58 protein-coding genes and 2 pseudogenes (1 of these 60 running past the window's edge) are annotated in these 55,889 nt (G+C 65.4%); 29 read left to right on the top strand and 31 right to left on the bottom strand.

What is annotated here, in order from left to right; all coding sequences use genetic code 11:
- Positions 1–352: 352 nt before the first annotated feature.
- Positions 353–760 carry a group III truncated hemoglobin gene (locus D6850_RS11060; protein ID WP_121166725.1) on the bottom strand — a complete coding sequence of 136 codons (408 nt, stop codon included), beginning with the start codon at positions 758–760 and terminating at the stop codon, positions 353–355.
- 138 nt (positions 761–898) lie between these two features.
- Here D6850_RS11060 and D6850_RS11055 point away from each other — a divergent pair, with 138 nt between their 5' ends.
- From D6850_RS11055 to D6850_RS11045, 3 genes are read left to right on the top strand one after another with little or no spacing between them, the layout of a single operon-like run.
- Entirely contained in the window at positions 899–1,318 is a 420-nt protein-coding gene (locus D6850_RS11055; protein WP_121166723.1) for an Rrf2 family transcriptional regulator, read from the top strand.
- A gap of 12 nt (positions 1,319–1,330) precedes the next feature.
- Positions 1,331–1,630, top strand: coding sequence for a DUF6522 family protein (locus D6850_RS11050; RefSeq protein WP_121166721.1), 300 nt, complete (start codon positions 1,331–1,333; stop codon positions 1,628–1,630).
- Between the two features lie 33 nt (positions 1,631–1,663).
- Positions 1,664–3,124, top strand: coding sequence for a DUF305 domain-containing protein (locus D6850_RS11045; RefSeq protein ID WP_121166719.1), 1,461 nt, complete (start codon positions 1,664–1,666; stop codon positions 3,122–3,124).
- 167 nt (positions 3,125–3,291) lie between these two features.
- Here D6850_RS11045 and D6850_RS11040 read toward each other — a convergent pair.
- A protein-coding gene (locus tag D6850_RS11040; protein WP_121166717.1) for an IS3 family transposase occupies positions 3,292–4,481 on the bottom strand; the annotation gives its coding sequence in 2 pieces (ribosomal slippage) (positions 3,292–4,220 and positions 4,220–4,481; 1,191 coding nt in all).
- Between the two features lie 63 nt (positions 4,482–4,544).
- Positions 4,545–4,709: pseudogene (locus tag D6850_RS11035) on the bottom strand (MerR family DNA-binding transcriptional regulator); the annotation flags it as partial.
- A gap of 149 nt (positions 4,710–4,858) precedes the next feature.
- On the opposite strand from D6850_RS11035, the gene D6850_RS11030 reads away from it, so the two are divergent.
- From D6850_RS11030 to D6850_RS10950, 18 genes are all read left to right on the top strand, one after another.
- On the top strand, positions 4,859–7,144 hold the full coding sequence (locus tag D6850_RS11030; protein WP_121166715.1) for a heavy metal translocating P-type ATPase: 2,286 nt from the start codon (positions 4,859–4,861) through the stop codon (positions 7,142–7,144).
- Positions 7,145–7,155: 11 nt separating this feature from the next.
- Positions 7,156–7,623: a DUF411 domain-containing protein gene (locus tag D6850_RS11025; RefSeq protein WP_121166713.1), complete on the top strand. Its 468-nt coding sequence runs from the start codon at positions 7,156–7,158 to the stop codon at positions 7,621–7,623.
- A gap of 177 nt (positions 7,624–7,800) precedes the next feature.
- Positions 7,801–8,454: a cation diffusion facilitator family transporter gene (locus D6850_RS11020; RefSeq protein WP_121166711.1), complete on the top strand. Its 654-nt coding sequence runs from the start codon at positions 7,801–7,803 to the stop codon at positions 8,452–8,454.
- Positions 8,455–8,584: 130 nt separating this feature from the next.
- Entirely contained in the window at positions 8,585–9,523 is a 939-nt protein-coding gene (locus D6850_RS11015) for a cation diffusion facilitator family transporter (protein ID WP_121166709.1), read from the top strand.
- A 114-nt stretch (positions 9,524–9,637) separates the two neighbouring features.
- A complete protein-coding gene (locus D6850_RS11010; protein ID WP_121166707.1) occupies positions 9,638–9,985 on the top strand; it encodes a hypothetical protein in 348 nt (115 codons plus the stop codon).
- A gap of 98 nt (positions 9,986–10,083) precedes the next feature.
- On the top strand, positions 10,084–11,019 hold the full coding sequence (locus D6850_RS11005) for a WD40/YVTN/BNR-like repeat-containing protein (protein WP_206019240.1): 936 nt from the start codon (positions 10,084–10,086) through the stop codon (positions 11,017–11,019).
- Position 11,020: 1 nt separating this feature from the next.
- Positions 11,021–11,503, top strand: a complete 483-nt coding sequence (locus tag D6850_RS11000) for a DUF411 domain-containing protein (RefSeq protein ID WP_121166705.1) — start codon at positions 11,021–11,023, stop codon at positions 11,501–11,503.
- Positions 11,504–11,510: 7 nt separating this feature from the next.
- Entirely contained in the window at positions 11,511–11,642 is a 132-nt protein-coding gene (locus D6850_RS19850; RefSeq protein ID WP_281272579.1) for a hypothetical protein, read from the top strand.
- On the top strand, positions 11,639–12,115 hold the full coding sequence (locus D6850_RS10995) for a c-type cytochrome (protein WP_121166703.1): 477 nt from the start codon (positions 11,639–11,641) through the stop codon (positions 12,113–12,115). Before D6850_RS19850 ends, D6850_RS10995 begins: the two co-directional genes overlap by 4 nt.
- Positions 12,112–12,690, top strand: coding sequence for a DsbE family thiol:disulfide interchange protein (locus tag D6850_RS10990; protein WP_121166701.1), 579 nt, complete (start codon positions 12,112–12,114; stop codon positions 12,688–12,690). The genes D6850_RS10995 and D6850_RS10990 overlap by 4 nt, the downstream gene beginning before the upstream one ends.
- Complete coding sequence (locus D6850_RS10985) at positions 12,687–13,214, top strand: TlpA family protein disulfide reductase (protein ID WP_121166699.1); 528 nt, start codon at positions 12,687–12,689, stop codon at positions 13,212–13,214. The genes D6850_RS10990 and D6850_RS10985 overlap by 4 nt, the downstream gene beginning before the upstream one ends.
- On the top strand, positions 13,211–13,468 hold the full coding sequence (locus tag D6850_RS10980) for a hypothetical protein (RefSeq protein WP_121166697.1): 258 nt from the start codon (positions 13,211–13,213) through the stop codon (positions 13,466–13,468). Before D6850_RS10985 ends, D6850_RS10980 begins: the two co-directional genes overlap by 4 nt.
- A 22-nt stretch (positions 13,469–13,490) precedes the next feature.
- On the top strand, positions 13,491–13,808 hold the full coding sequence (locus D6850_RS10975; protein WP_121166695.1) for a hypothetical protein: 318 nt from the start codon (positions 13,491–13,493) through the stop codon (positions 13,806–13,808).
- A gap of 51 nt (positions 13,809–13,859) precedes the next feature.
- Positions 13,860–14,504, top strand: coding sequence for an SCO family protein (locus D6850_RS10970; RefSeq protein WP_121166693.1), 645 nt, complete (start codon positions 13,860–13,862; stop codon positions 14,502–14,504).
- The gene (locus D6850_RS10965) at positions 14,501–15,118 is read left to right on the top strand and encodes a thioredoxin domain-containing protein (protein ID WP_121166691.1); all 618 of its coding nucleotides are present in this window, start codon (positions 14,501–14,503) and stop codon (positions 15,116–15,118) included. Before D6850_RS10970 ends, D6850_RS10965 begins: the two co-directional genes overlap by 4 nt.
- Positions 15,118–15,597, top strand: a complete 480-nt coding sequence (locus D6850_RS10960) for a hypothetical protein (RefSeq protein ID WP_121166962.1) — start codon at positions 15,118–15,120, stop codon at positions 15,595–15,597. The genes D6850_RS10965 and D6850_RS10960 overlap by 1 nt, the downstream gene beginning before the upstream one ends.
- Positions 15,590–16,318, top strand: a complete 729-nt coding sequence (locus tag D6850_RS10955; RefSeq protein ID WP_121166689.1) for a cytochrome c biogenesis CcdA family protein — start codon at positions 15,590–15,592, stop codon at positions 16,316–16,318. The genes D6850_RS10960 and D6850_RS10955 overlap by 8 nt, the downstream gene beginning before the upstream one ends.
- Before the next feature lie 201 nt (positions 16,319–16,519).
- On the top strand, positions 16,520–19,069 hold the full coding sequence (locus D6850_RS10950) for an NAD-dependent epimerase/dehydratase family protein (RefSeq protein WP_121166687.1): 2,550 nt from the start codon (positions 16,520–16,522) through the stop codon (positions 19,067–19,069).
- A gap of 377 nt (positions 19,070–19,446) precedes the next feature.
- On the opposite strand, the pseudogene D6850_RS10940 reads toward D6850_RS10950, so the two are convergent.
- A pseudogene (locus D6850_RS10940) lies at positions 19,447–19,873 on the bottom strand (IS66 family transposase); the annotation flags it as partial.
- A gap of 59 nt (positions 19,874–19,932) precedes the next feature.
- Between D6850_RS10940 and D6850_RS19715 the strand changes: the two are divergent.
- Positions 19,933–20,199, top strand: a complete 267-nt coding sequence (locus tag D6850_RS19715; RefSeq protein ID WP_245964157.1) for a hypothetical protein — start codon at positions 19,933–19,935, stop codon at positions 20,197–20,199.
- 561 nt (positions 20,200–20,760) lie between these two features.
- Here the strand turns inward: D6850_RS19715 and D6850_RS10930 are convergent.
- A complete protein-coding gene (locus D6850_RS10930) occupies positions 20,761–21,192 on the bottom strand; it encodes a CBS domain-containing protein (protein WP_121166960.1) in 432 nt (143 codons plus the stop codon).
- A gap of 216 nt (positions 21,193–21,408) precedes the next feature.
- Between D6850_RS10930 and D6850_RS10925 the strand changes: the two genes are divergently transcribed.
- A complete protein-coding gene (locus D6850_RS10925) occupies positions 21,409–22,902 on the top strand; it encodes a multicopper oxidase family protein (protein ID WP_147438894.1) in 1,494 nt (497 codons plus the stop codon).
- A 196-nt stretch (positions 22,903–23,098) separates the two neighbouring features.
- Here the strand turns inward: D6850_RS10925 and D6850_RS10920 are convergent, their stop codons facing one another.
- From D6850_RS10920 to D6850_RS19485, 7 genes are all read right to left on the bottom strand, one after another.
- Entirely contained in the window at positions 23,099–23,920 is an 822-nt protein-coding gene (locus D6850_RS10920; protein WP_166434044.1) for an IS3 family transposase, read from the bottom strand.
- Positions 23,917–24,234 carry a transposase gene (locus D6850_RS10915; RefSeq protein WP_121166685.1) on the bottom strand — a complete coding sequence of 106 codons (318 nt, stop codon included), beginning with the start codon at positions 24,232–24,234 and terminating at the stop codon, positions 23,917–23,919. The genes D6850_RS10920 and D6850_RS10915 overlap by 4 nt, the downstream gene beginning before the upstream one ends.
- Positions 24,235–24,293: 59 nt before the next feature.
- A complete protein-coding gene (locus D6850_RS10910; RefSeq protein WP_166434043.1) occupies positions 24,294–25,283 on the bottom strand; it encodes a lysylphosphatidylglycerol synthase transmembrane domain-containing protein in 990 nt (329 codons plus the stop codon).
- Positions 25,284–25,586: 303 nt separating this feature from the next.
- Positions 25,587–26,933, bottom strand: coding sequence for a dihydrolipoyl dehydrogenase family protein (locus D6850_RS10905; RefSeq protein ID WP_121166681.1), 1,347 nt, complete (start codon positions 26,931–26,933; stop codon positions 25,587–25,589).
- Positions 26,934–26,944: 11 nt separating this feature from the next.
- Positions 26,945–28,360, bottom strand: a complete 1,416-nt coding sequence (gene merA / locus D6850_RS10900) for a mercury(II) reductase (protein ID WP_121166679.1) — start codon at positions 28,358–28,360, stop codon at positions 26,945–26,947.
- Positions 28,357–28,608: a mercury resistance system transport protein MerF gene (gene merF / locus D6850_RS10895; protein WP_121166677.1), complete on the bottom strand. Its 252-nt coding sequence runs from the start codon at positions 28,606–28,608 to the stop codon at positions 28,357–28,359. Before merF ends, merA begins: the two co-directional genes overlap by 4 nt.
- Entirely contained in the window at positions 28,605–28,772 is a 168-nt protein-coding gene (locus tag D6850_RS19485) for a hypothetical protein (protein ID WP_166434042.1), read from the bottom strand. Before D6850_RS19485 ends, merF begins: the two co-directional genes overlap by 4 nt.
- Positions 28,773–28,847: 75 nt before the next feature.
- Between D6850_RS19485 and D6850_RS10890 the strand changes: the two genes are divergently transcribed.
- On the top strand, positions 28,848–29,264 hold the full coding sequence (locus D6850_RS10890) for a MerR family transcriptional regulator (RefSeq protein ID WP_245964156.1): 417 nt from the start codon (positions 28,848–28,850) through the stop codon (positions 29,262–29,264).
- 318 nt (positions 29,265–29,582) lie between these two features.
- On the opposite strand, the gene D6850_RS10885 is transcribed toward D6850_RS10890, so the two are convergent.
- The 3 genes from D6850_RS10885 to D6850_RS10875 form a co-directional block, all read right to left on the bottom strand.
- Positions 29,583–30,083 (bottom strand): VOC family protein, encoded by a 501-nt coding sequence (locus D6850_RS10885; protein WP_121166673.1) that lies wholly within the window; start codon positions 30,081–30,083, stop codon positions 29,583–29,585.
- Between the two features lie 23 nt (positions 30,084–30,106).
- The gene (locus D6850_RS10880) at positions 30,107–30,811 is read right to left on the bottom strand and encodes a DUF4386 domain-containing protein (RefSeq protein WP_121166671.1); all 705 of its coding nucleotides are present in this window, start codon (positions 30,809–30,811) and stop codon (positions 30,107–30,109) included.
- 152 nt (positions 30,812–30,963) lie between these two features.
- Positions 30,964–31,488 carry a DUF421 domain-containing protein gene (locus D6850_RS10875; RefSeq protein ID WP_425452381.1) on the bottom strand — a complete coding sequence of 175 codons (525 nt, stop codon included), beginning with the start codon at positions 31,486–31,488 and terminating at the stop codon, positions 30,964–30,966.
- 276 nt (positions 31,489–31,764) lie between these two features.
- On the opposite strand from D6850_RS10875, the gene D6850_RS10870 reads away from it, so the two are divergent.
- The 3 genes from D6850_RS10870 (at position 31,765) to D6850_RS19480 (ending at position 35,215) form a co-directional block, all read left to right on the top strand.
- Complete coding sequence (locus tag D6850_RS10870; RefSeq protein WP_245964166.1) at positions 31,765–33,198, top strand: glycosyltransferase family 2 protein; 1,434 nt, start codon at positions 31,765–31,767, stop codon at positions 33,196–33,198.
- Positions 33,195–34,163, top strand: a complete 969-nt coding sequence (locus tag D6850_RS10865; protein WP_121166665.1) for a glycosyltransferase family 2 protein — start codon at positions 33,195–33,197, stop codon at positions 34,161–34,163. Before D6850_RS10870 ends, D6850_RS10865 begins: the two co-directional genes overlap by 4 nt.
- A 116-nt stretch (positions 34,164–34,279) precedes the next feature.
- A complete protein-coding gene (locus D6850_RS19480) occupies positions 34,280–35,215 on the top strand; it encodes a glycosyltransferase (RefSeq protein ID WP_166434040.1) in 936 nt (311 codons plus the stop codon).
- Positions 35,216–35,296: 81 nt separating this feature from the next.
- On the opposite strand, the gene D6850_RS10855 is transcribed toward D6850_RS19480, so the two are convergent.
- The 4 genes from D6850_RS10855 to D6850_RS10840 all read right to left on the bottom strand — a co-directional run bounded on the left by D6850_RS10855 (position 35,297) and on the right by D6850_RS10840 (position 41,098).
- Entirely contained in the window at positions 35,297–36,487 is a 1,191-nt protein-coding gene (locus tag D6850_RS10855; protein WP_121166663.1) for a C45 family autoproteolytic acyltransferase/hydrolase, read from the bottom strand.
- Between the two features lies 1 nt (position 36,488).
- Complete coding sequence (locus D6850_RS10850) at positions 36,489–37,565, bottom strand: extracellular catalytic domain type 1 short-chain-length polyhydroxyalkanoate depolymerase (RefSeq protein ID WP_121166661.1); 1,077 nt, start codon at positions 37,563–37,565, stop codon at positions 36,489–36,491.
- A 25-nt stretch (positions 37,566–37,590) separates the two neighbouring features.
- Positions 37,591–38,007: a CopG family transcriptional regulator gene (locus D6850_RS10845; RefSeq protein ID WP_121166659.1), complete on the bottom strand. Its 417-nt coding sequence runs from the start codon at positions 38,005–38,007 to the stop codon at positions 37,591–37,593.
- A gap of 196 nt (positions 38,008–38,203) precedes the next feature.
- A complete protein-coding gene (locus tag D6850_RS10840; protein ID WP_245964155.1) occupies positions 38,204–41,098 on the bottom strand; it encodes a hybrid sensor histidine kinase/response regulator in 2,895 nt (964 codons plus the stop codon).
- Between the two features lie 552 nt (positions 41,099–41,650).
- On the opposite strand from D6850_RS10840, the gene D6850_RS10835 reads away from it, so the two are divergent.
- Both D6850_RS10835 and D6850_RS10830 read left to right on the top strand, forming a co-directional pair.
- Positions 41,651–42,832, top strand: a complete 1,182-nt coding sequence (locus tag D6850_RS10835; RefSeq protein ID WP_121166655.1) for a DegT/DnrJ/EryC1/StrS family aminotransferase — start codon at positions 41,651–41,653, stop codon at positions 42,830–42,832.
- Between the two features lie 215 nt (positions 42,833–43,047).
- Positions 43,048–43,995, top strand: coding sequence for a helix-turn-helix domain-containing protein (locus tag D6850_RS10830; RefSeq protein WP_121166653.1), 948 nt, complete (start codon positions 43,048–43,050; stop codon positions 43,993–43,995).
- An 11-nt stretch (positions 43,996–44,006) separates the two neighbouring features.
- Here the strand turns inward: D6850_RS10830 and D6850_RS10825 are convergent, their stop codons facing one another.
- From D6850_RS10825 to D6850_RS10770, 12 genes are all read right to left on the bottom strand, one after another.
- Positions 44,007–44,426, bottom strand: a complete 420-nt coding sequence (locus D6850_RS10825; protein ID WP_121166651.1) for a diol dehydratase small subunit — start codon at positions 44,424–44,426, stop codon at positions 44,007–44,009.
- Positions 44,423–46,711: a propanediol/glycerol family dehydratase large subunit gene (locus tag D6850_RS10820; protein WP_121166649.1), complete on the bottom strand. Its 2,289-nt coding sequence runs from the start codon at positions 46,709–46,711 to the stop codon at positions 44,423–44,425. The genes D6850_RS10825 and D6850_RS10820 overlap by 4 nt, the downstream gene beginning before the upstream one ends.
- Positions 46,708–47,508, bottom strand: a complete 801-nt coding sequence (gene fabG / locus D6850_RS10815) for a 3-oxoacyl-ACP reductase FabG (protein WP_121166647.1) — start codon at positions 47,506–47,508, stop codon at positions 46,708–46,710. The genes D6850_RS10820 and fabG overlap by 4 nt, the downstream gene beginning before the upstream one ends.
- A gap of 22 nt (positions 47,509–47,530) precedes the next feature.
- Positions 47,531–48,703, bottom strand: a complete 1,173-nt coding sequence (locus D6850_RS10810) for an iron-containing alcohol dehydrogenase (protein ID WP_121166645.1) — start codon at positions 48,701–48,703, stop codon at positions 47,531–47,533.
- 16 nt (positions 48,704–48,719) lie between these two features.
- Positions 48,720–50,057 (bottom strand): glutamine synthetase family protein, encoded by a 1,338-nt coding sequence (locus D6850_RS10805; RefSeq protein WP_121166643.1) that lies wholly within the window; start codon positions 50,055–50,057, stop codon positions 48,720–48,722.
- Between the two features lie 42 nt (positions 50,058–50,099).
- Complete coding sequence (locus tag D6850_RS10800; protein ID WP_121166641.1) at positions 50,100–50,807, bottom strand: ABC transporter ATP-binding protein; 708 nt, start codon at positions 50,805–50,807, stop codon at positions 50,100–50,102.
- On the bottom strand, positions 50,797–51,567 hold the full coding sequence (locus D6850_RS10795) for an ABC transporter ATP-binding protein (RefSeq protein WP_121166638.1): 771 nt from the start codon (positions 51,565–51,567) through the stop codon (positions 50,797–50,799). Before D6850_RS10795 ends, D6850_RS10800 begins: the two co-directional genes overlap by 11 nt.
- A gap of 11 nt (positions 51,568–51,578) precedes the next feature.
- Positions 51,579–52,547 carry a branched-chain amino acid ABC transporter permease gene (locus D6850_RS10790; protein WP_121166636.1) on the bottom strand — a complete coding sequence of 323 codons (969 nt, stop codon included), beginning with the start codon at positions 52,545–52,547 and terminating at the stop codon, positions 51,579–51,581.
- A 36-nt stretch (positions 52,548–52,583) separates the two neighbouring features.
- Complete coding sequence (locus D6850_RS10785; protein ID WP_121166634.1) at positions 52,584–53,447, bottom strand: branched-chain amino acid ABC transporter permease; 864 nt, start codon at positions 53,445–53,447, stop codon at positions 52,584–52,586.
- A gap of 117 nt (positions 53,448–53,564) precedes the next feature.
- Positions 53,565–54,803 (bottom strand): ABC transporter substrate-binding protein, encoded by a 1,239-nt coding sequence (locus D6850_RS10780; protein WP_121166632.1) that lies wholly within the window; start codon positions 54,801–54,803, stop codon positions 53,565–53,567.
- A gap of 131 nt (positions 54,804–54,934) precedes the next feature.
- The gene (locus D6850_RS10775) at positions 54,935–55,357 is read right to left on the bottom strand and encodes a nuclear transport factor 2 family protein (RefSeq protein ID WP_121166630.1); all 423 of its coding nucleotides are present in this window, start codon (positions 55,355–55,357) and stop codon (positions 54,935–54,937) included.
- Between the two features lie 22 nt (positions 55,358–55,379).
- A protein-coding gene (locus D6850_RS10770; protein ID WP_166434039.1) for a glutamine synthetase family protein crosses the window boundary here: on the bottom strand, positions 55,380–55,889 show its 3' portion. The gene runs 834 nt beyond the window's last position; 510 of the gene's 1,344 nt are visible here — the last part of the coding sequence; its start codon lies beyond the right edge, outside the window — the gene reads right to left on this strand; it ends in the stop codon at positions 55,380–55,382.

Raw genomic sequence — 55,889 nt, 5'->3', positions numbered from 1 at the left:
TAGGGGACTTGGTAGGTGAGCGGGTTGAAATCCTCTTCCACCATCTCCAATGCTTCGATTGCCGTCATGGTCCGGATCGCTGGCAATCCTTCGTCGGGCACACCAGGCGCGCAATCTCTTTTCGGCGATCTCGGCAAACAGACGGAGCTTCGACGGTGCGGGTGTCTCTGCTTCGACGGCAGTTGCGTCCAGTTCCTCGATGACGCGGATCCGCTTCGTCGAGGAAGGTTGCAATGCCCGACGTGAGCAGGCCGAAGCGTCAACAACAGATCGGGGCCGCTGCCTAAAGCCTGTTGAGGAGAAGGGCTACGCCGGGGCTTCCACAGGCTCGCGGTAGCCGGCCTGACACCTTTCAAACCAGGTTCGGCACACATCCGGCTGGCCGGCGCGCATCTTGACTGGCCATATGCAGCGATCGGGCGATCCGTCCCGCCCGCTGGATCACATGCGCCGCGCCCTCCGGTGTGCAGACCTCGCCAGCCGTTTCCCGGAAAAGATCAAGCCAACGGTCGAAATGCGTCCAGGTCACTGGCAAGCCCACGTGCTTCGGCACCGGCGCTCCGTGATAGCGCCCGGTCATCAGCGCGACCGATGACCAGAAGTCGACCATCTTCGCGAGATGGGGTCCCCAGTCGGTAATCCGTTCCGCGAAGATCGGACCAAGCACCGGATCGCGGCGGATCTTGCCGTAGAAGCCATGCACAAGGTCGGTGAGCACAGCTTCGGTGAGGCCGGTCCTCTTCATAATTTCCCGGGTCATGGCAGGGCGTGCCGAGCGGATCGGCGGGAGGGAGGCTTGCGTCTGGGACATGACTGACTTGGCGTGAACGATTGTTGCGGGAGCGAGATAGAGCCTCTAATGAGTATTGTAAATACCAATTTATAGCGAGGCCACCAGATGCGCTTGACCAGCTTCACCGATTTTGGACTTCGGGCGCTCATGCGCATGGCCAGTGCCCCGGAGCGCGCCTTCTCGACGGCGGAGATCGCAGACGAGTTCGGCATCTCGCGCAATCACCTGAACAAGATCATCCAGCGCCTCGCCCGGCACGGGTTCGTTACCACGCGCCGCGGCACCGGCGGCGGTGCGACGCTTGCACGTCCCGCCAGCGAAATCGGCCTGGGAGATCTCGTGCGGCTCCTCGAGCAGGATCAGGCACTCGTCGAGTGTTTCTCTCCGGACGGGGCCTGCTGCGTCACCCCGGTCTGTTGCCTGAAAGGCAAGCTCTACGCTGCGGAGGCGGCGTTCCTGGCCGAACTCGATCGCTCGACGCTGGCCGACGTCGCCTTGCCGACGCCTGCGCCAGCCGTGGCCTGAAAGGAGAGCGTCATGGGCAACGTGTCTTTCAGCACTGATGGCTTTGTGGTCGACGCGGAGATAGTAGGCGATGCTTTCGATCTGCCGCCCGCCAACGTTCCCGCGAGGCTCCGTGCCGGTGAGATTACCAGTCGTTGCGAGACCGGTGTCGACGAGGACGCCGGTCGTTGGCGCCTGACCTTCTATTGCGGAGGCCGGGCGTTGCGTCTCGTCGTCGACCAGAGCGGCACGATCCTGTCGCGCGCGACCTTCCCTGCACACGCGCCGGCCGCGGGTCCGATCGACCTCGCGATCATGAGTGCGAAGACCTGATCATCAATTCCTTACAATGAAGGGGCATCCCTCATGCTGTCCTCCCTCCTCCGCAAACCAGGCCTCGGCTTCGCCCTGGCGTTCGCCGGTGCGTTGGCGCCGGCAGCGGCCTCGGCTCATGTGAAGTGGTTCGCACCATACATCGTCGACGCGGCACCAGCGCCAATCACCCGGACCCTGACGGATCCCTGGTTCTGGACCGGCATCGTTCTGGTGTTGGCCTTTTTCACCGCCTCGCGTCTTGTCGAGCGCACGCCCGTCGGAGAGACGACCCTCGATGCGATGGACCGCGTCACGAACCCCCTCTGGTTCAGGCTCGACGACTTTGTCCGCATCGTGATCGCCGGCTTCTTCGTCGCGATCTTCTCGGTCGGCGGCGTCTACCTGACGCCCGACCTCAAGACCCCGGCGGAATGGGTGAGTTGGCTTCAATTGCTCATCGCGACGGGCATCGTCTCGCGCAAGACCATGCCACTTTCAGCGGCCGGGATCATCTTTCTCTGGGTGCTGGCGCTGCGCGACTACGATCCGTTCCACCTGCTCGACTACCTCGCGCTCGGCGTGGCCGCGGCGGCCTACCTGGTGCTTGAATCCTCGGGGCGGGAGGATTGGCGCAAGCACCGCTTCGAGGTGCTCCGCTGGGGCGTCGCGATCGCGCTGATGTGGTCCAGTCTTGAAAAGTTCGCCTATCCCGAATGGTTTTACCCCCTGGTCGAGGAAAAGCCCTTCCTGACCTTCGGTATCCCGCGCGACATGTTCATCCCGATGGCGGGCGTGGCGGAGTTCACCATGGGCTTCGGCCTGCTGGCCACGCCGCTGGTGCGTCGCCTTTCGGCCATCGCGCTTTTCGTGATCTTCAATGCCGCGGTCTATCCCTTCGGCCGGGTCGACTTGATCGGCCACGCCCTCATCATGGCGATCATCGTCGTGATCGCCGTGGACCATACCCGGCAACTCCACTTCTGGTCCTGGATCCGGCGCGCGCTTGTCGGCGTGCCGATCGGTCTGACCGGGGCGCTGGTGATCTTCGTCACGGCCTACTGGGGTCTGCACGCCGTCTTCTACGGCACCGAAACCCGGACGATGGCCGAGATCCGCGCCGAGCGGGGCGAGATGGCCACGCACTCCTATTCGCTGGATCATCCGCACGGACCGCAGGCGATGGAGACCCTGCGCGAGGGCGATGAGCTCTCGCCGGTCACGCCGGCCGACCTTGGCGACACCTCCATTGCCGACGCCTATGCGCAGTCGATGATGGGGATGCACGTTGAGATGATGGCCGGCCTCCGGCACGACGACCCCGACATAGCCTTCGTGCTCGGCATGATCCCGCACCATAAGGGGGCCATCGACATGGCCCGCATCCAACTCGCCGCAGGTTCCGATGCCGAGAACATGGACCTGGCCCGGCACATCATCGCCGAACAGCAGCAGGAGATCGACGCCATGCGCGCCTGGCTCGAGGCACGCGGGATCAAGATGCCAGATAGTTAACTCTCCGCGCGAAGTGCTGCGTAAGAGCCGCTGCGAAAGACATGCCTCGCGTTGCAGGAGACCAACCTGGCGGTTCGTCTGGCGGCATTCTTGGCAGGAATGCCGCCGATCACTTTCCGTCCCCTCACGTAAACGCAAAAGGGTGGCAATGACCTGCCACTGAACTTTCACCCATCCGGAACCAGAGCCCTTCGGGTTGATACGCCGATTGGCGCAGGTGGAGCAACCGGCATCCGCGCGGAGCTTTCAGATGGCGCAGCGCGGGTGTCGGTTGCGGTGATCAGGCGCTCGGCGAACGCCTTGGGCGTCTGATAGCCAAGCGCCGAATGTGGGCGCTCCTCGTTGTAATCTGCTGCCCAGGCACGGATTACGGCGCGCGCATGGGGCATGTTGCGGAACATGGTTTCGTTGAGGAGTTCATCGCGCATGCGCCCGTTGAAACTCTCCACAAACCCGTTCTGCATCGGCTTGCCCGGGGCGATGTAATGCCATTCGATCCCCTGCGCGGTAACGAAGGTTAAGATCGCGTTACTGGTCAGTTCGGTGCCGTTGTCCGAGACAATCATGCCGGGCTTTCCACGCCGTTCGATCAAGGCCGCCAATTCCCGCGCGACACGCCGCCCCGAGATCGATGTGTCCGGAATGGCCGCCAGGCATTCCCTCGTCACGTCATCGACCACGTTCAGGATGCGGAACCGCCGGCCACTGGCGAGCTGGTCATGGACAAAATCCAGCGACCAGCGCGCATTGGGCCGGGCCTCGACCAGGATCGGTGCCCGGGTTCCTACCGCCTTGCGCCTGGCCCGGCGTTTGCGCACCGTGAGCCCTTCTTCTCGATACAGCCGGTAGATACGGTTGATCCCGGAGGGTTCTCCCTCCCGGCGCAGCAGCACAAATAGCCGCCGATAACCGAACCGGCGGCGTTCATTGGCCAGATCCCGAAGCCGCTGGCGCAGCCGGGTCTCGGGCGGTCGCGCGGACCGGTAGCGGATCATCTTGCGGTCCGCTCCAACAATCTGACAGGCCCGCCGTTCCGACAGGCCAAGCCTGGCCCGCAGATGCGCAACGGCTTCGCGCTTCACGGCGGGCCCTACCATTTTTTTGAGAGCAGTTCCTTCATCGCCGCAGCGTCGAGCATCTGCTCCGCCAGCAACTTCTTCAGCTTGGCGTTCTCGTCCTCCAGCGCCTTCAGTCGTTTGGCGTCCGAAACCGTCATCCCACCAAACTTGGCTTTCCAGGCATAAAAGGTGCCTTCCGACATCCCGTGCTTGCGGCACAGATCGGCGCACTTCGCGCCTACCTCATGCTCGGTAAGGATGCCGATGATCTGTTCTTCGCTGTATCTCGTTCGCTTCATTGTCCGTCCCTTCGTTGGGGCGGACTCTAATTCCAAATGGAGGAAAAATCCCGTGGCAGGTCACCGGGAATGGCGAATGAACGCGAGGCGGTCGAGTTCTACATCTTCGTAACGTCGCTGGCCGCCTTCGGTCCGGCCGGGCTCGGGCATCAAGCCGATCTGCTCGTAGTAGCGGATCGTCTGCACCTTGGTGCCGGTCCGCTTTCCCAAGCTGCCTATGGAAAGCATGCGAGGTCTCCTCATCAAACTTCGGTCGTTGCATTCGTGTGCTCTCGCCCCGGCCGGAAAGGCGGGAATTTTCTCGGCGCAGCTTGAACCTACAGTGGCTGTAGCTCTTATATCAAAACCCGACCGGGAATCACAGCGGGAGGTCCGTCATGGCCGACGGGATCGCAGAACAACGCGAGTGGCGCGTGACAGGCATGGATTGCGGCTCCTGCGCCGCGAAGGTGCGCGGCGCGGTCGAACGCCTGCCCGGTGTCAGGGATGTCGATGTCGCGCTCATGGCCGAGCAACTGCGCCTGACGCTCGACGAAAGCCAGACGTCGCCCGAGAGGATCGAGAAGGCCGTGCGCAGTTTCGGCTTCGGCATCGCACCCAAGGGCGCGCGGCCGGAAAAGCCCAAGGGGGGCTTCATCCTGCCCGATGGCGCGTTCCCGGCATCTGCGGAGGCCCCAGGGGCCGGCACCGGACTGGAAGACGCCGGGGCGCCCGAAACTGGGCCGACCTCGTGGATGAGAACCGCCAAGGGTCGCCTTGTGCTTGGCACCGGGGCCCTGCTCGCGGCGGCATGGGCGTCCCGGCTCGTCGTTACCGCCGAAACGGCGCATTGGGCTTTCATCTTGGCGACCTTGGTCGGGCTCGTGCCTGTAGCGCAGCGCGCCTTTGCGATGACCCGGGCAGGTATGCCCTTCACCATCGAGATGTTGATGACGATCGCCGCCGGCGGTGCGCTGGTGATTGGCGAGCCGGAAGAGGCTGCGCTGGTCGTCTTCCTCTTCGCCGTGGGCGAACTGCTTGAAGGCGTCTCGGCGGGCAAGGCGCGCGACAGCATCCGGGCGCTCTCGAAACTGGTGCCGAAGACGGCGCGGCTCGAAGTGGGCCGCAGGGTTCGGGAGGTCTCGGCCGAGGCACTCCAGGTGGGCCAGGTCGTGCAGGTCCGCCCCGGCGACCGGGTGCCCTGCGATGGCGAAGTGATGAGCGGCACGTCAGGCGTAGACGAGAGCCCGGTAACCGGCGAGAGCATCCCGAGCCTCAAGGAGCCCGGCGCGGAGGTCTTCGCCGGGTCGATCAATGCCGAGGCGGTGCTGCGGGTGCGGGTCACAAAGGCGGCCGAGGACAACACCATCGCCCGCATCGTGCGGCTGGTTGAAGAGGCCGAGAGCGCCCGTGCCCCGACCGAACGGTTCATCGATCGGTTCAGCCGGGTCTACATGCCCGCCGTGGTGGGGGCTGCGCTTCTGGTCGCGGTCGTCCCGCCGCTGGCCTTCGGGCAGGCCTGGGGCGAATGGGTCTACCGCGCGCTGGCCCTGCTGCTGATCGGCTGCCCCTGCGCGCTGGTGATCTCGGTGCCCGCCTCGATCACCTCGGCGCTCTCGACCGGGGCCCGGAACGGCCTTCTCATGAAGGGCGGTGCGGTGATCGAGGCGGCGGCCCGCACCACACATGTCGCCTTTGACAAGACCGGCACGCTCACACACGGCAAGCCCCGCGTGACGGACGTCTCGGTGCTGAGCGGGAGCGAGGATAGGCTCATGTCCCTCGCCGCCGGGGTCGAGAACGGCGCGAGCCATCCGCTCGGGCAGGCAATCTGTGCGGAGGCCGAGCGGCGGGGCATTGACGCGGCTGCGGCCACCGGCGGCCGCACGCTGCCCGGCAAGGGCGCCGAAGCATCCATCGACGGCGTCACCGTCTGCGTGGGTTCTCCGCGACTGGCAGAGGAGCGCGGCGCGCTCTCGGACCACCTGCGAAGCCACGTGGCAACGCTGGAAGCCCAGGGCAAGACGGTCGTGATCGTGCTGCGCGAAGACGTGCCCCTTGGCCTTGTCGCGCAGCGGGACGAGCCGCGCGCCGACGCGGCGGAATCCGTCGCGCAGCTTCGCGCCCTCGGCATCTCATCGATAATGCTGACCGGGGACAATGCACGCACCGCCCGAGCCATCGCGGACGGGCTCGGGATCGAGCATCGGTCCGAGCTGATGCCCGAGGACAAGGTGACGGCGATCCGCCATCTGACGACGTCCGCGCGTGTGACGATGATCGGCGACGGGATCAACGACGCCCCCGCACTTGCCGCCGCGCATGTCGGTGTCGCGATGGGGTCTGGCACCGACGTGGCGCTGGAGACCGCCGACGCGGCGATCCTGCGCAACCGCGTTACGGACGTGGCCGGGCAAATCCGCCTCGCCCGCGCGACCATGGCCAATATCCGCCAGAACATCGCCATCGCACTGGGCCTCAAGGCGATCTTCCTCGTGACCACCGTGCTCGGGATTACCGGCCTCTGGATCGCGATCCTGGCCGACACCGGCGCCACGGTGCTTGTCACGATGAACGCCCTGCGGCTGCTGTTCTTCCGGCCTTCAGGGGCGGAAGACGTGGTCGGACGTGCCGGCCGACCCCAACTGAACTCGGATCGTGAACGCGCATCCGCAACGACCTGAGAGGAGACACAATGACCATCACCAGACGCGCCATGCTGGCTTGCACGGCAGGCTTCGCCGCTGCCACTCCGTTCGCAGCGATGACGCAGGGCATGCCTGCGATCCACGTCCTGAAGGACCCGAATTGCGGATGCTGCTCGGCCTGGATCGACATCCTGCGCAAAGACGGCTTCACCGTGACCACCGAAAGCAGCTACGGCACGCTCCTCGTCAGGCACAAGCTCGAGAACGGCATCCTCCAGAAAATGACCTCCTGCCATACCGGCGAGATCGAGGGCTACATGATCGAGGGACATGTGCCGCCGGCCGACATTCGCAGATTGCTTGTCGAGCGTCCGGACGCCGTCGGCCTCGCCGTGCCGGGCATGCCCTTCGGCTCGCCGGGCATGGGTCCCGAAGACGCGCGCGAAGCCTATGATGTCTTCTTGATCCGGCAGGATGGCAGCACGGAGATATTTTCTCGCTACGAGGCCACATGAGGGCAGATCAAGATGTTGTGCACTGCCAGCACGCCAATTCTGTCTCGCGCGCGGTCACGGCGACAGGAGCGCACCGGCCTCTGACGGTTCTCCAAACGCCCGCTCCGCGACTTTCGCCTCCGCGCGTTCAAGCCATCCATAACGCCACCCGATCACACGTCCCACAAGGAGCTTGTCATGGCAGAGCAGCAAGATGACCGCCAAGCGGACCTGCGGCGCGGAGTTCGCGTTGAGGTCGCCAGCCTCGTCTACAACATCCTGGAAGTCGTCGTCTCGGTGACGGCTGGCCTTCTCACTGGCAGCGCCGCACTTATAAGCTGGGGGCTCGACAGCACCGTCGAAGCCACCTCTGCCGGCACGCTGATCTGGCGCCTGCGGGCCGAGGAACGGGGCGCCGACCCGCGCACGGTTCTCAAACGCAAGAAGGTCGCCCTTTCGGTCGTCGCGGCAGCGTTCTGGATCGTGGTCGCGGCGATTTTATACGAGGCAGTGTCAGCCTTCGTCTCGCGCGAAGCGCCAGGCTTCTCGTGGTGGGGGATCGCGATCCTTCTGGTTTCCCTCGTGGTCAATCCGTTCCTGGCGTGGGGCAAGCACCGCTACGGCAAGCGCCTGGGCTCGCCCGCGCTGAAGTATGACGCCAAGGACACGCTGATCTGCGAGTATCAGACGGTGGTGGTCCTGATCGGCCTCGCCCTGACGCAGGCCTTCGGCTGGTGGTGGGCCGATCCCGTCGCTGCGCTTCTCATTGTCCCCTACGTCGCCTGGGAGGGATTGGAAGCCACCAAGGATGCGCTGTCGGTTGATCCGGACGATGCCGAGAGGCCGGCATGATAAATAGCAGCATCTTCGCGTGTGTGGAGGCTGCTTTGAGCTTGTGGCGGGACAGCGCAGTGTTGCTCGGCATGTCACGATGCCTCGTCTGCTTCCGCATAGACAAGGCCATCGAATTTGGAGAGCCGCCATGCCGCACGATCACGCCCATATCGACCCCGAAAGCGGTGACCGCAGGGTTTCGATTGCCATCTGGGCGAACGCGCTCCTTACCGTCGCGCAAATCGTTGGGGGCATCTTTTCGGGATCACTCGCGCTGATCGCCGATGCACTGCACAATTTTTCGGACATGGCGTCGCTGGTCATCGCCTTCGTCGCCCGCAAGATCGCGCGACGCCCCGCGGACGAGCGCATGACCTTCGGCTACGGCCGGATCGAGATCGTGGCGGCCCTGGTCAACTACACCACCCTGATCCTGGTCGGGATCTACCTGATCTACGAAGGTGGGATGCGCATGATCGATCCGCCTCAGGTGGCGGGCTGGACGGTGGTGATCCTGGGCGGCGTCGCGCTCGTGATCGACACCCTGACCGCAGGGCTGACCTATTCGATGCAAAAGGGCAGCGTGAACATCCGGGCGCTCTTCCTGCACAACCTCTCGGACGCGCTCGCCTCGGTGGCGGTCATTGTCGGCGGCACTTTGATCATCCTCTACGACCTGCGCTGGATCGATCCCGCGATCACCATCGGCATCGCGCTCTACATCCTCTATCTCGCCCTGACCGAGATCGGCGGGCCGGTCCGGATATTGATGCTCGGCAGCCCGCCGGACATGGACGCCGAGGCGGTGGTCCGGGCGATGGTGACGGTCGAGGGCGTTCGCGATGTGCACCATGTCCACCTATGGCAGATGCAGGAGCACGAGGTGGCGCTCGATTGCCATGTCGTGCTGGAGGATGACGACTGGTCGCGCCTCGGCGCGGTGAAGCAGGCGCTGAAGGGGAGACTGGAGGAGGATTTCGGCATCGGCCATTCCAGCCTCGAGTTCGAGACCGCCGATAACCCCCATGAAAATGCGCCTCTCTTCGGACACGATAGCCTGTCAGCGGGTGCGGGCGCGGACAGATGATTGCTCAGGCGAGTGACGACGCAGTCTATCTACGTAGCGACCTCCGGAATTGTTGATGACCCTGCAAGGAGGCGAGGATCGACAAAAGGGGTAAGATATCCTAACTCCTTCCCCATGCGCTTTCTGGTCCGCCTTGCCACGCTCTGCCTTTCGCTCGCCCTTTTGGGCGGCATGCTTGGGCATGACCTGGCTGGCGCGAAGATGTCCCTGGAGATGGCCAGCGCCGCAACGGTGATCGATGCGGAGCAGGGTGATATCTGCCCTGCCTGCACGCAGGACACGTCGGACGCCGTCGTCTGCGACATGGATTGCACGGCGCCCGTTCTGTCGACGGTCCGGGATGCCCGGACAGCCGGGCTGAATCTGCGCTCCTCACCCCTGGAAACGTCTGGCGATCTCGATCTCGCGGGCCTTGATCCGGGGTCCGACCCCTTCCCCCCACGAAGCACCTTCCTGAGCTGACCGGCCGCACCCCGAGGTGACGGCCTGGTCTCGTTGCATCCGCCGCAGTCCGGCCGGTGCGCGATCGACGCCATTCGTCCTCTTCGGGAACTGCTTTCATGTCTGTCTTCAAACCGCGCGACGTCTCGCGCAGACGCTTTCTGGGCGGTGGCCTGGCCGCGCTCGGTGCTGCGCCAATCTTTCCGCATATCTCTCTCGCCGCGACCGGCGAGGCGATCCATGCCCTTGCCTTCGACGGCGATACTCTCGTCGCGGCCACCGAGGCCGGACTACGGCGCCTCCTCTCCGGCACGGCCCGCCAATTGCCGTTCGCTTCTCGGATCACAGCTCTCGCCAGCCACCCAAAGCGTGAGGGCACGCTTCTCGCGGCGCTGGAGGGTGGCGGGCTGCGTCGCAGCCTCGATGGCGGGCTGACATGGGCCGAGGCCGGAGCCGGCCTGCCCGCCGCCCCTATCACGGCGCTCACCGTAGCCGCGCTGGACCCCGACATGATCTACGCCGCGATTCGGGGGGACGGCCTCTGGCGCAGCGAAGATAGCGGCGAGAGCTGGCACTTCGTGATGGATCGCCCCTACCTCGAGGGCACTGAACATGACGTGCTGAGCCTCGTCTCAGTCGCGAGCCCCTCGGGCATGGGCGGCATCTGGCTCTACGCTGGAACAAAGGCGGGGCTGACCCGGGTGCCCGATTGCTTCTGCCGTTGGCAGGACGTGACGGCCGGGGACGCCATGGACGCGCTGGCCGCCGGCAAGAGCCCGCCGCCCGCCGCGCCGTTACCCCTTGGTGAGCCGATCGCCAATCTGGCGCTCGCACCGGATGCGCCACAGCGGCTTTACGCCGGGCTGGCCAGCGGCCTGTGGGTTTCCACGGATGCGGGCGTGAACTGGGCGCAGGCCTCGCCGGGCGCCACAGAGGCGCTGGCCGTCGATCCGGCCGATCCCCTTCACCTCGTTGCCGCTCGCGAGAGCGGTCTGTCGGTCAGCCGCGATGGCGGCGCGACATGGACCAGATCAACCCCATTCAAGGACAGCTGACATGAACACCAAGCTTACCCTGGGCGCCGCCGCCCTCACCACTGCCGGCATCCTCGGCTTCGCCACCTTCGGCATGGCCGAAAGCGACCAGGCTGCGGCAACGGCCGCCTCCGTTCCCGCCGACCGCCAGATGACCATCTGGCGCGATCCGTCCTGCGGCTGCTGCGACGCCTATGCCGATTACGCGGAGGAGAACGGCTATCAGGTCACGCGCATCGACGACCGCGACTTCGACACGCGCTCCATCGACGTGGGTGTGCCCGAGCAGGGGCTCGGCTGTCACCTGGCCGAAGTGGACGGTTATTACGTCAGCGGCCTCGTGCCGGTCGAGATCATCCAGCGCCTGACCAGCGAGCGCCGCGAGATCACCGGCATCACCCTGCCGGGCATGCCGCGCAACGCGCCGGGCATGGCGGGCAAGAGCGGGACGCTCAAGACCTACGCTTTCGGGGAGGGCGGTATCGCCGTCTATTCCGATGAATGAGTGCCCGATGACGGAGATGATGAGCGGGCCGATGATGAGCGTGATGATGGGGGCTGGCGGGCTTTTGCTGGTTCTGGTGCTGGCGGTGCTGGTGTTGAGCGTTCTGGCTCTGATCAAGTTCCTGCGGAGGCCGGCATGAAGCGGCTCCTTCTTGCGGGGATTGCCGGCGCCGCGGCCTTGGGGGTCGTGGTCGCCTGGGCCGAAAGCGGGGGCGATGAAACGCCGTCGCTGACGGTTCTGGGCGAGCCGGTGGATGCCGCGATGATCGCGTCCGGGCAGGAGGTCTATGCAGCCAACTGCGCCTCTTGCCACGGTGCTGAGCTGGAAGGCCAGCCTGACTGGCGGCGTCGACTGGACAACGGCCGCATGCCCGCACCGCCTCATGATGCTTCGGGTCATACCTGGCATCATGCGGATCGGCAGCTCTTCACGATCACCAAGCACGGGATCGGCGCTGTCGTTCCCGGCTACGAGAGCGACATGCCCGCCTTCGAGGGCATTCTGTCCGACGCCGAGATCACCGCCGTGCTGGCCTACATCAAGAGCAGCTGGCCCGAGCGGGAGCGCGCCTTTCAGGCGGAGGTGACAGCCAATGACGGGGGCGGGGGATGATCGAGTCTCAACCACCTGTCCAGCGTCCGCGCTGGGCCCTGCTGGTCGCGATGCTGCCGGCGGCGATATTCGCGGCGCTGGCCGGGGCCTTTCTCTGGGGCCTGTTCAACAGCGATGACAGTCTGCCCAGCACGATGATCGGGCGGGAGATCCCGGCCTTCGAGCTGCCCCCGATCGAGGGCCGCTCGAACGGGCTGTCGTCGGCGGACCTGCGCGGCGAGGTCTCGATCGTCAATGTCTGGGCCTCGTGGTGCGTGCCCTGCCGGGTGGAAATGCCGTTGCTGGTCGAGCTGGCCGCGAGCGGCACCGTCCCGATCCACGGGATCAATTTCAAGGACAAGCCCGCAGCGGCTCTCGGCTTTCTGGAAGAGCTTGGCGATCCCTACACCCGGATCGGTGCTGACCGCACCGGCCGAGCCTCGCTCGAATGGGGCGTCTATGGTTTGCCGGAGACCTTCGTGATCGATGCCGGGGGACGCATTGCCTACAAGCATGTCGGCCCCTTCAGCCGCCGATCGCTGGAAGAGGATATCCTGCCCGTGGTGCGCAAACTTCAGGCGGGGGTTGCACCATGAGACGGCGCGGCTTTCTCGCAGGTGCGCTCGCGCTTGGGGCCTCTCCGGCATCGGCGCGGCCGGTCATGGCAGAACACACCAGCCCGCGTGCGATGCTCTCGCCACCGTTCAGGAACGCACGCGGGGACGATCTGTCGCTTTCGGATTTCGGGGGCCGCACCGTGCTGCTCAACATCTGGGCGACCTGGTGCGTGCCCTGCCGTGAGGAGATGCCGACGCTCGACCGGCTCGAGGCGCGGCTTGGCGGAGAGGATTTCCATGTGCTTGCCCTGTCGATCGACCGGGGGGGACTGGACGCCGTGCATGCGTTCTATTCGGAAATCGGCATCCGTCATCTGGAGATCTACCTCGCGGATCAGACGCGGGCGATGCTCGGCTTCGGGGTCGTGGGTCTGCCGACGACCATCCTGATCGACACGCGCGGCCGCGAGATCGCGCGCCGCATCGGCCCCGCCGAATGGGACAGCGCGGCGGCCATCTCCCAGTTTCAACGCACCATCACCAAAGGACGAGCCGGCCGATGATCACCCTATCGAAAGACAGAAAGACACTCCCGATGCCGTCCCGGCGCCGGACCCTCATGCTGGCGGGGATGGCCGTCACCGCCGGCGGCATGGCTCTCAACTGGGATTGGCTCACCGCCATGGGGGCAGCGCCGCTGATCCTCAGTCTCGCCCCCTGTGCCGCGATGTGCGCGCTGGGGCTGTGCATGCGCGGCGGCTCCGGCGGCTGCGCCAAGAACGATCCGGCAGGCAAGCCGGACGTGACGACCGACTGAACCTCAACCGAAAGGACATGACATGACCCTTATGAACAACACCGCCGCAGCCGCCCTTGCTGGCTTGCTGCTGACTGCCACCGTGGTCCAGGCGCAGGACGCTGCTCCTGAGACCGGCGACATGCCGATGGCTGAAGGCCATATGCAGAGCGGAGAAATGTCCGGAGCCATGGATATGGAAGGCATGAAAAACATGGAGGGCATGGAGGGCATGGAGGGCATGATGCCCATGATGAAGATGATGGCGCAGATGGGCCCGATGATGGAGGCCTGCACCGAGATGATGCAGACCATGAACGGCCATATGAACAGCGCCGAACCCGAAGCCGACAACGGCTGAGCCTTTCGCCCGCCCGTTCAGCCGGGCGGGCGTCGCATCATTGATATCATCATGACCCAAATCATCCCGGCGCACCGCCGGCTCCGCCTCGTCCTCTGGGCCGGCACCATCGCGGTGCTCGTTATCGGCCTGACCGTTTTGATGCTTCGAAAGGACGGCGATCCGTCGCAGCAGGTCACCTATAGGGGCGAGGCCGATATCCGGTCCGAATTCTCGCTCGTCGACCATCGGGGCAAGGCGGTCACCGGAGCCGCGTATGCCGATCAATGGCAGCTCGTGTTCTTTGGCTTCACGCATTGCCCCGACATCTGCCCCACGACGCTGGCCTACATGGGCAGCGTGCTGGATCTGCTGGGGCCGAAGGCAGATCGCGTCGCGCCGCTTTTCGTGTCGGTGGACCCCGATCGCGACACCCCCGCGGTTCTCGCGGAATACGTCGCAGCCTTTCACCCCCGGCTGATCGGCCTGACCGGAAGCGAGGCTCAGGTCGCGGACGCCGCCGAAGCCTTCAAGGTCTACCACGAGCGAGTGGAAGACGCGGAGGCACCCGATGGATACCGCATGGCCCATGCCGGTCATATCTACCTGATGCGGCCGAATGGCGGGTTCGAGGCGGTGTTCTTGGAAGGCGAGCAACCGCCCGACGCCTTGGCCGAAGAGATTGCCATGCGCATTACCAAGGAGGCGAACCAATGAGGACCATATTTCGTCTGATCGCCGCGCTCCTGTCAGCGGCGACGCCTGCGCTGGCCAACCATCCGGGCGAAAATCTGGATCAGGTGATGGCCGCGACGGAGGCGGCTTTCGAGCCCACCCCGACGCGCAGCGTGCCAGTGTTGAACGCGCGGAGCGGGCCCGGCACCGCCGTCGCCCTCGATGAACTGAAAGGGAAAATCGTCGTCGTCAGCTTCGTGCCCAGGGGATGCGGTGCCCCGTGCACAGCCCAGCAGGAGCAGCTTGGCCAGGCGCTTGGGTCCCTCAATGCCGGCCCGATGCGCGAGATGGTCGAGTTTGTCTCCGTCAGCGACTCGCCGCTCGCGGTTACCGGCCCGGCTGACAATTGGACATACGCGTGGGCCGGCGGCGGGCAAACGGCCCAAACACTGGCAGCCGCCTTCGCGGCGCAAAGCGAGCGGCAGGATGAAACCCCGATGATCCACCTGCTCGACCGCGGTGGCCGGCAGGTCGGGATCTTCCACGGCTCCGAGTTTCTGCCCTTGAACCTCGTGCTATACCTCAACGGTCTGACCAACGCGCACCCGCAGCCTGAACCGGGTGTGTTCGAGCGTCTGTTCGGGTGGCTGCCATGATGACCTATCCAAGAACCGAAAAGGCGAATTGGCTTGGGGCACTGCGCCGGTTCGCGATTGTCACTGTCGCAGGGCATCTGATCTGGGAAGTCGCGCATGTTCCGCTCTACACGATCTGGCTCGAGGGAAGCTGGAGCGAGATCATTTTCGCCATCGTCCATTGCACGGGCGGCGATCTGCTGATCGCGATGAGCACCTTGCTGCTGGCGCTTTTCGTGTTCGGCTCGGAGCGCTGGCCACAGGACCGCGTCGGTCCGGTTCTGGCGGCGACGATCATCTTCGGCGTCGGTTACACGATTTTCAGCGAGTGGCTGAACATCGAGGTCCGCGAGGCGTGGGCCTACCGGGGGATCATGCCGGTGATCCCGATCATCGATGCCGGGCTGACACCGGTGCTGCAATGGGTGGTCGTTCCCACCCTTGCCTACTTCGGCGCGCTGAAGCGATGGCCCGGGCACCGGAGGTCGTGGCATGCTTGACGCGGCTTCCCTCGGCGCGATCGCGGCACTGCTGGCCGGGGCAATCTCCTTCCTGTCGCCCTGCGTGCTGCCGCTGGTGCCGGGCTACGTCTCCTACATCGCCGGGCGGTCCGGCGCGGGCAGTGCAGGGCTCAGCCGCTGGCAGGCGGTCTGGCTCAGTTTCTGTTTCGTGCTGGGATTCTCGACGATCTTCATGGCACTCGGCGCGTCGGCCACCGCGCTGGGGCAGACGCTCTTGCGGTGGCGGTTCGAATTGAACCTGATCGGCGGCGCAATCGTGATCCTCTTCGGGCTCTTCATGCTGGGTGCCGCGCGCATCCAGGCGATGGAACGCGATCTGCGCTTCAACCTCAATCTGCCCGGAGGGCGACCGGTCGCATCCTATGTGCTCGGCCTCGCCTTCGGCTTCGGCTGGACGCCCTGCATCGGCCCGATCCTCGGCGCGATCCTGACCGCCAGCGCGGCCAGCGCCACGGTGTCCGAAGGGGTGATGCTGTTGGCGATCTACTCGGCGGGACTCGGCATCCCGTTCCTGATCGTTGCGGCCTTCACCGACCGCGTCGCCGGGCATCTGCGCAGCATAAGGGGTATCGGGCGACGGCTGCACCAGGCGGCGGGGGCGGTCATGGTGATCATGGGCCTCGCGATGATGTCCGGCCAGCTCAGCGCCTTCTCGTGGTGGCTCCTGGAGACCTTTCCGGTGCTCGGCCGGATCGGATGACCCGGCGGGAACCCTCCAGCGCTGGAGGGTGGTTTTACGTTGAGCGGGTTACCCTGATTGGCCCGCACTACAGAAAGGAACGATGTCATGATGGATGGCGGCATGATGTTCGGAATGGGGATCTGGTGGATCTTGATCCTTGTGATCCTGGTGCTCGTGATCGCGGCGTTGGTCAAATATCTACGCAAATAAGAGGGGCTGATGGCGACGCCGGACAAACCTGTCGTTCTCGTCACAGGCTCCAGCGGTTACCTCGGCGCGGCCGTGGTCCGCCGACTGCACGAGCAATACCACGTCGTCGGACTCGACCGCCATTCGCCGCCGCATCCGCCGCATCAGGCGGAATGCGTCTGTTTCGATATCACCGATCAGGGCAGCGTCGATCAGGCGCTGGCGCGGGTGCGGCTGGCCTATGGCGACCGGATCGCCGCCTGCGTCCACCTCGCGGCCTTCTTCGACCTGACCGGAGAGGATAGCCCGGCCTATGATGCCGTCACGGTGGAGGGGACCCGGCGACTGCTGAAGGGTTTGCAGGACTTCGAGCTGGAGCAGTTCGTCTTCGCCTCCACCATGCTCGCCCACGCGCCGACCTCTCCGGGAAAGCCGATCGACGAGGACGCGCCGTTCGATGCAAAGCTTCCCTATCGCGCGTCCAAGATCCGCACCGAGGCGATGCTGCGCGAAGAGAAAGGCGACGATAACCTCGTCCTGATGCGCCCGGCCGGCATCTACGATGATGAGGGGCATTCGACTTTTCTCGCCCACCAGATCGCCCGCATCCACGAGAAGCGGTTCAGCGGCAAGGTCTATCCCGGCGATCTGTCTCGCGGGCAGGCGTTTCTGCATCTGGATGACCTGCTGGACGCCGTGGAGCGGATTGTGGACCGCCGCGCCGATCTGCCCGATGTCTTCCCGGTGCTCCTGGGCGAGACGGACCCGATCCCCTTCGGCGAATTGCAACGCCTGATCGGGCGGGAGCTGCACGGCGAGGATTGGGTGACATGGAACATTCCGCCCAAGCTTGCCAAGCTGGGCGCCTGGGCCGAGAACCGCGTCTTTGGCGAGGACGCCTTCATCCGCGCCTGGATGGTGGATATCTCCAGCGATCATTACGAGCTCGACCTGTCGCAGGCGAAAAGGCATCTCGATTGGCAGCCCGAACACAGTTTGCGTGCGGACATGCCGCGCATTTTGCAAAATCTGAAGGACGATCCCTACGGCTGGTATTCAGAAAATGGGTTGAACGCGGCCCGCGTCTCATCAGCCAAGGTTGCGCAGGCCGACGGCGCGCAGGATACCGACGACGACAGCGCCGCCCAGGAGAATTCCGCCGCGCGCGAGGATGACGGCCACATGCGGATGATGCACTTCCAGATGCTCTGGGTGCATTGGCTGGTGGCGGGGCTGGGACTGTGGCTGGCAACAGCGCCCTCTGTTTTCGGCACCTTCGACCAGACCGAGTTCAGCGCAGCTGTCCAGCAAGTCACCGAGGATCGCGGTCTTTGGGCCGCTGCCACGCGCAGCTGGCTGACCGCCTGGAACGATGTCTTCACCGGGCTCGCCATCACCGTGCTTGCGCTGATCTCCATGCGGCCCGGCAATGGCTGGGCGCAATGGGGCAATGCCGCGCTGGGTGTCTGGCTGCTGGCCGCGCCGCTGGTGTTCTGGACGCCGGACCCCGCCGTCTATGCCAATGACACGCTGATCGGCGCGCTGGTGATCGCACTGACCATCCTGATCCCGATGATGCCCGGCATGTCCCCCGAAGGAATGGCGGACGATGGCGACATCCCGCCCGGCTGGACCTATTGCCCGTCAACCTATGTGCAGCGCCTGCCGATCATTGCACTGGGGTTGGTGGGGTTCGTGCTGTCACGCATACTGTCGGCCTATCAGCTGGGCCATATCGACGGCATATGGGAGCCGTTCTTCTCCTCACCCTCGGCGCTGAACGGCAGCGAATATATCGTGACCTCCGAAACGTCGAAGGCCTGGCCCGTGGCCGATGGTGGCCTCGGCGCGATGAGCTACATGTTCGAGATCCTGATGGGCGTGATGGGCAGCCGCAAGCGCTGGCGCACCATGCCCTGGATGGTCGCCCTGTTCGGCATCGTGGTCGGGCCGCTGGGCGTCATCAGCATCTATTTCATCATCATCCAGCCCATCGCCATCGGCACATATTGCTCGATCTGCCTTCTGGCCGCGCTCGCAATGTTGGTGATGATCCCGTTCTCGCTGGATGAGATCGTGGCAATGATCCAGTTCATGGTATGGAACACACGCCGGGGTCGCCCGTTCTGGCGCGCTTTTTTCCGCGGCGACGCGCTGCCTGGCTCCGAGACCGGCGGAACCATGAGCTTCGATGCGCCCCCAATCAAGCTGCTCCGGCAGAGCGCGCGCGGGGTTACGGTGCCTTGGACGCTTGGCCTCAGCGCGGCCATCGGCACCTTCCTGATGCTGTCACGCGCGATCTTCGGCAACGCCATGCCGCTGGCCGGCAGCGATCATCTCGTCGGCGCACTGGTCCTGACCACGGCGGTCATCGCCTGGGCCGAGGTCGCGCGCCCTCTGCGGTTCCTCAACATGATCTTCGGAGCCTGGCTGGTGATCGCGCCCTGGTTTCTGGAAGGCGGAACGGTGGCGGGTAGCCTGATCGGTGTCCTCTGTGGCCTTGCCCTGATCGCGCTCAGCCTGCCGCGTGGACGCCGCAGCAAGGAGCATTACGGCTCCTGGGATCGCTACATCGTTTGACGCGGCGGCTCGGCAGCTGGGGCGTCAGCCGTCATTCGCTCAGCATCCGGCGAATGGCGGCTCCCTCTGCTCACCTGGCGTCCTTGAACTCGGCGTATCCGCCGCGCATCTGCACCGTGACTGTCACGTCAGAGCTGTCGAGATTACGCCAAAACCACCCGTGCTGGCCGTCGAACTCCGCGACGATCTCGCCCTAAGCCCCGGTTGGGCCACAGCCTTTCTCGCAGGTCACAGAATTGCCGCTGCTGTGGCCGTGCAGGTCGAAGTCGCACGCCCGCCTTCGAGGACCATGCGGTATTCAGCGGTCTGTCCTTGGTCCATCACCAGTTTCCATTCGGTGGAATCGCCGGGGGCCAGCCGACGGAACAGCCGTTGCGGGGCCTTGAGCCGCGATGCGGCGTCCAGCCCGTTGATCTGGCGTTCGATGTCGAAGATGGCGTCGATCATTGCCACCGCCTCCAGCGCGACAGGCGATATGTCGTGGGCGGGTTTGCCCTTCCGGACATTCCCCGTGATGTCGGCGAGTTCGAAGAACTTGCGTCGGGCATGGCTTCAGCAGAGCGCGCGGCTCACCGGGTTGGGATCACGGTCTCCGCGATAGTGGTCGTTGCAACCGCCGTAGGTATCGGCCTGCAAAATGCCCTGCCAGCCGGCGAGATGCCGGTTGGGGTGGGCCATCTTCCAGTCGCGGGAGAAGTGGAACAGCGCGGCCGGTGGCGCACCACCTGCGAAGGGGCGATCGTCTCGGACATAGGTCCGGAGCCGGGCCGCGCGCGCTCCACCCTTCGCAAGCGACGGCACCGTGTCGAGCCGGGCTTCAGGATACCGAAGATCGCGTGGAGCACGTTGACGCCGGTCTCGCGATGGAAGGCATGACCGCGGGCATGGAGGGGGCGCCCCATCCGGTCGGGCCGCTCTGGAAGGAGGGGTGTCTGGATGTCGGCGTCGTCGTGACGACCATCGTTGGGGCTATCTGTTGGCTCGGGCAGCATGTAATCGGGGGAGATACCGTGATTGCGCGCATGCGCGGCGAGCGGCGGATTCTCTTCTGTCTGTTTTTCGGGAAGGCCCAGCTCGGCGCGCACCCGGTCCTTCAGGGCCCGCTCGAGGTCAATTTCCTTCTGACGTAGTCCGGGTCAGTCGGATCGAGCGCGGTGGAATTGGGCAGGTGGCTCAAGCGGTTATCTGATTAGCCCCCTCGAGTATCCGCCGGTATCCCCGGATGGATACCGATTGATCACCAAAGCCCGAGCAGGAGGTTTACGTGCGATCCTGCCCGCGAGTGGGGTTCACACGGCGCGCGGCACGGATTGGCGACGGATACTCGAATAGTCATCCGAAAGGTGCCCGTCGAAACGATTGGAGCGATCTCAGACGGCCAGGCTCGAAGGGTCACGAAAAACAGCGCGCACTCCACGAAACGAGCTGCCGCCAGACCTTACGGACGCCGTAGACCCGCCAGTTCTCTTCGAAAACACGTCGAATCTCGGGCCGCGGGGCCTCATCGCGGCGAGCGCGAGCCGACAGGCTGTGTAACTAACAAAAATCAGCCTCCGACAAGCCCAAGGCGATTCAAACGCCCTCGACATTCACCATCAAGCCTGCGTCACGAGACTTGTGGCTTCAGCCGGACGAAGGCGCCATAATCGCAGTCGGCCACGGCACCGGATGAACGTTGCGAGCAGGATCGCTCAGCAGCACCCGCTTTTCGCGGGGCGCGAAACTTCCTGCACCAGTTCAGCCGTTTCCGGCCCGCTGGCGGCTCTTGCGACATCCGCCTGGGCGACCATACCGCAACATTTTCCATCGGCATCGGTGACGACGGCGCGACGGACCTGTTTCTCTTCCATCTTGTCGCAGCAGCCCTCGACGTCCTCTTCCGGTGAGGTCGTCAGCACATCCTTGGACATGACCTCGGACACCTTTGTCTCCGCTCCCTTGCCCTGCGCGACCGCACCACAGCAGATATCGCGATCGGTGACTATGCCGACCGGCTCGCCCGTATCGTTGATGACGGGAATGGACCCTACAGACCCGTCGGCCATGAGCTTCGCTGCATCCTGAATCGTTGCATCGGCCCCGCAACAGGTCGGATTGCTCGTCATGATCTCGTGAACTTGCATGGTATCCTCCTTCGGTTCCACAATTGGAAAACGACGAATCTTAGGTGTTTGTTTCCACGGCGGGGATGATCGGCAAGAACTTGCGAGGGCTGCCGGAAACGGCTCGGGCGAATTTTAGGCGATAAGCCGATCGCGTATTGGTCGTAAGACGACGCGGAGAACCTAATATCTACGCGGGGAGCGCCAGCGCTTCAGGAAACGGGAAGGGAAATCGTGATGCACCGACGCAGGTTCATGCAGCATTCGCTTGCAGCCATCGCCGCTCCCGCCCTTGTCGGGCGCGCTCAGGCGCAGGTGATTGTCGGTGCGATGCTGCCAATTCCCCCGCTCATGGACGTAGGTGACGAAGCTGGCAACCGGTTGGAAGCCATCCCCGGAACGCACCGTTTCACAGAAGGTATCGCAGCCCGCACCCTGGGCTGGTCTCAGGATTACCTGGGGCCGACCCTGCGGATGCGGCGCGGCCGCACAGCGCGTCTGACTGCTCAGAACCATCTGGACAGCGCGATCACGGCGCATTGGCACGGTCTGCACGTCCCGGGCCGGCAGGACGGCGGCCCGCAATCGCTGATCGCCCCGGGCCAAAAGCTTGAGCAGGCGCTGGACATCGATCAGCCGGCCGGCACCTTCTGGTATCACTCACACCCCCATGGCCGCACCGGCGACCAGGTCTATCGCGGGCTCGCCGGGATGCTGCTGATCGAGGACGACGACACGGCCTCGGGCGCCCTGCCCTCGGATTACGGCGTCGACGACATTCCCCTTATCGTTCAGGACAAGGCTTTCACCCGTCGCGGAGCCTTGGAATATGATGACGGCGGCATGGCCGCGATGCAGGGTTTCAGGGGCGACCGGATCGTCGTGAACGGCGCGCTCGACCCCGCGGTTCGGGTCCCGCAAGGACTGGTGCGCTTTCGCCTGCTGAATGCGTCCAATTCCAGGGTTTACGTCTTCAGCTTCGACGACGACCGGCGGTTCCACCAGATCGCCAGCGACGCCGGTCTCTTGCCGGCACCTGTGCCGCGCAAACAGCTTCAGCTTGCGCCGGCCGAACGGGCAGAGATCCTTGTCGACTTCTCGGATGGCGCGGGCGGGCGCCTCGTTTCGCAGGATGTCCCGGTGCAGATGATGGGCGGCATGATGGGCGGGGGCATGATGGGCGGCATGATGGGGGGTGGTTCTGGCCCGGACACCCGGAACGGCGTCTTTCGCGTTCTCGATATCGAGGTTGACCGCAGCCGGCCTGCCGCCGTCACCACACTGCCGCGGGAACTGCGCGGCGCGCATCTTCCGACGTACGGCGAACCCGTCCGCCGGCGGCGGTTCCAGCTCAACATGATGATGGGCATGGGGATGATGCGCGGCATGTTCGGCGGGCGGCCGAAGCTTGGCATCAACGGGCAAAGCTATGACATGGGGCGGATCGACCAACAACTGCGCCTTGGCGAAACCGAGATCTGGGAAATCACCGCCGACATGATGTCCCATCCCTTTCACGTGCACGGAACCTCTTTCCAGGTGCTGAGCCGGAACGGCAGGCCCGTCGAATTCGGTGAGACGGGGATGAAGGATGTGGTCTGGGTGGAGAACAGCACCGAAATCCTCGTTCGGTTCGACCAGCCGGCGAGTGTCGAGGCGCCGTTCATGTATCATTGCCATATCCTGGAGCATGAGGATTCCGGCATGATGGGCCAGTTCACCGTCAGCTGACGGCCGCGCGGCGGCGGGGGTTCCGAGTTCGGCTGCCGGACCAGTAGAACGCGCCGCTGTCGGAGCGGTGGACGATACGGCACCGCGATGGCCACGTCGCTCGTAGCCAAATCGGCGGGACCCCGGATCTTCGTTGCTCGCCGCCCGCAAGAAACGGGTGCGCCTGCGTGTATCGACCCAGCGGAATCTGCTCAGGTTAAGCCGCTAATTCGAACGTCGCGGCGGGTGTCTTCATGCCGAGCGCCTGATGCGGTCGGCGGGTGTTGTAGAAAGCGATCCAGTCGCCGATGGCGCGGCTCGCGTGGGCGAGGCTCTCGAAGCGCTGCCGATGCACGCACTGCTCTTTCAGCGACCGGATCAGGCGCTCCATCATGCCGTTCTGCTGCGGACAATGCGGCGTGATGAACTCTTGGCGCAGGCCGTAGCTGCGGACCATCTTTGTGTAATCCCGGCTGGTGAAGACGAGCCCGTTGTCGCTGCGCAGGAGGAACTCCGTGTCGACGCGGCCGAGCGTGCCGAACCGGGTGATGAGCGCCTGTTCGAGCGCGGCGACCGGGGTCGACGCTTTCCCACTCTTGGACAGGTGCCAGCCGAGCAGCTCGCGCGTGTGACAGTCCATGACGAGCGCGAGCGTCACCCACCGGTCCTTGCCGGTCCAGACGCGGCAGAGATCGGTCGCCCATCGCTCGTTGGGCGCCTGGGCCACCGACGGCATCGCCTCGATGCGGGGCCGTGCGCCGACGGGGCGCTTGCGGACCTGCCAGCCCTTCGATTGGAAGATCCGCTGGACCGTGTTCTTGTTGAACCCGAGCAGCCAGGCGACGGTGCGGTAGCCGAAGGAGGGCTCGGCCTCGATCAGCGCCTTGATCGGTCCGGCAAAGGCGGGATCGATCTTCGGCGGCGCCTTGGTTGGCCGGTAGTAGACCGTCCGCCTCGGCACCCCGAACCACGCGCACAGCTTGGTCAGCGGAACGGCGATCCCGTCGTCGCGCAGGCCCTCATGAAGCGTCCGGATCAATTGCCGTCCTCCCGCTCCATGAGGGCCTGGAGCTTTTTTCGCGCCCGGAGCTCCAGCATGGCTTCGCCGTAGGCTTCCTGTAGGTCCTTCAGCTGCTTCTCGTATTGCTGGCGCACATCGAGCGGGTTCGTCCGCAGCGCGTTCTCCATGCCCTTCTTCGCGTCATCGACCCAGCCCTCGATCTCGGACGGCGCGAGATCGTGGGCGCGGCTTGCCTCCGACACGCTCGTCTTGCCCTGGATGATCTCCACCACGAGCGCGCTCTTGCGCTTCGCGGTCCATCGCTTGATCCCATCTTCCATCGTCACACTCATCGCTACCTTCCTCGTTGTAGCATGAGCAGGTTTTCACTGGGTCGATACATGCGGTCATCTCAGACGTTCATATCCGCCGTCTCGCGCTGCGCCCTGCGGATGTCGAGGCCGGATTGCCACAGAACGATCAACCCGAACCCCACCACGAGCGTGATCGACAGCATCCAGTTAAACAGGATCATCAGAAGCGCCTGCTCCTCGGGCACGCCCAGAAGCTCGAATGCCAGCGCCGAGCCGATGATGAAACCGCCCGGCACGCGCACGAAGCGCGACAGCACGAGCGAGAAACCGGCGAACACCATCAAGAAGAGGTAATCGAAGGGAGACAGCACCACCCCGACGGCCAGACCGGCCCAGAGATAATGGCTGGCGGCGACGAGTTTGGCCAGAACGGCACCGACGACGACATAGCTGCGGTGCAGGCGGGAGCGTGGCCAGACGACGCCCGCGCAAAGTGCGCCGCGAAGCGCCGCCCCGTTCGCACGGAGCAGCTCTGCGATCCGATCAAACACCCGGCAGACCAGCGGGCCTTCGCCCGCGAACAGCTCTCGAAAGCGATAGATCGCCCAAAGCGCCAGCCCGAAAAGGGTGAAGTTCACCGCCCCCGCGACAGCGAGCCCCAGTTCCAGATTACCTTCGATCCGCGGGACCTGCCCCGCCATCGCCACCAACCCGGCGAAGAGCGCGAAAACCACACCGTCGATGAAGCGTGCGATGATCGTCGTGGTCAGGACAGTGCCCATCTTCAACCCCTCCCTCCGCGCGACAAGCCAGGACCGCACCAGCGGGCTGATTCCCAGGGGCACCAGCACGTTGGCGCCGTAACCGGCCAGCAGCGCGCCGGTCAGCCGCAAGGTGCGGACGGGTTTCACGTCATGCAGGATCTGGCGCCATTTCCATCCATTCAGAAGCTGCTCGAGCAGGATCGTTCCGGCAAGCACCGCGACCCAGCCGGCGCGCGCCTCGCCGAGACCTTCCAGGAAGCGGCCGACATCAAGATCCCGGTAGAGCCAGAATACCAGAAAAAGCGCCAGGACGCCGCCCAGCAAGGGCGGCAGCCAACGCTTCAGAAGCCTTCCTGTCGCGCGTCCTGGGGCAGCCGAACCGCTGTCAGCGCTTTGGTTTCGCGGAGTATGGGGATCGGTCACGCGAAGTGTCTATCTCGTCTCATTGCCAGGAGGTTCCGACGGAACCTTTCATGAAAGGCGAAGCAATCGCCAACCCGAAAGCCAATGATCGCAAGCCCTTATCCGCACATGTTCGTGATGCCGCTCGCCGCCCGGACCTTGCACCGGGTTGTGGCGCGGGGCGTCGGCGTCGCATGGTGCCTGACAGTCTGCCGGATGCCCCCCTTACAGCATCGACCTGATATCGGACGCCCCCGTCGGATAGGCCGCCGGCATCGCCCTGATCTGATCGACGGTGAGCCCCAGCTTGATCGCCAGCGAAAAGACATTGATCAGCTCGGCATAATCGGGCCCGAATATATGTGCGCCCAGGATCTTGCCGTCCTTGGCGGATATGATCCTGGCGCCCGCGTTAGTCTCATTCAGTCGCTTTTGTGAGAACCAGCCGGAGGTGTCGGTGAAGGACACGTTCACCTCCCCGGTCTCGCGCGCTTCTTCCTCCAGCATCCCCACCCGCGCGAGCTCGGGGATGGTGAAGACGACGCTCGGAACCCCGGTGTAATCCGGCTCTGTCCGCTTGCCCTTCAACATGTTCGAGGCGGCGATCCTGCCTTCGAAGACGGCCACCGGCGTCAGCGGCTTGCCGGGAGAGGCCGCGGCATCGCCGGCGGCGAAGATGCGGGAGTTCGAGGTCGATTGCAGCCAGGGCGTGACCTTCACGCCGCCCTGTCCGGTCTCGATGCCGGCGGCTTTCAGGTCCAGCCCGTCGACGGCAGGCACCCGGCCCGCACCGTGGACGACGAGGTCGGCTTCGATCTGCCGGGGGCTGCCGTTCTGGCTGTAGGTCACGAGATGCCCCTCGCCTGCGGCCTCGATCCGCTCGGGCGTGGCACCCGCGACGATCTTGATCCCCGCCGCGCGGCTGCGCGCCAGCAGCATGTCCACGAGGTCCGGATCGAACGCCTTCAGCTGCCGCGCGCCGTGATCGAGGATCGTGACCTCGGCCCCGGCCCGCGCGGCGATATGCGCGAACTCGAACGAGATATAGCCTCCGCCGACGAAGGCGATGCGCTGCGGCAGCTCGGCCAGGTTCAGGAAATCGGTGCTGTCGATCAGCCGATCCGCGCCGGGAAAGTCCAGCGGGCGCGGCTTGGCGCCAGTGGCGATCAGGGCGTGGCGGAACGCGATGCCGCCATGGCCCTCGATCTCGATCCGGTCTTCGGCGGTGAAGCGGGCGGCGCCGTGCAGGCAGCGCACGCCGGCCTGCCGCAGCCCCTCTTCCATGTTCTCGGGCACCGGGTCGGTGAAGCTTTCCTTGTGCTTCATCAGCGCGGGCCAGTCGATCCGGGTCTCGCCCGCGACCCCCTTGCCCGCCAGCAACCGCGCGGCATCGACCGCCTCTGCCCCGGCGCGCAGCATCTTCTTGGGGTCGCAGCCGCGCAGCGCGCAGGTGCCGCCATAGGGCAACTCATCGACGATGGCGACGGACCAACCGGCCTTGCTGCATTTCTTAGCGGCGTTGATCCCGGCCATGCCGGCGCCGATGACGATCAGGTCGAGTGTCTCGGTCATGGGAATTCCTTTCATCCGGCGCAGCACGACAGTGCGGCCACGTCCTTTTCGAATGTCTGCGCGGCCAGCTTCAGCCCTTCGACCGTGGTGAGATAGGGCATGACCGTGTCGCCCAGCTCCTCGTAGGTCAGCCCGGCCTTCAGGGCCATCGCGGCCGTCTGGATGCTGTCGGCACCCTCGGGGGCAAGGATCTGCGCACCGAGCAGGCGCTTGCTGCCCGCCTCGGCCACCAGCTTGATGAGCCCGCGCGTGTCGCGGGCCGCCAAGGCACGGGGCACGGCATCGAGCGGCAGGACAGAGGTGACGACTGCGTGCCCGGCCGCGCGCGCCTGCGCTTCGCTCAGGCCGACCCCGGCCACCTGCGGGTCCGAAAAGACGACCCAGGGCATGGTGGCGTTGTTGTAGGAGGCCGCCGCGCCGGCCACCGCGTTGCGCGCCGCGATCTTGGCGCCGTAGGCCGCCATGTAGACGAACTGATCGCGGCCCGTGACATCGCCGGCGGCCCAGACATTCGGGTTTGCGGTGCACATGTTGGCGTCGGTCTCGATCCCGCCGCGTGCATCCGTGGCGACCCCGGCTGCGGCAAGGTTCAGACCATCGCTGTTGGGCACCCGGCCCGTGGCAAGCACAAGGCGCTCGGCCATGAGCATCTCACCCCCGGCAAGGCGCAGGGCGACACCCTCATCCCTCTGCGCAACCTGCTCGTAGCCCTTCGCCCGCACCAGCCGGATACCTTCGTCGGCAAGATAGCCCGCCAGCGCCGCCGAAACCTCGGGCTCCGCTTCCGGCAGCACGCCCCGGCGGCTGACCAGCGTCACGGCGACCCCGGCCCGCGCGAAAAGCTGCGCCAGTTCCACGCCGATGTAACCTGCGCCCAGAACCAGCATCGAGGCGGGCAGCGCACTCAACTCCAGCGCTGAAGTGCTGTCGAGCGTCGCGACTTCGTCGATGCCTGGAATTGCCGGGACATGTGGGCGGGAGCCCGTGGCGATGATGATCCTTGCAGCCGGAAAGACCGCGCCCTCGACCGTCAGCCTGCCGTCATCCGCGAACCGGGCACGACCTTCGATATAGTCGACATTCTCGTGGCGGGGCAGCACGTCGGCGTATTTCGCCCCACGCAGCTCTTCGACCAACGTCTGTTTCTGCGCGACGGTGGCGGCCCAATCGGTGACGCGACCCTCTGCCGTGATCCCGTCGAAGCGGGCGGCGGCGCGGGCATGGTGAACGCTTTCGACCGTGCGGATCAGAGCCTTGGAGGGCACGCAGCCGAAATTGACGCAGGTTCCGCCGATGGTGCCCGCGCCGATCAGCGCGACGCGCGCCCCGGATTCTGCGGCGGTGATGGCGGCGGAGAACCCGGCCGAGCCCGCGCCGATCACGGCGAGGTCGTAGCGGGAGGGTTCGGGGGTTTGGTGATCTTTCATGATGATCTCGCCTGAAGGTTCCGGCGCTTCCACAGCGCATAGATCGTGATGGCGATGAACAGGCCCAGTGCGGGGAAGATCACGTAGTCGAGCCATCCCAGCACGGCGGAAAGCCCGACCGCGCCAAGCAGAATGACGAGCACGGGGGTGAAGCAGCACAGCGCGACAATCACCGTGCCGATGATGCCGGTCTTCAGCAGTCCCTTGTGCCTGTTGAGGTCGCCATCCAACGGGCGGGCGCCGCTCATGATCCCGCTTTCTCGGCGAAGGCCGCGCCGTAACCGGGGCCTGCCGCCGCCGCGAATCTGTCGCACGGTGTCATGGCTCGCACGCCGATCACCCCGGCCCCGGTCGCAATCCCGCCCAAGTGGTCCTCGGGTTGATCTGTCGTCACGAATGCGTCGTCTGTCATCGCAGTGCCCTTTATTGCCGCGTGATGACAGACAAGATAGGGTCTGTAGCAACTACAGGATCAAGGAGAAAACCGGTGGCGCAGGATCACACAGACGCGAGCGATCTGAAACGCTCCGAGCTTGCACGCCTGACCGGCTGCAACCTCGAGACGATCCGCTACTACGAAGGCGTCGGCCTGATGCCAGACCCCCCGCGCAGCCCCGCTGGACACCGCCGCTACGGCGCTGCGCATGTGCAGCGGCTCGGCTTCATCATGCGGGCGCGCGAGCTCGGCTTTACCATGGAGGAGATCCGCGGGCTTCTGGGCATGGTCGATCGCGGCAGTCACACCTGCGCCGATGTCGAAAGGATGGGTCGCCGTCACCTGGAAGTCGTCCGGGCAAAGATCCGCGACCTGGAGGCGATCGAAGCCACCCTTGCGTCGACGATCGAGCAATGCAGCGGAACGAGCACGCCCGACTGCCCACTGCTCGACGCGTTGGCCCGTTGACGAAAGGTCGAGCAAGCCGAAGCCACTGGACTGCTTCACATGCCGCGACACAGAACACGTTTTGCGCCATTCCGACTTGACACCATATCCTTATGTTTGCTACTTATTATAACTATATCAATTACTTAGCAGAGAATCCTACCACCCCAGCCATGTATCTCTGGAAATTCGTGACCTGATGGGATGGCCGTTGCTCGAACGGCGAGCCTTGCATCTGCGCGTCGCGGCGCCTCACGCTCGCGCCCCTGCGCCGGCTGAACGGTGGGCGCGCGCGCCCGGCCGTGCAGACCCGCGGGCTCTCGCACACGCCCGCCCGCTTCACTGTGATTTGCCGCCTTCACCGGGGCTGGCGTCCGACAGCGAAACAGCCGCGTCGCTCCAACCGGGGTTCTTGGCGACGAGTTCGACGGTGTTGCCGTCGGGATCGAAGGTGAAGATCCCCCGCCATCCGACCCAGTCGAAGGTCTCGACGCGGTAGTCCAACCCGAGCGCCGCGTACCAGGCGATGACCGCCTCCTGTTCCTGCCATGGCAGGCTGAGCGCGATGTGATGGAGCGAGGATCCCGGGCCGGTCGAAGGTGGGCGGTCACCGGCCCGGGTTCGGCCCGCGCCCTCGATGTCGTGACGAAACAGGGCCAGCACCGCCGTGTGGCCCTCAAAGCCCTCGGCGATGCGGAAAAAGGCGATGGGCGCGTCCTGCGGGTCTCTCATCAACTCAAGCCCGATCACGTCGCGGTAGAACGCGACCATGGCGTCGTGGTCAATGCAGCGGATGGCGATTTCGCCGAGGGCGCGGACGGTGAAGCCTCGTTCGGTCATTCGATATCTCCGGTTTGTTGTGATCAGGATGAGACTCGGTTTGCCTCATGTCCGCTCGGCCGCCTTTGCGAGAGCAGACGCAGACAGAACGCCGCTTCGGCCAGGATCGTCAGCCCGTAGGCCGGCAGGAACGCCGGCGAAAGCTCGGGCGCGAAGAACCGCAGGCCGCTGCCGGTGAGATAGACAAGCCCGGCGACCGCGAGGCCGGCGCCGAACGCCTTCGCGATGAACCCCGAGCGCCAGACGATCAGGCCCATGATAAGGCTGTTCACACCGAAGAAGACCAGCCCGAGATCGTAGCCATGCGCGTGCAGGTCCAGGAACACCAGCGCGAGCAGCGGCGCATCGCTCAGCCCCTCGGCGCGGATCAGTACGAGCCAGGCCGCGAGCAGCGCCATGAGGCTTGCCGCGATCAGCACCGTCTGGATCAGGCGAAACACCATTGCCGACAGCGCCAGACCCGGCGCCACCCTGCGAAAGACCAGGTAAAGCAGGATCGCGACGCCCGCGTCGCTGAGCGCCATCACGAGGTCGGCGGCGATGGCGAGCCGGAAAAGGCCGGGGGCGGCAAGGATCGCCGTGGCGATGGCGTCCGCATCGGCGAAATCGATCAGCGGCCCGCGAAGGCCAAGCTCGGCCCCGAGACCGGTGATGATGATGACGAGGTAGAGAAGCCCGGCAAACCGCGTCTTCCGGACGAGGTCGTCGGTGAGGGCAAGGGTGCTCATGGGCTGTTTCCCGTTCCGAAAAGCGATCGGGCGGATTATGCCCTGCTTGCGCCCCGACGTATCGGAAAAAATCCTCTGGATCGGCGGGTCACCCGCTGCCCGGCGGCGAGGCGAGGGTCACATGATTGGCGCCGCACCCGAAGGGCGCGCCGTCAGTCGTTTCCGGCGTCCGCGACACCCTTGAACAGAAGGTCGTCCACACTGCCCCCATGCAACACCGAGATATCGCCGGTGGTCTCCAGCACCACGGCGCGGACCTTGGACAGATCGAGCGCATTCGCCTCGCGCAACTTGGCGACCAAGTCTTCCTCGGCCACGCGGGTGCTGCGCAATGCGTCGTGGAGGATCACACCGTCCTTCATCAGCAGGACCGGCGTGTTCTGCACCACTTCATCCAGCCGGGGCGACCAGTGCCGCAGCCGCGAGACGAAATACTGAACGGCAAAGAGGCTGGCCATTGCCGCCAGCGTCTGGACGAATCCGGTCCACTCTTTCGACTGTGATGCACCCGCCAGCAGCGACCCCATGGCGATCGTCATGACGAAATCGAAATTAGTCATCTTCGAGAATGACCGCAAGCCGACGAAGCGGACCAGCAGGATAACCCAGAAAATGGCGACTGCGCTCAGCACGGCGCCCGTCGTTATGGCGTCAGCAAGGGGTTTCTCGAAAAAGATGGTTCTGGTCTCCCCGGTTGCGCCGCGCCTGTTCAGCATAAACCAAACTCCCGGTCGCGTTTCAATCCACCAGTTGAAGGACGGGCTTGAAGAGCGGGAGCAGTATTTTGCCCGCAAGGTCTCTGTACGCTTGCGCGCAGGAACCCAGAGGCGGCGTGACGCGTTCCCGGATCACTAGCCAGGATAAACTGTAACCTGCTGATTTCTGGAGGCGATTGTCGCCGTTCAACGCCTCGGGGGCGAACGATGAAGCTACGGTGTTTCACAGCATTGACGGTGCTGGTTCTCGCGATTCTGCTGCCGCCCCTGGGTGCGCTGATCTGCGCCGTGATCATCACAATTCAGCTTGCGCTGATGGCGCTTCGGCCGCTGCTCGCCTGTCAGGCCGCGCACTCTGCATCGGGCGCGCGGGCTCCCGCCGGGCACTGGTTCTCGGTCCATGTCGCCACCCACGCCGAGCCGCCCGGCCTGGTGATCGCCACTCTGCGCGCCCTTCTGGCCCAGGATTGGCCCCCCGAAGGTTTCGAGATCATCGTGATGGACAACAACACCGCCGATCCGGCGCTCTGGAAGCCGGTCGAGCGGTTCTGCATGGCTCATCCCGACCGCATCCGGTTCTTGCACCGCATGCAGGTCTCGGGCGCCAAGGCCGGGGCGCTCAACATCGCGCTTGACCATGTCGACCCCCGCACCACCCATGTCGTCACGGTAGACGCCGATTACGTGGTCGCACGCGATTTTCTGCGCCGCGCTGCGGCGGCTCTGCATCGGACAGGCGCGGATTACGTGCAGTTTCCGCAATCCTATAGCGGCGCCACCATCGCCGCCCCGGGGGTGGACGCCGAACTCGAGGAATATTTCCGCACCAACGCAGCCAAGGCCGACGATGCCGAGGCGGTGCTGCTGACCGGCACCCTGTGCGTCATCTCCCGCGCGGCGCTGGCGGCGGCGGGGGGATGGTCGGGCGCGACCACGACCGAGGATGCGGAACTGGGCGTGCGGCTGTGCAATGGGGGGTTTTCGGGGCGTTTCATCAACCAGGTCGTGGGAAAGGGTCTCTTGCCCCTGTCGTTGCACGACCTTGAAAGGCAGCGCTATCGCTGGTGCAGCGGCAATGCCCAGACGTTGATCCGGCACGCCCGGCTCATCTTCACCGGCGCGGGCTCCCTCACCCTTGCCAGGCGGCTGGTCATCCTGTCCCAGCTGACCGCGTGGTTCAACCTGGCGCTGGCGCCCTTCACGCTCCTGTGCATGTGGTTGCTGACCGGGCGCGGCCACACGTTCGCGGCGACGCTGGCCGGTTTCGCCATCCTTCTCAGCCTTTGCGATATCGTCCTGCGCGTCCTGACGCGCGGTTGGCGGGATGGATTGCCTGCGCGGATTGTCCTGCATGCTCTCGCCTGTCGCACCGCGCTGGCGCCGCAATCCGCCAAGGCCACGGTCGACGCGCTGATTGGCAGCCGCCTGACCTTCATCGTGACGGACAAGACCGGCGACAAGCTTCGCGCCTCAAGGGATCTCCACCACTGCCAATTGGTTCTGTTTGTCGCCGCAACGCTTCTGCTGGCCGTCTCCGCTCCGGCAAGTCCGGTAATCCTCGCGGCGCTCGCGGCGCTGATGCTGCCGTGGCCGGCGGCGCTGCTGACCGGCCGCAGTCTGCGCGCTTATCGTGAGTCCGTCATGCCAGCCATGAGAGAGACGCCCGCATGACCCGTGATCCGCTGTCCCCCCTGGTCGATATCGTCATTCCGACCTACAACCGCGCGCATCTGATCGACGCGGCGATCCGCGCGGCGCTGGATCAAAGCTGGTGGAACACCCGCGTCACCGTGATCGACGATGCCAGCACCGATGCGACGGCGCAGGCGGTGGAGCCATTCCTGACGCATCCGAAATTCAACTACATCCGCCTTGCGCGGAACCTCGGCACGGCCAATGCCAAGAACGCGGGGCTTCTGCTGACCGGGGGCGATGCGGTCACCTTCCACGACTCCGACGATATCCCGCATCGCGACAAGCTGCTGCATCAGGTACGCGTGCTGACGGCGCAGGACATCGGCGCCGATGACTGCCTGAACTGGCGCCTCGCTGGCAAGCAGGCGGGCCAACGGCTGGAGGTGAGCGCCGCGCTCGTCCACCACGAGCTGATCCTGTCGGACGGGCGGCGGGTCGAGATCAGGCGCGATCTGTCGCTGCTTGATGACGTGTTTCCGAACCTGCAGATGGGCGCCCAGGTGCCGGGCGAATGGACGCATGTCAATTCGGGGCTTTTCGCCGCCGACGTGTTCCGCCGCCTCGGCGGCTTCGAAGATTGCATCGAGGAGGATCGAGAGTTCCGCAACCGGCTGATCCTCAACGGCGAGGTCATCTGGATCGTGCCGGAACTGCTGCTGACCAAGATCGAGACGCCGGACAGCCTGACGCAATCCGCGGCGTCGGATTACGACAGCGCCCGGCGCCGGGCCGACCGTCAAGCGGTCTGGGCCCGGGTCGACCGCTGGCGCAAGACCGGCAAGGTAGATCCGGCGCCGGTGGACATCCCGCACCTCGGGCTGGCGCATGTCAGCCAACCGGGTTGGCTGCGCCAGCGCGACATGCCGGTCACGCAACAGACGGCAGCGGCCGTGCAACAGAGCCTGGCGGCAAATCGCGCGCCCCAGATGGCCGCGCAATGAAGACGCTGCGGCATGAGGCGGATAGGCCCCGCATCGCCATCGTCGATCCGTGCAGCGCGGCGGGATACGATCTGCCCGACCTGGAAACTGGCGGACTGGGCGGGACAGAGGCCACGGTGCTGCGCATCGCGACCGCCCTGCGCGCTCGCTTTGACATCGCGCATTACCAGGAGGGCCGGCGCGAGCGGCGGCAGTCGCCGGCGGGTCAGTTGCACCCCCTACCCCAGGTCGACGGCGCCGCCCCCTTCGCCGCGATCATCGTCATCAACCGCTGGAAGGTTGCGCTGAAGCTGCGCAAACGCCATCCCGATACGCCGATCTTCCTTTGGCTGCATGTCTATCCGGGTCGACATAACCGCAGGATGGGCGCCGCATTGAAATCTGCCGGCATCCCGGTCATCTGCGTCTCTCACACCCATGCCGCAAAGCTTCGGCGCTTTCTCGGCGAAGACGTGAAACCACTCCTGCGCGTGATCTATAATCCTGTCGACGACGATCTGCGCCCCGACGTCACACCGCGCGACCCTTGCCGGCTCCTGTTCGCGAGTTCGCCGCACAAGGGGCTGGATGAAGTCTTCGCCCAGTTCGCGGCCGTGCGTCGCGAGATACCGGACCTGACGCTTGTCGTCGCCGACCCGGGGTACATGCGATGGGACACCGGACCGGCGCCGGAGGGCGTGGTGTTCGTCGGGTCGCTCTCGCACCCGGCGCTGATCCGCCAGATGCGCCGCGCGCTGTGCCTGTTCTATCCGCAGACCAAATTCGCCGAAACCTTCGGGCTGATCCTGGCGGAGGCGAACGCCGTCGGAACGCCGGCTCTTGTCCATGACGGGCTGGGCGCGAATGCCGAAATCGTGCCGGACCCGCGGCAATTGGTGGACGGCGACGACCCGAGGCAAATCCTCGCTCGCATCGCGGAGTGGCGCCGTTCGCCGCCGCGGGTCGCGGCCAATCCCGCCTTTCGCCTCCGAACGGTGGCGCGGGACTGGCTGCGGCTTCTTGAAGCCACAGCCGCGGGAGCGGACGTGGCCGCGACGACAACGCCATCATAGCCACGCATGCGCCGGCGCCGAGAAATGCGCATTTGACGCGGAAGACGCCGCGCGGAAACTCGGTCAGGCGTCGGATGACATCTACGGCTCCGACGACCTCATGACCGACGCGGCCGAATTGTCCCCGCAACATGGACGCGGCGTCGCCGCCGCCAGATACGCCTCCATCGTCCGGCCTTGTCCTGCGGCGTAATCGCGGGCGACCTCGTTCCAGTCGATCCGGGTCCATGCCCTCCAGTCCGGGACGTGGTGATCCCGGTGCGGCGCTGCCGGCAGGTGACCGATCGCCTGCGCCGGAGCGCGCGCGGGACCATAGTCGGCCACCTCCCGTCTCTCGGAAAAACGTTCGAGGCTCTGGTCCCACTGCGCATCGCCCATGGTCAGGGACAGCGCGCGCGCCTTCGGATCGTATTCCGCCGTGAACAGCGTGCCGAATCCTTCGCCGTAGCGATCCTGCCGCAGCGGCGGCCGCAGGAACGCCCGTCGCAGCTTCCGGGGATCGCGCCGCAACCGCTTCAGATGCGCGTGCCGCTCGAAGGTGCGGGTGAATTGCGGTCTGTCCGCCTGACCGGCGCCCTGGTGGTTCGTGGCGATCGCCTGCGGCATGATCCTCGCGCCGCCGCCGGGGTGGAGTTCGACGCTCGCGGTGCGCCCCGCGGCATCGGCCAGGACGACGTTATAGGCCATGTGCGACGGCACCCGCCGCAGCACGGCCAACGCCGCCTCGACCGTATCGCAGGTCTCAAGCACGTAGCGCAGGATGGTCGTGACGCCAAACCCGCGCCCTGTCTCGGCCCGCCCGCCATAGGCCAGCGCGACGCTGAGGCCCGCATCGTTGATCCCGTCCGACAGGCCCCAGAGGAATTCGACCATCCCCATCACGGCGCGCCCCGTCCATTCGCTGCGCAAGAGCAACCCCTCGTTCAGTTCAGGCGACAGGTCGTAATTGCGCACCAGCCGCACGGTCTCGCCCCTGGCCGCCGCCGCGATCGAACAACCGCCCAGGTAGACCGGTGGGCGCCAGGTGGACAGGAACCGCGCCGCGCGGTCCGAACCACCTGCAAGCAGGGTCAGCCGGCGGTGCAGCGGCGCCAGTTCCGGCATGTAATGCGCAAGCGCGGCCTCGCATTCCGCGCGGGACGGGCTGGCGCCGCCGCTACGGGCGACGAACCATGTCTCGTAGGCGGGCCAGGACCGCGCCCACCGCGCGGCCCATTTGGGACCGGGGCTGGCCTCATCTACGGCGTCGAAGGTCAGTGTTGTCGCGCTCATCTCAGTCTTCCTCTCGGTTCAAGAAAAATCGCACCATCTCGGCGCTGGCGTCAGGGCCTTGTGCATCGGTGTAGGAGCCGTCCGCGTTTCCGCCCGACCATGCATGGCCCAGCCCCTCGACCGTCCATTGCTCCAACAGGACCTTGCCCTGCGCGTCCGTGGCTATGCGGCGTTGATAGCTTCGCCCTCCTGCGTTTCCCTCGGCCTGCGTCTCGACAGTCTGCGGCGCTCCGGCCAGGGCCTGTCGCGCGACCGCCTCAGCGTTCGAACGATGCACGGTGGCGTCCGCGGTTCCGTGGAACAGGATGCACCGAACAGGCTGCCCGGCGCCCGGGATCTCCGTCGCTTGCGCACCGTTCCCGGCCATCGCGGCAAAGGCGGAGGAAACATCGCGCGCCGCGCCATGCGCGAGGCCCGAATGCACGCCCACGGCCGCGAATACTTCCGGATAGGTTCGCGCCAGGATCATCGCCATCGCGCCCCCGGCGGACAGCCCCGCCACGAAGCAACGCTCGGGCGGCACGGCGAATTCGGCCAAGGCTTCCCGCGCGATGCCGGCGAGGATCGCGGGCTCGCCCCTGCCCTTTCGCTGATCGCCCGGGCTGAACCAGTTCCAGCAGGATTGCGCGTTGTCGCGGCGCGATTGCTGCGGATAGATCACGATCAGACGGTGTGTCTCGGCCAGCGCGTTCATGCCGGCGCCGATGGCGAAATCCTCGGCCGACTGGGTGCAGCCGTGAAGCATCATGACCACCCCTTCGACGCCCTGCGTCGCCGATGCCGGCACATAGGTCCGAGAACCGCGCGCGCCGGCCGCGCAGGCGAATCTGCCCGACCTGAACGCAGCCCCCTCCGGCATGGGCGCCGCCGACGCGGGCGGCCCGGCTTGTGCGCCGAGACGTCCCATCAGCGCCTGCAGATCCGCCAGCCCCCCGGGCCCTGACGCCGGGGCGTCCGGGCCGGCGGCCAGCCCGTGCTGCGCCAGCGTGCGCTGCACTAGATCGTTGGCGGCGGCAAGGTTCGCAGCGCGCAGGTTTCCCTGCGCCGGACGCTTTGCGCCGACGTTGAACTTCATCATCTTCTTTTTCCCTTTGCTAAGGGCGTTACCGCATACGGTCGGCAAGCGCCTTCTTGATGTCGGGGCTGGCCTGGACCGCCCCCAGGACAGTGATCGACGCTATGGTGTCGCGCGCAAGATCGGGCGTCACATCCGCGTCGAAGCGCGCGAGGCCGACGACCTTGACATGCAGCATCTCACCCTTCGCCTTCAGCGCCTCCAGCTCGGCCCGGCTGTAATCGCGCAATCCCAGCTCCATCGTGTGTCGCTCGATCGTCTTGGTGACGGCGTCACCCTGCGTATCGAGCTGGTTGCGAATCGCGGTGCGGATGAAATCGCTGCGGTTCGAATAGAACCCCTCCTGCACCAGCAGGTCGATCCGCCCCAGATCAACATAGCCGAGGTTGATCGTGATCTTTTCATTGTCGGGGAACTTGTCACTGATTTGCCTGACATTCCTCATGGCGTCACCTCCATCCATATGGATGGTATATGGATGACCTGCGCAGGGTTCAAGGGGTCATCCGTTCAATCGATGTTTTTCCGAGCTCGCACGATGCGCGGCGATGCCTCGGGTCCAGACGGCGCGCACGGCGGCGCCGGCAGCGCGACGGCATCGTTTCGCACCGAAGCATGATGGCCGATGCGAAGACGATCGATTATCGCGCGTTTCTTCCCCGAGAGATGAAAATCTCCTCAACGGCGTCCTGCAGGATGGCGCTTCCGAACGGCTTGCTCAGGACCTTGCAGTTGCCCAACGTCGCGGCGGAAGGGACATCGACATCGCCCGTCGCGAAGATCACCGGCAGGTCGACATGCGCGGCCCTCGCCTCCTGCGCCAGTTCCTCGCCTGTCTGGTCTGGCAAGCCGACATCCGTGATCAACACGTCCACCAGCTCGGAGCGCAGCCAATCGAGCGCCGCGCGCGCGCTGGCGGCTTCCAGCACTTCGTAGCCGGCCTCGCGCAACTGTTCCACCATGTCGAGCCGGATCAATGCGTCATCCTCGCAGATCAGAACGCGCGGGCTATCTGTCGTTTGCGTGGTCGGGGCCGCGCCCTCGGCCTGATCGGAAACCACCTCGGCGTCCGGCGCGGCGACACTTACCGCAACGCCATCGCTTCCCAGAACCTCGCGGATCTTCTGCGCCAATTGCAATTGCGTGTAAGGTTTCTCGAGCAGCTGCACCCCTTCATTCAGCCGGCCGCCCTGCACGATGGCATCCTGCACGAACCCGGAGGCGAACAGCACCGGGATCCCCGGCCGCATCTCGCGCGCCCGGTCCGCCAGCACCTGGCCATTCGTCTCTCCCGGCATCACGACATCGGTGAACAGAAGATCTATCGCTCGCTCTTGCGCCAACAGATCCAGCGCCTCGTTGGCGTCGGAGGCCTGAAGAACGGTGTAGCCAAGATCGCCCAGCATGTTGACGGTGACTTCGCGCACCTCGTCGTCATCCTCGACCAGCAGGATCGTCTCCGATCCGCCCGACAAATCGGCGTCGGCGACGGCGCGCGTCGTCTGCTCTTCCTCGCGCGAGCGGGGCAGATAGATCCTGATCGCGGCGCCCTCCCCGACTTCGCTGTCGATCGTGACGTGACCGCCGGACTGTTTCGCGAACCCGTAGACCATCGAAAGGCCAAGACCTGTGCCCAGACCATCGGCCTTCGTGGTGAAGAACGGCTCGAATATCCGGTCCAGAACCTCGGGCGTCATTCCGCAACCGGTGTCCGCCACCGTCAGGCAGGTATATTCGCCGGGCTTCGCATCGGGATGGGTCCGCGCAAAGGCTTCATCCAGTTCCGCATTGCTTAGATCGATCGTCAGCTTTCCCTGCCCGTCCATCGCATCGCGCGCATTGATCGCGAGATTCAGCAGGGCGTTCTCCATGCTGTTGCGATCGATGCTGGTATTCCACAGCCCGTCGGCACTGCGTATTTCGAGCTCGACGCCTTCGCCAATGGCGCTGCTCAGAATTTCCGAGGTGTCATTGACCAGCCGATTCAGGTCGGTGACCACCGGCGCAAGAGGTTGCTTGCGCGCAAAGGACAGAAGCTGAGAGGCGAGCGTCGCGCCACGCTCGACGCCTCTCATGGCCTGATCGAGGCGTTCCCGCGCAGCAGAGTCCGGCGGCAGGTTGCGCATCGCGAATTGCAGATTGCCCGTGATGACCTGTAGCAGATTGTTGAAATCATGCGCGATCCCGCCTGCGAGGCTCCCGATCGCCTCGAGTTTCTGACTTTGGCGCAGCGCCGCGTACAGCTCCTCCAATTCGCGGTTCCGGCGTTCCACCCTCGCTTCCAGAGAGGCGTTCACCTTGGCGATTTCCGCCTCGATGTTCTTGCGTTCTTCGATATCGGTATTGGTGCCGACCCAGCCGGTCAGCGTCCCGTCCCTGGTGCGCAGGGGCGAGGCCCGGACGATGTGCCAGCGATAACATCCATCGTTCCTGCGAATGCGGAATTCGGTTGCATAGGTGACGCCTTCCCGAATGGCGGCGGCCCATTTTGCCTGTGTCCCTTCGATGTCGTCGGGATGCACCACCCGCGCCCAGTCCGCGCCGTAAAGCTCGCCCTCGCGGTGGCCGGTGTATTCATAGGTCCGTTTGTTCAACCAGGTCAGTCCGCCATCCTTGTCGGCCGTCCAGACCTGGTTCGGCATGGTTTGGGCCATGACCCGGAACTTATCGCGTCTTGCGGTCAGCTCGGCTTCGGCGATCTTCTGGCCCGTGATGTCGTGCCCCTGCACGAAAATGCCCGTCCGCTGGCCCGTGTCGTCATTCAGAGGGTGAAAAACGAAATCGACGAAATGCTGCTCTGGCGGCACATCCGGAGAGGCCTGGATCTGCGCGGGCATCCCTGTGAAAGAGACCGGCTCGCCCGTCCGATACACCTGATCGAGCAACTCGACGAAACCTTGACCCTGGATATCGGGCAGCGCGTCGCGGACTGGCAACCCGATCACCTCCCTGCCGCCAATCAGATCGGTATAGGCCTGGTTCACGATCTGGAACACATGCTCTGGACCGTTCAGAACCGCCATGAAGCTGGGGGCCTGGTCGAACGCGGTCTGGAAGAAATCCGTCAACCTCCCAAGAGCCAGATTCTCGGTTGCGACGGCATCGGCGCGGTGCACCATCGCGGCGCTGCGGGCAAGCCCCTCGGATTCCGCGACCTGTTCACCCCTGACAAGATCGGTCACATCCATCGTATTCTGCAGAATGTACTCGACGCGCCCCTCGGCGTCCGGGATCGGGGTATGCGTCGCGCTCCAGTAACGCTCGACATCGCGGCCGTCCTCGTCCTTGATGGGATAGGGTATCAGCGGCAGATGGTCGGCCTCTCCGGTTTCCAGCACGCGACGGAAGGATCCACGCAGCATCCGCTCGGACACGGAGGCGGCGGGTGCGGGAAAAGCTTCGGTCACGAGGCGTCCGATAAAGGCCTCTCGCGGGCGTCCTATGACCTTCTGATACGCGTCATTGGCCCAGATCATCCGCAGGTCGGAGTCAAAGAGAACGTAGGGCGAAGGCGCATGCGCGAAAAGTGCGTCCAAGTCTATCTGCAAGGTCAGGGCCCACCTCTCGGCAAGGGTTGGCTTTGGATCAGAGTATGAAGCGAGGCGACAAGCGTTTTCAATCGTGAAAAACCGGTTCGAGGTTTGGCAAGCGCGCGCTTCCGGACGGCGCCGGCCTTATCCCGGACAAGGGGCCACCATCCCGCCCTGACCAAAACCGGCTCGCCCACCCGATCACTCATCCAGCGGCGCCCGAAATTGTTCAGACGTTCATGAGCCAATAATGTTGAGCGATCCGCATTCCTTGTTGCCATCGGGATTTCTTCGACTAAACTCTTTCCATTAATTGCGTGATTGTAAATTTAGTATTTTAGTGGCGCTGCCTGGCGGCGGGCCGATGGCCGATCAACGATTTCGGCCGACTCTCCGGCTCCGGACGGCAAGGTGATGGTGACGGTCTCTGCTCTTCTCGTCAACCGATCCGGTGCGTGACGCTGGATCGCGCGGCGCGGGTATCGAGGCGCCGAACCACGCCCTGCGAACAAGCGCCTGCTTAACCGTCGCCGTGAAACGGCGGCAGAAAGCATTGGCATGATCCCGGTCTTCAGACCCTCGATCGATGATGACGAAATCAACGCGGTCACCGATGCGATGCGAAGCGGATGGATCGGCCTTGGCCCGAGGACGGCCGAGTTCGAGGAACGTTTCGCGGCGTTCTGCGGCGTGCCGCACGCCGTCGGCCTGAATTCCGGCACCGCTGCGCTCGACCTCGCGATGAGGCTTCTGGAGATCGGCGAGGGCGACGAAGTCGTCGTGCCGACGATGACGTTCGTCTCCACCGCCCATGTCGTCGCGCTGAACCGCGCGACGCCCGTCTTCGCCGACAGCGATCCCGTCACGCTCAATATCGACCCGAACGACGTCGCCCGCAAGATCACGCCACGGACCAGGGCGGTCATTGTCACCCATTACAGCGGCCGGCCGGTCGACCTGAACCTTGTCGCCGCCGCCGCACCCGGGCTGCCCATCATCGAGGATTGCGCCCACGCCGCGGGCGCGACCTTCCAAGGGGCTCCGGTCGGCGGGATCGGCGTGATCGGGTGCTTTTCGTTTCACGCGGTGAAGAACCTTTCAAGCGGCGAAGGGGGCATGCTGACGACCCGCAACGCGGCGTGGGCCAAGCGCGCGCATTCGCTGCGCTGGCTCGGGATCGACCGGTCGACCTGGAAGCGCGCGCAATCGGCCGCCGGCTATCGATGGCGCTACAGCGTCACCGAACTCGGCCTCAAATGCCACATGAACGACATCGCCGCCGCCATGGGGCTGGTGCAGTTGCGCCGCCTTGCCGAGTTGAACGCGCGGCGGCGTTCGCTCGTGTCACGCTATCGCGCGGGGTTGAGCGGCATAGCCGAACTCTCGCTCCCGCCGCAGGACGATGAGACCTTCCGCTCGAGCTGGCACCTGTTCTGCATCCAGTGCGAGCGGCGCGACGCCCTCGGCGCCTACCTGGCGGAACACGGCGTCGGCACGGGCGTCCACTACATCCCGATCCACACCCACGAATGCTATGGGCGCCAGCCCCCGTTGCCGGTCGCCGAAGATCTTGGCGAGCGCATCCTGACGCTGCCGCTCTATCCCGATCTGCAAGGATCGGACGTGGACCGCATCACAGGGCTCATTCAGGGCTTCTACCGGGCGGACCGCGGAGATAGACCCGCGCCCCCTAGACCGTCCTATCGGATTCCGGGGACACATCCCCCCAGGGCGTCATGATCTCGGTCGCGCCGCAGACCCGCCCGGCCCGAGGCGATCGCCGGCCATATTGACAACCGATACGGCGTCTTCGATCATGAACAAGCACTTGCATGCTGATCGCAGCGTGGCGTCCTTGCTTGTAGCATCGGATTTTCGATCGGTATGCGCCCCGCCCTGTTCGGCGAAAACGCGAACGTGCCGGGCAAGCGATCTCGGCGGATCAGGGAAGGGAAATGGCGTCCAGCGCACTGCCCACCAATCTGAGTGACAATGTCCACCACCAGGCGGGGTTCCTGCCCGAGTGGGATCAGCAATACATGCAGATGAGCCGCGGAGAATTCAGCGGCTCCGTGACCAAGCTGCGCAGCGGGGCGATCTGTCTCTTCGATGAGCAGATGAACCGGCAGGTCTTCCAGGTGGGTGGGCTGCCGGAGGGCAAGGTCGGCTTCGGCCTGCCGGTCAGGATCGCCGGAAACAGCTATCTCTGCGGGCAGGCGACCGAGCTGGGGCGCCTGCTGGTCTTTTCCGGAAGCTCCGGCTTCGAATTCCTTTCACCGCGCGATTTCAGGTTCTTCGGGGTCGAAATTGATGTGACCAGAACGGACGACCTGATGCTGCGCCGCCTGGTCGAGACGCTGAAAGCCACCTTCGCGGCCTGCGGGCGGTCCATAGAACTGAACGCCGGCGCGGAATACCTGCTGCGGCAATCGCTGTTCTCGGTCTTCGACTTCGGCCGCAAGGCCGAGATCGAGAACGGCGACAGGTTCAACCGGCAGATCGTCGGCGCGGTGCTCGATTGCCTGCCGGACGCCGGAGACCGCGAAATCAGCGTCGAGAAGCACTGGGATACCGTTTCGCGGATGCGCGACCTTGTGCATGGCAACCCGCTCTGCCCCCGCACCGTGGCGGAGGTCACCGCCGAACTCGGCGTGTCGCGACGCACCCTGCAGAACGCCTGCCGCGACATACTGGATGCGAGCCCCGTGCAATTCCTGCGCGCCCTTCGGCTGAGCGAGGTGCGCCGCGCGATCGCCGACGCCCCGTCGGTCACGGATGTCGCGACACAGTATGGTTTCTGGCATCTGGGTTATTTTTCTAGGGACTACAAGGCGATGTTCGGGGAAAGTCCGTCCTGCACCCTGCGCCGCTACCAGCAGCGCGCGGGCGCCGCTCACGCCTGATCGGGCGTTTTTCAGCCCCGCTCGACCAGCCCGCGGCGCAGGTAGATATCGGCGGCGCGCTCCACGAACTCCGCGATCTGCCGCGCGCCGTAGTCGCGGCGCAGCATCTCTGCCTGTTCCGCCAGTTCGCGATGCGTGCGAACCCGCCCGGGGCGCAGCATTTCGTAGGTCTGCATGATCACGTCCTGCGGCACGTCGATCAGTTCGGCCGCGCGTTCGAAATTGCGCGCAAGCGTCTCGCGCCCGGCGTCGCGGGCGATGGCGGCCTGAGCGTGCAGCGCCTCGGGCGTGATGCGCAGATCCTCGATCCCGACGCGGCCCTCCATCACCGCCTCGAGCGTGACTTCGTCAAGCGTGCGTCCGCGCGGGCCGCGCAGGTCGTCGCCGTGCTTCTCGGCCAACGGGTAGTCGGCGACGGTCGGGGTCTTCATGCCGCGCCCTCCCCGCCCGTTCCAAGGAACTTCACGGCGACCGGTTCCGGCGCGCGATCGGGGTCGACCAGCGACGTTTCGATCGCGTGGATGATCGCCACCTGCGCGTGGAAGCGCGCGCCGAGCGCCTCGCCCTTCGTCGGCACCAGCACCGGTTCGACCTCGCGCTCCAACGCGTAATCGGCGGCGTTGCGCCCCAGCCCCTCGTAATGGTCGAGCGTGGTGATCGGCGCGTTCGAGAACAGTTCGAGGTTGTTGTGCGGCAGCCGGTCGCGCGCGTGGATGATCGCCGTTCCCTTGGCCTGAAGGCCGATGCCGATGCCCGACCCGGCCATGCGCGCCGCCGAGAGGCCAAGGAACGACGTGTCCGCCGTATGGTGCATCCGCACCACGCGCGCGACGCCCCCTGCCCCCTCGACCCCGCGGATGAGACAGGCAAGAACCTCCGACAGGTTATGCCCCCCGGTCGTGCGGAACAGTTGCAGCCCGAAGGCGGGGCTGATGCCGATCACGACCTCGTTCCCGTCGCGCCCGATCTCGGCGTCGCCGCCGTCGAGATAGGCGATGCGCCGCGCCTCGGCCTTCTTGTGCAACGCCTGGTCGCGCAGAACCTCGTTCTGGCCCAGCGTGTCGCGGATGCCGCTGATCGCCTCGCGCCGCGCCTCGTCAAGACGGTAACCGGTGCCGGGGCCGCCATATTCGTTGGGGTCGTTGATGGCGCTCACCACCTGTCCGTCGCGCACGATGGCCGAGGTTTGCAGGTAATCGCCCGACACGCGCAGCTTGACGAGGTTGAGAAGGTTTCGCGCCTCTTCCTCGAACCCGCGTTTCGCAAGCGCGCGGATCACGTCGATCACCGTGAGGCCGCGCCGCTCGATCTCGGCGCTGATCCGCGTGGTGGCGCCGGTCGAGAAACTGTCGGTCTCGCGCGAGCCGGACGCCTGCACGACGCTGGTTTTCATCGCCTCGGTGGGTTGGGCCAGATCCAGTTCCTCGAACACCGCCGAGATCGCGTCGACCGCGCGCCGCCGCAGTTCCAGCGCCGAGGTTTCGGTCAGCGGCGTGAGGCCGCCATCGGCCTCGAAATCGCGTTGCAGGACGAGAAAATCCTCAAGCTCCTCGCCGTTGAAGAGCGAGGCGTTGAACGAATTGTCATAGGACAGGATCGTGCCGAAGCCCGAGCAGATGAAATCCGAGCCGGCGACGAGATAGGGCATGATCTTGGCGCCCACGCGGATCTCGGATTCGGTGGCGCGGGCGTCGTTTCCGCTGGCGCATTCAAGGTCGAGCCAGACCGCCAGCAGGTTCTCGGCCATCATCTCGCGCATGCCGCCGGTGATGGTGGCGGTCAGCGGCGCGCCGTCGATGCCGCCGTTCTGCGTGCCCTGCACCCCCATCCCGCGTTGCAGGCAGAGGCAGCGCGCCTCGAGGTAGAGCAGCGATTTCGCCTCGTGAAACCCCATGAGCAATTCGGCCCCGCCGCCCGAGGTGCAGCGCGCCTTGATCCCGCGCGACGCATAGGCCGCGACGAGAAACGCCTTCGACCACGGCGTGTCGTCGCCGTCGGTAAAGCTCTTCTCGGTGCCGTAGACCGAAACGGTTTCAGCGTAGGAGGTGAATCCCGCCATGCCGATCCGCAACTCCTCGGCCTCCTCGCTCGAACATTGAAAGAGCGTCCCCCACCGCCCCACCGAGGAGCCGACGACGCAGGCCATCGCGTTGGCCCAGGAATTGCGCGCCACGCGCATCGTGGTCTCGATCTCATCGAACCCGAGGCCGACCGCGATCGCCGCATCGGCGGCCAGTTGCAGCGGGTCGTCCTTGGCGTTGGTCACGTGCCCCTGGTTGCCGGGCCGCTCGCGCGGGCGCATCTTGGAATAGGCGAACGCGATCTCGAGCGCATTGAGCCGCGACACCACGTCGGCGAGCTTGGCCGGCGTCATGCCATGCGCCAGCCGCACCAGCTCGGTGCGCGGGACATTCATGTCCACCAGCATCCGCGCGACCTCGGCCGAGTCCATCGCCATCGCCTCGGGCGCGATCTCCGGGTCGAGGTGGTGATCGGCGATGAAGGCGTCGATCATGTCGAAATCATGGGCGAGCACGCCATCCATCGCGGCGATGCGCCCTTGCGCGATCTCGACCCCGGGGCTGGGGTCCGAGGGGCTGCGGAACGCGGCGAACCCGTGTTCCGCGTCGTCCCGCGCGAACCGGTCAAGCCGCAGCGGACGCTCATCCCAGTCGGAATAGCGCCGCCACCTGTTGGGAAGCGGGGTCCGGGTCATCCCGGGGGCCCTCCGGTCGCCGTGGCAGGCATCGCGTCAAGCGATTCCGGCACCGTCTGTCCGCCGTCGATCACGATCTGCTGCCCGGTGATATAGGCCGCCTCGTCCGAGGCGAGAAAGAGCACCGTATTCGCGATGTCATCGACCGTACCCAGCCGGCGCAAGGGAACGCTGGCGATCATCGCCGCCATGTAGTCCGGCCCGTTATCCTCGAACCCTTCGGTGATGATGTTGCCCGGCAGCACCGCGTTGACCGTGACGTCAAGCGGCGCAAGCTCCATCGCGGCGGAACGAAGGAAGCCGAGCTGCCCCGCCTTCGAGGCGCCGTAATGCGTCCAGCCGCGATACCCGGTGAGCGGTCCGGTGATCGAGGAGGTCAGGATCACCCTGCCGCCGCCGCGTTCGCGGAAATGCGGGATCGCCGCCTTCACGGCAAGGAAGGCCGAGCGCAGGTTCACCGCCATGACCTCGTCCCATTCGGCGGGCGACATGTCCTCCATCGGCGTCTGCGGATAGACCCCTGCATTCGCGCACAGGATGTCGAGCCCGCCCTGCGCCTCGGCGGCGCCGTCGACCAGCGCGCGCACGCTGTCCCAGTCGGCCACGTCGCAGCAGGAGTGGCGCAGTTGCGCGCCGTCCGTCTCCATCTCGGCGCGGGCGCGCTTGAGCCCGTCCTCGTGGCGCGCGGCCAGCGTGACGCGCGCGCCCTGGCGCGCCAGCGCCGCGGCGATGCCCCGCCCGATGCCCTTGGATGCGCCGGTGACGATCGCGCTGCGGTCCTTGATCGGGGTCAACATGGTCGGTCCTCCTGCTGATGCGTCAGCCCGCCGGCAATTCGCCGGACAGGGCCGCGAGATAGAGATCGCGGAAATCCTCGTGGGTGAGCGGCCGCGGATTGGACGCGGTCGAGGGATCGTCAAGCGCCTTGGCCGCGATCGCGTCCGCGTCCCTCCCGTCGAGCCCGAGATCGGCCAGCCTGTGCGGGATTCCCAGCCCCTCGCGAAAGCGCAGAAGCCAGTCCATGAAGCCGGCAAACCCGCCCTTGATGCGCAGGTGATGGGCGATGACCTCGACCTTGGCTTCAATCGCGGGGCGGTTGAACGCCACCACGTAGGGCAGGATCACCGCGTTGGCGAGCCCGTGCTGCACATCATAGAGCGCGCCCAGCGGATGCGCCAGTGAATGCACTGCGCCCAGTCCCTTCTGAAAGGCCACGCCGCCCATCATCGCGGCGGCGAACATGCGCATCCGCGCCTCCACGTCGGCGCCGTCGCGGCAGGCGACCGGCAGGGTCTCGCTGATCAGCCGCAGGCTCTCGAGCGCGATGGCGTCGGCCATCGGGTGGAACCGCTCGACGCAGTAGGTCTCAAAGCTGTGGGTAAAGGCGTCCATGCCGGTCGCCGCCGTCAGCGCCGGCGGCAGGCCGAGCGCGAGTTCGGGGTCGCCGATGACGATGGAGGGCAGCATCCTGGGATGAAAGATGATCTTCTTGACCAGGTCCTGCGAATTGGTCAGCACCGCCGCGCGCCCCACCTCCGAGCCGGTCCCGGCGGTGGTCGGAACCGCGACGATAGGCGCAATGGCGTCGGCGTCGGCCCGCGTCCACCAGTCGCCGATATCCTCGAGATCCCAGACCGGGATGCTCTGGCCCTGCATCAGCGCGACGAGCTTGCCCACGTCCATCGCCGATCCCCCGCCGAAGGCGACGACGCCGTCATGCGCGCCCGCGTGATAGGCCTTGATCCCGTCGGCGAGGTTGCGGTCGGTCGGGTTGCCCTGCACGTCCGCGAACAGGCCCGCCTCGAGCCCGGCCGCGCGCAGCGCGCCGAGCGCCTCGCGGATCATGGGGTGGTCGGCCAACCCCCTATCGCTTACCAACAGCGGCCGCGTTAGACCCAGCGCGCGGCACGCGACGGGCAGCTCGGCCACCCGGCCCGCGCCCGCGCGGATCTCGGTCGGGTAGGTCCAGATCCCTTCGAGCGGATACGCCATGCCATGCCCCCCTTGGTCAGATCATCTCGAAATAGCGGTGCAGTTCCCAGTCGGAGACGGCCGCGCGGCAGGCGGCCTGCTCGGCCTCGCGGCTGGTGGCGAACTGGTCCACGAAGCGGCTCCCGAACCAGTCTCGCGCCATCCTGGAGCCGCGCAGCCGCGCCGCCGCCTCGGCAAGCGAGGACGGGAATTTCAGCGCCTCGGGCATGTCGGCCTCGTAGGCGTTGTCGCGCGTCGGCTCGGTCGGCTCGATCCCCTCCTCGATCCCGGCGAGGCCCGAGGCCAGCGCGGCCGCCTGCACGAGATAGGGGTTGGCGTCCGCCGCGGCCGGGCGGTGCTCGACCCGCAGCGACTTGGCCGCATCGCCCACCACCCGCAGCGAACAGGTGCGGTTGTCGAACCCCCAGGTCGCGCCGGTCGGTGCCCAGAACCCCGGCGCGAGCCGCGTGAAGGCGTTGATCGTCGGCGAAATGAGCGCCAGCAGTTCGGGCATGTATTTCTGCTGCCCGCCAATGAAATGCCGCGCGGTCTGCGACAGGTTGTCGGGGGCCTCCTCGCTCCAGAAGGCGGGCGCGCCGTCGCGCATGAGCGACAGGTGATAATGCCCGCCGCAGCCCGGCAGGCCGGTGATCGGCTTGGCCATGTAACACAGAAGTAGGTCGTGCTCCTGCCCCCAGGCCTTGCTGAAGGTCTTGAAGATCGCGGCGCGGTCCGCCGCCTCGATCCCTTCGCTCGGCGCGAGCGCGAACTCCATCGCGCCTTCGCCCGCCTCCGGGTGGATCGCCTCGAGCGGCGTGCCGAGGTCGTGCGCCAGCCCCATCAGCCCGCTGAAAAGGTCGCGGTTGGTCACGGTGCGCAGCACTGAATAGCCCCCCGTCGTCGGCGACAGCGGCGTGAGATCGCGATACCCCTTCTCCATCGCGCTGCGCGGGCTTTCGCGGAACACGAAGAATTCGTACTCGAACCCCGAGCGCACGGTGAATCCCGCCTCGGCGGCGCGCGCGACCATCCTTCCGGCCAGGTTGCGCGGGCAGAGGTCGCGCCCGTCGCCGGTGAATTCCAGCAGGTAGAAGTCGCGCCCGTCACCGGGAAGCGTGCGGCGCGTCTCTGGGACCATGCGCACCGCGTCGTCGGGAAAGCCGTTGAACCAGCCGGTATAGGCGTTGTCGAACAGCTCGTCCCGCGAATCCCAGCCAAGCACGACCGAGCAGAACACGCTGCCCTTCTCCTTGATCGAGGCGAATTTCGACGCCGAGACATATTTGCCGCGGATCAGCCCGTCGAAATCGACATAGCCCAGCATCACGAAATCGTCGCGCGCCTGACTGTCGGTTGTCGTGACCTCGTCCTTCATGGTCCGTATCTTCCTTTCACTTTCCCTTGCGACAGGCGGCGCTCAGGCCCCCAGGTAGGCGCGCGCGACCTCGGGATCGGCGAGCAAATCCTTCGACGGTCCGTGCAGCGCGATGGAACCGGTTTCCATCACGTATCCGTGGTCCGACAGCGTCAGCGCGAGGTTCGCGTTCTGCTCGACCAGCACGATGGAAAGCCCTGAATCCCGCATCTGCACGATCAGGTCCGCGATCTCGTCGATCAGCTTGGGCGCGAGGCCGAGCGAAGGTTCGTCCAGCAACAGCACCTTGGGCCGCGCCATCAGCGCGCGCCCCATCGCGACCATCTGCTGCTGTCCGCCGCTCAACCGCCCGGATTGCTGGTTCTGCTTCTCGCGCAGGATCGGGAAAAGGTCGAAAACCTTCTCCATGCCCTCCGCAATCTCCGACCCATCCTTGTTGAGATACGCGCCCATCCGCAGGTTCTCGCGCACCGTCATCAGCTTGAACAGCCGCCGCCCCTCGGGGACGTGGACGATCCCCATGTCGACGATCTTGTCGGGCGCCACGCGGTCCACCCGCTTGTCGCGATACCGGATTTCGCCGGAGGAAGGTCGCTGCAACCCCGAGATCGCCCGCAGGATCGAGCTTTTGCCGGCGCCGTTGGCGCCGATCAGCGTGATGATCTGCCCCTCGCGCAACTCAAGCGACACGCCCTTGACCGCCTCGACCTTGCCGTAATGCAGGTGCATGTCCCTCACCTCAAGCAACATTGGCTTGGCTCCCCAGGTAGGCTTCGCGCACTTCCGGATTCTCGCGCACCTCCGCAGGCGTGCCCTCGGCGATACAGGTGCCAAAGCTCAGCACGGTGATCCTGTCGCAGAGCCCCATCACGACCTTCATGTCATGCTCGATCAGCATCACGGTGATCCCGGTGTCGCGGATGCGGCGCACGAGGTCGATCATCTCGCGGGATTCGTCGTTGTTCATGCCCGCGCAGGGTTCGTCCAGAAGCAAGAGCTTGGGCTGCGCGGCCAGCGCGATGGCGATCCCCAGGGCCTTCTGGTGGCCGTGCGGCAGCCCGGCCGCCTCCCGGTCCAGGATGTTCCCCAGCCCGACGAATTCGAGGATCTCGCGCGCGCGGCGCGCGCTTTCGGCCTCGGATCGGCGGGTCCTGGGCGTGCGCAAGAGCGATCCCCAGTAGCTGTGATTGGCGTGCAGGTGGTTGCCGACCATCACGTTCTTGAGCACCGAAAAGCCCTTGAAAAGGGTGACGTGCTGGAACGTCCGCACAAGGCCCTTTCGGCAGATTTCGTGCGGCTTCAGCCCGTGCACGCGCTCGCCGCCGAAGATGATCTCGCCCGATGTGATCGGGTAGCGGCCGCTGCACGCATTGAAAAGCGTGGTCTTGCCCGCGCCGTTGGGGCCGATCAGCCCGCGAATCTCGCCCTCGGCCACGCTGAGGTCAATCCCGTCGATGGCGGTCACCCCGCCGAACTTCATCGTGAGCTTCCTGATCTCGAGTTGGTTCATCGCGGCCCCGCTCACTTGTCCGAACGTTTGAAGAAACTGCGCAGCCGGCCCGGGATCGTCTCGAGTCCGCCGGGCAGCAGCAGAACCGCCGCGATCAACACGGCGCCGAAGAATACCGTGCGGAAATAGCCGGTTGCGCGCAGAAGCTCATCCACAACGGTCAGGCTGATCGCCCCCGCGACCGGCCCGCCCACCGTGGTCAGCCCGCCGACGATGACATGCACCAGCGCGAATTCGGACTTCCAGATGTCAAAGGACTTGGGGCTGATATAGGTCTGGTAATGGGCATAGAGCGCCCCCGTCAGCCCGGCCAGCGCGCAGGCGATGGTGAAGGCGATGACCTTGTGCCGGAAGACGTTGATGCCCGCGTGCTGCGCCAGCAATTCGTTCTCGTGGATGCTCCAGTAGATCATCCCGGTCCGCGAGTTGTTGATGCGGTGAATGACCAGAACCGTGAGCACGACGAAGAACAGCGCCAGGTAGTAATAGGCCAGCCGGTCCGCGAAGTTGACCTCGACAAAGCCGAGGTCGAGCTTCGGCGCGCGGATGTTGAAGACGCCGTCCCAGCCGCCGAAGAAGTCGCGGAAATAGGCAAAGTTGCGCTTGATCACCTCGCCCACGGCCCAGCTCGCCATGAAGAAGTAGACCGCGCGCGTGCGCATGAGCGGCAGCGCAATCACCAGCGCGATCGCCCCGGACATCGCCGCGCCGAGCCAAAGGCCATACCACATCGAAAGCCCGAGTTTGGTGAAGAGCAGCGCCGAGGTATAGGCGCCGATCCCCATGAACCCGGCATGGGCGAACGAGATGAACCCCAACGACCAGATCATCCAGAGGCTGGTGGCCAGCGCCACGTTGAGGCTGATGATGATGCCGACATGAATCAGGTACTTGTCGAACCCGACCACGACCGGCGCGATCAGCGAGGCGAGCAGGAGCGCCGCCCACGCGATCCGGCTCGAGCGATCAGTTTGTTCCATTGACACCGTCCCGGGATGTAGTTGCGCGCGCCATGCTCATTCCCAGTCCTGCCCGAAGAGCCCGGAGGGGCGGAACACCAGGATCAGGAAGATCACGACGAAACTGAGGATCAGCGCCACGTCGCCGCTGATCGTGGTGGTCACGACGCTGTCGATCATGCCGAGGATCAGCCCCCCGATCAGCGCGCCGAACACGCTGCCCAGGCCGCCCATGATCACGATCATGAAGGCCTTGATCGTGGCGAGGAACCCCATCGTCGGCACGATGGAGAGCAGCGTGCCCATCATGCAGCCCGCGATCGCGGCCATCGCGCTCCCCAGACCAAAGGCGATCCAGTGGATGCGCCGCGTCTTGACGCCCTGAAGCGCGCTGGTGTCCGGGTCTTCCGCCACTGCCCGGATGGCGAGGCCCGTCGTCGTGCGCCGCAGGAAGAACCAGAGCGCGATGATGAGCGCGGCGGAGACCGCCGAGATCACCATGCGTTCATAGGACAGATAGGTCCCGCCCAGCAGGACGCCGCCGGTCACCGCGCTCGGAATGCCCTTGACGGTGGTGCCAAAGAGGATCTGTCCCGAACTCGAGATGATGAGCACGAGGCCAAGCGACACGGCGAGCGAATAGAGGATGTTCTTCCCGTGCAGCGGGCGGAACAGGACGATCTGGAGGATCGCTCCGAAGCAGAAGATGACGACCGCGCTGACGCCGACGCCGGCCCAGTAGTTCAGCCCGAACTCGGCGTTCCAGTAGTAGAGCGTGAACGCGCCCAGCATGAACATCTCGCCATGCGCGTACTGGATGATGCGCATCACGCCGAAGATCAGGGTCAGGCCGATGGCGATCAGCGCATACATCAGCCCGAGGTTGAACCCGGTCAACGCCATTTGCAGTAGCTCGGTCATCTAAGAGAGTCTCCTCGGGATCGCCTGATGGTTTCGCCCGCCCGCGCGGGCGCGGACGGACGGCCGCCGGGAGGCGCATCCGCCCGGATGGGGCGCCGCCCCTTCCGGGCGCCTGCCCTAGAACGTGTCCGGCAGGTCGGGGAAACGGACATCCGCCAGTTCCGCCTTGCCGTCGTCGATGGTGGTGGTGAAGCAGTCATAGACGCCCTGCCGGTTCAATCCGTAGGCGTTCTTGCCCGCCCACTTGGTTCTTCCGACATAGGTGTCTTCCAGTTCGACCTGCGCGAGCGCCTCGGCCACGGCCTTCGTGTCGGTCGCGGTCCCGGCCATCTCGAGCGCCGCCTTGAGCGCGTAGATCCACCACGAATAGTTGCCCGCCAGCGCGTTGAACGTGCCGAACCGTTCGAGAAAGCGTTTCTCGATGGCCTTCTGCGTCGGGCTGGAAGGGTTGATATTCGTCACCGGCAGGATCACGCCGGACGCGTGCTCCCCGGCCACCTCGAGGATGGTCTCGGTTTCCGACGCGGCGGGGGACGAAATCGGCCCCTGGTAGCCCATCTCGCGGGCGGCCTTGATGATGCTCGCGGTGATGCCCGGCGGCGACGGGCTGGTGACGATGAAGTCGGGCTTTTCGCGGATGGTCTTGGCGACGATGGGATAGAAATCGGTGTCCTCCCAGTTATAGTATTCGACCGCCTTCTGCTCGACCCCGTAATGCTTCATCAGCCGCTCATAGGAGAAGTGGCAATCGATGCCGTCCTGATCGTCCGGGCCGATGAAGGCCGCGGATTTCAGCGCGTCCTTGCCGTATTTCTCGATCATGAAGGGCATGTAGGCGAAGCCCTGTTCATAATCCGACATCTCGCCGCGGAAATGCAGCGGGTAATCCGTGCCGAACAGTTCCAGATACCCCCAGCACGCCACGATCGACAGCACTTCGGCGGGCTCCGTCACCTGGAGCATCCCCACCGTGCTGGCCGCGGCCTGGCTGTAGACGAACTTGCATTCGTCCTGCTCGACCAGCCGCATCGTGGCCGCGCGCGAATCCGCAACCTCGCCCTTGGTGTCGTAGTTGATGACCTCGAGCATGTACGGCTCGCCATCGATCATGATGCCGCCCGCCTCGTTCATGACGGCGGCGCCGTCGACGAAGCCCTGCATCGTGGACTGCCCCCAGTAGGCCACCGGCCCCGACAGCGGAACCGCACCGCCGATCTTGATCGTGCGGGTCTGCGCAAAGGCGCTCTTGGGCAGGATGGCGGGGGCGGCAAGCCCGCCGGCGATCGCCATGCTCCCCTGTTTCAACAGGCCGCGCCGCGTCAGGCGACGGGATAAATTGCTTTTCTTGTTGGTCATGTCTGCACCTCCCAATGCATTTCTTAATTCGTAATTACGCCGAGTATCCGTCTGATTCCCGAATCCGGCTATCCCATTTCGGCAAACCGTGTGGACAGTTTTCCCGGTGCGCCCGTGGCGGGCCCTTCCGCTCAATCGGTGCTGAAATCGCCGACAGCCGCGTCTTCCCCCTCCTTCCAGCTATGTTGCCAAGCGTGCTGTTCGCGGATCAGGCCGTTTTCAAAGCGAAACGTCTCGATGCCGCGCTCCTGCATCCTGTCGCCGGTTTCGGGATCGGTGTAGGCGCTGCGCCAGGTGGTCACGATGCAATCATCGGTGTGGGCCACGTATTCCTTGTCGATCTCAAGGTCGCTGGCGTAGGCGAACCACCTCGCCGGCCGCTCGCGCAGCGCGGCGCCGCTCTGACGCCGGCCGGGCCCCCAATGCAGCACGGCGTCCTCCGTATAGCCCTGCGCCGCGCGCACGCCGTCATGGGCCTTCCAGATGGCCGCAAGGTCGCGCACCCATTGTTCGGGATCGCCGGGCAGATGGGTCGATTGGGCCTTGTCGGACATGGCGCGATCTCCTTGTGATGGCTCAGATATCCAGGAACAGCATGCGGCGCTCGTAATCGGTGACGGCGGCGCGGGCGGCCAGGATGCTCTGGCGGCCGTAATTGGCGTAATGGTCGTGGAATTCGGCCCCGAAACAGTCGCGTATCAGCTCCGACCCGGCAAAGGCTTCGGTCGCCTCGTCGAGCGTGCGGGGCAAGGCGGGCGCGTCCGCGTGGTAGGCGTTGCCGCCAAGTGCTGCGCCGACCGGCTCCAGCCCCTCCTCGATCCCGCGCAGGCCCGCGGCCAGCATGGCGGCATAGGCGAGGTAGGGATTGACGTCCGCGCCCGGGATCCGGTTCTCGATCCGCCGCGCGCCGCCAGCGCCCACCATGCGAAAGGCGACGGTGCGGTTGTCCTCGCCCCAGGTGACGGAATCCGGGGCGAAGGTGCCGGGCTGCATCCGCCGGTAGGAATTGGTCGTCGGCGCGAAGAACAGGAAAATGTCGCGTATGTGATGCGTAAGACCGCCCAGGAAGCGCGTCATCGTCTCCGA

Origin of the sequence: Roseovarius spongiae, from assembly GCF_003651245.1 — a bacterium.
GTDB lineage: Bacteria > Pseudomonadota > Alphaproteobacteria > Rhodobacterales > Rhodobacteraceae > Roseovarius > Roseovarius spongiae.
Note: the sequence above shows the minus strand (reverse complement) of the source record. Positions and strands in the feature narration are given on the sequence as shown.

Coding starts and splice junctions, on each gene's coding strand:
- D6850_RS10795 (WP_121166638.1), bottom strand. CDS start 51,567: ATGAACCAACTCGAGATCAGGAAGCTCACGATGAAGTTCGGCGGGGTG.
- D6850_RS10825 (WP_121166651.1), bottom strand. CDS start 44,426: ATGAAGACCCCGACCGTCGCCGACTACCCGTTGGCCGAGAAGCACGGC.
- D6850_RS10970 (WP_121166693.1), top strand. CDS start 13,860: ATGACCCAAATCATCCCGGCGCACCGCCGGCTCCGCCTCGTCCTCTGG.
- D6850_RS11025 (WP_121166713.1), top strand. CDS start 7,156: ATGACCATCACCAGACGCGCCATGCTGGCTTGCACGGCAGGCTTCGCC.
- D6850_RS11030 (WP_121166715.1), top strand. CDS start 4,859: ATGGCCGACGGGATCGCAGAACAACGCGAGTGGCGCGTGACAGGCATG.
- D6850_RS10905 (WP_121166681.1), bottom strand. CDS start 26,933: ATGACCGAGACACTCGACCTGATCGTCATCGGCGCCGGCATGGCCGGG.
- merA (WP_121166679.1), bottom strand. CDS start 28,360: ATGAAAGATCACCAAACCCCCGAACCCTCCCGCTACGACCTCGCCGTG.
- D6850_RS10845 (WP_121166659.1), bottom strand. CDS start 38,007: ATGAGGAATGTCAGGCAAATCAGTGACAAGTTCCCCGACAATGAAAAG.
- D6850_RS10835 (WP_121166655.1), top strand. CDS start 41,651: ATGATCCCGGTCTTCAGACCCTCGATCGATGATGACGAAATCAACGCG.
- D6850_RS10790 (WP_121166636.1), bottom strand. CDS start 52,547: ATGGAACAAACTGATCGCTCGAGCCGGATCGCGTGGGCGGCGCTCCTG.
- D6850_RS10785 (WP_121166634.1), bottom strand. CDS start 53,447: ATGACCGAGCTACTGCAAATGGCGTTGACCGGGTTCAACCTCGGGCTG.
- D6850_RS10915 (WP_121166685.1), bottom strand. CDS start 24,234: ATGAGTGTGACGATGGAAGATGGGATCAAGCGATGGACCGCGAAGCGC.
- D6850_RS10995 (WP_121166703.1), top strand. CDS start 11,639: ATGAAGCGGCTCCTTCTTGCGGGGATTGCCGGCGCCGCGGCCTTGGGG.
- D6850_RS10885 (WP_121166673.1), bottom strand. CDS start 30,083: ATGACCGAACGAGGCTTCACCGTCCGCGCCCTCGGCGAAATCGCCATC.
- D6850_RS10980 (WP_121166697.1), top strand. CDS start 13,211: ATGATCACCCTATCGAAAGACAGAAAGACACTCCCGATGCCGTCCCGG.
- D6850_RS10805 (WP_121166643.1), bottom strand. CDS start 50,057: ATGAAGGACGAGGTCACGACAACCGACAGTCAGGCGCGCGACGATTTC.
- D6850_RS11050 (WP_121166721.1), top strand. CDS start 1,331: ATGGGCAACGTGTCTTTCAGCACTGATGGCTTTGTGGTCGACGCGGAG.
- D6850_RS10820 (WP_121166649.1), bottom strand. CDS start 46,711: ATGACCCGGACCCCGCTTCCCAACAGGTGGCGGCGCTATTCCGACTGG.
- D6850_RS10810 (WP_121166645.1), bottom strand. CDS start 48,703: ATGGCGTATCCGCTCGAAGGGATCTGGACCTACCCGACCGAGATCCGC.
- D6850_RS10800 (WP_121166641.1), bottom strand. CDS start 50,807: ATGTTGCTTGAGGTGAGGGACATGCACCTGCATTACGGCAAGGTCGAG.
- D6850_RS10930 (WP_121166960.1), bottom strand. CDS start 21,192: ATGCAAGTTCACGAGATCATGACGAGCAATCCGACCTGTTGCGGGGCC.
- D6850_RS10925 (WP_147438894.1), top strand. CDS start 21,409: ATGCACCGACGCAGGTTCATGCAGCATTCGCTTGCAGCCATCGCCGCT.
- D6850_RS10855 (WP_121166663.1), bottom strand. CDS start 36,487: ATGAGCGCGACAACACTGACCTTCGACGCCGTAGATGAGGCCAGCCCC.
- D6850_RS10830 (WP_121166653.1), top strand. CDS start 43,048: ATGGCGTCCAGCGCACTGCCCACCAATCTGAGTGACAATGTCCACCAC.
- D6850_RS11055 (WP_121166723.1), top strand. CDS start 899: ATGCGCTTGACCAGCTTCACCGATTTTGGACTTCGGGCGCTCATGCGC.
- D6850_RS10865 (WP_121166665.1), top strand. CDS start 33,195: ATGACCCGTGATCCGCTGTCCCCCCTGGTCGATATCGTCATTCCGACC.
- D6850_RS19485 (WP_166434042.1), bottom strand. CDS start 28,772: ATGACAGACGACGCATTCGTGACGACAGATCAACCCGAGGACCACTTG.
- merF (WP_121166677.1), bottom strand. CDS start 28,608: ATGAGCGGCGCCCGCCCGTTGGATGGCGACCTCAACAGGCACAAGGGA.
- D6850_RS11010 (WP_121166707.1), top strand. CDS start 9,638: ATGCGCTTTCTGGTCCGCCTTGCCACGCTCTGCCTTTCGCTCGCCCTT.
- D6850_RS10960 (WP_121166962.1), top strand. CDS start 15,118: ATGACCTATCCAAGAACCGAAAAGGCGAATTGGCTTGGGGCACTGCGC.
- D6850_RS10985 (WP_121166699.1), top strand. CDS start 12,687: ATGAGACGGCGCGGCTTTCTCGCAGGTGCGCTCGCGCTTGGGGCCTCT.
- D6850_RS11005 (WP_206019240.1), top strand. CDS start 10,084: ATGTCTGTCTTCAAACCGCGCGACGTCTCGCGCAGACGCTTTCTGGGC.
- D6850_RS19850 (WP_281272579.1), top strand. CDS start 11,511: ATGACGGAGATGATGAGCGGGCCGATGATGAGCGTGATGATGGGGGCT.
- D6850_RS10880 (WP_121166671.1), bottom strand. CDS start 30,811: ATGAGCACCCTTGCCCTCACCGACGACCTCGTCCGGAAGACGCGGTTT.
- D6850_RS19715 (WP_245964157.1), top strand. CDS start 19,933: ATGGAAGGCATGACCGCGGGCATGGAGGGGGCGCCCCATCCGGTCGGG.
- D6850_RS11000 (WP_121166705.1), top strand. CDS start 11,021: ATGAACACCAAGCTTACCCTGGGCGCCGCCGCCCTCACCACTGCCGGC.
- D6850_RS11060 (WP_121166725.1), bottom strand. CDS start 760: ATGACCCGGGAAATTATGAAGAGGACCGGCCTCACCGAAGCTGTGCTC.
- D6850_RS10775 (WP_121166630.1), bottom strand. CDS start 55,357: ATGTCCGACAAGGCCCAATCGACCCATCTGCCCGGCGATCCCGAACAA.
- D6850_RS10955 (WP_121166689.1), top strand. CDS start 15,590: ATGCTTGACGCGGCTTCCCTCGGCGCGATCGCGGCACTGCTGGCCGGG.
- D6850_RS10850 (WP_121166661.1), bottom strand. CDS start 37,565: ATGATGAAGTTCAACGTCGGCGCAAAGCGTCCGGCGCAGGGAAACCTG.
- D6850_RS11015 (WP_121166709.1), top strand. CDS start 8,585: ATGCCGCACGATCACGCCCATATCGACCCCGAAAGCGGTGACCGCAGG.
- D6850_RS10950 (WP_121166687.1), top strand. CDS start 16,520: ATGGCGACGCCGGACAAACCTGTCGTTCTCGTCACAGGCTCCAGCGGT.
- D6850_RS11020 (WP_121166711.1), top strand. CDS start 7,801: ATGGCAGAGCAGCAAGATGACCGCCAAGCGGACCTGCGGCGCGGAGTT.
- D6850_RS10965 (WP_121166691.1), top strand. CDS start 14,501: ATGAGGACCATATTTCGTCTGATCGCCGCGCTCCTGTCAGCGGCGACG.
- D6850_RS10990 (WP_121166701.1), top strand. CDS start 12,112: ATGATCGAGTCTCAACCACCTGTCCAGCGTCCGCGCTGGGCCCTGCTG.
- D6850_RS10975 (WP_121166695.1), top strand. CDS start 13,491: ATGACCCTTATGAACAACACCGCCGCAGCCGCCCTTGCTGGCTTGCTG.
- fabG (WP_121166647.1), bottom strand. CDS start 47,508: ATGTTGACCCCGATCAAGGACCGCAGCGCGATCGTCACCGGCGCATCC.
- D6850_RS11045 (WP_121166719.1), top strand. CDS start 1,664: ATGCTGTCCTCCCTCCTCCGCAAACCAGGCCTCGGCTTCGCCCTGGCG.
- D6850_RS10780 (WP_121166632.1), bottom strand. CDS start 54,803: ATGACCAACAAGAAAAGCAATTTATCCCGTCGCCTGACGCGGCGCGGC.